Annotated in this window: 51 protein-coding genes and 2 pseudogenes (1 of these 53 running past the window's edge); 25 read left to right on the forward strand and 28 right to left on the reverse strand. The window is 45.2% G+C overall.

Annotated elements, in window-relative coordinates; translation table 11 throughout:
* The 3 genes and pseudogenes from RIE73_RS21500 to RIE73_RS21510 all read right to left on the reverse strand — a co-directional run.
* Positions 1-819 (reverse strand): RNA-guided endonuclease InsQ/TnpB family protein (locus tag RIE73_RS21500; RefSeq protein WP_446403126.1); only part of this gene is annotated, 819 nt, incomplete at its 3' end.
* Between the two features lie 798 nt (positions 820-1617).
* Positions 1618-3267 carry an ABC transporter substrate-binding protein gene (locus RIE73_RS21505; protein ID WP_446403186.1) on the reverse strand — a complete coding sequence of 550 codons (1650 nt, stop codon included), beginning with the start codon at positions 3265-3267 and terminating at the stop codon, positions 1618-1620.
* Between the two features lie 248 nt (positions 3268-3515).
* Positions 3516-3704 (reverse strand): annotated as a pseudogene (locus RIE73_RS21510) (EVE domain-containing protein); the annotation flags it as partial.
* A 240-nt stretch (positions 3705-3944) separates the two neighbouring features.
* Between RIE73_RS21510 and RIE73_RS21515 the strand changes: the two are divergent.
* The gene (locus RIE73_RS21515; RefSeq protein ID WP_446403127.1) at positions 3945-5075 is read left to right on the forward strand and encodes an FHA domain-containing protein; all 1131 of its coding nucleotides are present in this window, start codon (positions 3945-3947) and stop codon (positions 5073-5075) included.
* Between the two features lie 263 nt (positions 5076-5338).
* On the opposite strand, the gene RIE73_RS21520 is transcribed toward RIE73_RS21515, so the two are convergent.
* From RIE73_RS21520 to RIE73_RS21535, 4 genes are read right to left on the reverse strand one after another with little or no spacing between them, the layout of a single operon-like run.
* Positions 5339-6109 (reverse strand): DUF928 domain-containing protein, encoded by a 771-nt coding sequence (locus RIE73_RS21520; protein WP_446403128.1) that lies wholly within the window; start codon positions 6107-6109, stop codon positions 5339-5341.
* A gap of 13 nt (positions 6110-6122) precedes the next feature.
* A complete protein-coding gene (locus RIE73_RS21525; RefSeq protein ID WP_446403129.1) occupies positions 6123-8453 on the reverse strand; it encodes a CHASE2 domain-containing protein in 2331 nt (776 codons plus the stop codon).
* Between the two features lie 37 nt (positions 8454-8490).
* Positions 8491-9405 carry a DUF1822 family protein gene (locus RIE73_RS21530; protein WP_446403130.1) on the reverse strand — a complete coding sequence of 305 codons (915 nt, stop codon included), beginning with the start codon at positions 9403-9405 and terminating at the stop codon, positions 8491-8493.
* A gap of 47 nt (positions 9406-9452) precedes the next feature.
* Positions 9453-10103 (reverse strand): sigma-70 family RNA polymerase sigma factor, encoded by a 651-nt coding sequence (locus RIE73_RS21535; protein WP_446403131.1) that lies wholly within the window; start codon positions 10101-10103, stop codon positions 9453-9455.
* 556 nt (positions 10104-10659) lie between these two features.
* Between RIE73_RS21535 and RIE73_RS21540 the strand changes: the two genes are divergently transcribed.
* The 3 genes from RIE73_RS21540 (at position 10660) to RIE73_RS21550 (ending at position 11607) form a co-directional block, all read left to right on the forward strand.
* Positions 10660-10902: a hypothetical protein gene (locus RIE73_RS21540; RefSeq protein ID WP_446403132.1), complete on the forward strand. Its 243-nt coding sequence runs from the start codon at positions 10660-10662 to the stop codon at positions 10900-10902.
* Positions 10902-11225 carry a DUF6812 domain-containing protein gene (locus RIE73_RS21545; RefSeq protein ID WP_446403133.1) on the forward strand — a complete coding sequence of 108 codons (324 nt, stop codon included), beginning with the start codon at positions 10902-10904 and terminating at the stop codon, positions 11223-11225. Before RIE73_RS21540 ends, RIE73_RS21545 begins: the two co-directional genes overlap by 1 nt.
* Before the next feature lie 262 nt (positions 11226-11487).
* The gene (locus RIE73_RS21550; protein WP_446403187.1) at positions 11488-11607 is read left to right on the forward strand and encodes a tetratricopeptide repeat protein; all 120 of its coding nucleotides are present in this window, start codon (positions 11488-11490) and stop codon (positions 11605-11607) included.
* A gap of 122 nt (positions 11608-11729) precedes the next feature.
* Here RIE73_RS21550 and RIE73_RS21555 read toward each other — a convergent pair whose 3' ends face one another.
* Positions 11730-12944, reverse strand: coding sequence for an aminotransferase class V-fold PLP-dependent enzyme (locus RIE73_RS21555; protein ID WP_446403134.1), 1215 nt, complete (start codon positions 12942-12944; stop codon positions 11730-11732).
* 159 nt (positions 12945-13103) lie between these two features.
* Here RIE73_RS21555 and rpsB point away from each other — a divergent pair, with 159 nt between their 5' ends.
* From rpsB to recG, 4 genes are all read left to right on the forward strand, one after another.
* Complete coding sequence (rpsB, locus tag RIE73_RS21560; RefSeq protein ID WP_446403188.1) at positions 13104-13955, forward strand: 30S ribosomal protein S2; 852 nt, start codon at positions 13104-13106, stop codon at positions 13953-13955.
* Positions 13956-14043: 88 nt separating this feature from the next.
* Positions 14044-14667, forward strand: a complete 624-nt coding sequence (gene tsf / locus RIE73_RS21565; RefSeq protein ID WP_446403135.1) for a translation elongation factor Ts — start codon at positions 14044-14046, stop codon at positions 14665-14667.
* Between the two features lie 267 nt (positions 14668-14934).
* Complete coding sequence (locus RIE73_RS21570; RefSeq protein WP_446403136.1) at positions 14935-15804, forward strand: hypothetical protein; 870 nt, start codon at positions 14935-14937, stop codon at positions 15802-15804.
* 225 nt (positions 15805-16029) lie between these two features.
* Positions 16030-18510 (forward strand): ATP-dependent DNA helicase RecG, encoded by a 2481-nt coding sequence (gene recG, locus RIE73_RS21575; protein WP_446403137.1) that lies wholly within the window; start codon positions 16030-16032, stop codon positions 18508-18510.
* A 47-nt stretch (positions 18511-18557) separates the two neighbouring features.
* Here the strand turns inward: recG and RIE73_RS21580 are convergent, their stop codons facing one another.
* On the reverse strand, positions 18558-18710 hold the full coding sequence (locus tag RIE73_RS21580; protein ID WP_446403138.1) for a hypothetical protein: 153 nt from the start codon (positions 18708-18710) through the stop codon (positions 18558-18560).
* A gap of 150 nt (positions 18711-18860) precedes the next feature.
* On the opposite strand from RIE73_RS21580, the gene RIE73_RS21585 reads away from it, so the two are divergent.
* From RIE73_RS21585 to RIE73_RS21595, 3 genes are read left to right on the forward strand one after another with little or no spacing between them, the layout of a single operon-like run.
* Positions 18861-20711, forward strand: coding sequence for an N-6 DNA methylase (locus RIE73_RS21585; protein ID WP_446403139.1), 1851 nt, complete (start codon positions 18861-18863; stop codon positions 20709-20711).
* Positions 20711-20893 carry a type II toxin-antitoxin system HicB family antitoxin gene (locus RIE73_RS21590; protein ID WP_446403140.1) on the forward strand — a complete coding sequence of 61 codons (183 nt, stop codon included), beginning with the start codon at positions 20711-20713 and terminating at the stop codon, positions 20891-20893. The genes RIE73_RS21585 and RIE73_RS21590 overlap by 1 nt, the downstream gene beginning before the upstream one ends.
* Positions 20894-20896: 3 nt before the next feature.
* Positions 20897-22138, forward strand: coding sequence for a type ISP restriction/modification enzyme (locus RIE73_RS21595; protein WP_446403141.1), 1242 nt, complete (start codon positions 20897-20899; stop codon positions 22136-22138).
* 41 nt (positions 22139-22179) lie between these two features.
* Here RIE73_RS21595 and RIE73_RS21600 read toward each other — a convergent pair whose 3' ends face one another.
* The gene (locus tag RIE73_RS21600) at positions 22180-22380 is read right to left on the reverse strand and encodes a hypothetical protein (protein WP_446403142.1); all 201 of its coding nucleotides are present in this window, start codon (positions 22378-22380) and stop codon (positions 22180-22182) included.
* Between the two features lie 213 nt (positions 22381-22593).
* Here RIE73_RS21600 and RIE73_RS21605 point away from each other — a divergent pair, with 213 nt between their 5' ends.
* Positions 22594-23601 (forward strand): hypothetical protein, encoded by a 1008-nt coding sequence (locus tag RIE73_RS21605; RefSeq protein ID WP_446403143.1) that lies wholly within the window; start codon positions 22594-22596, stop codon positions 23599-23601.
* A 481-nt stretch (positions 23602-24082) separates the two neighbouring features.
* Here RIE73_RS21605 and RIE73_RS21610 read toward each other — a convergent pair whose 3' ends face one another.
* The 5 genes from RIE73_RS21610 to RIE73_RS21630 form a co-directional block, all read right to left on the reverse strand.
* Entirely contained in the window at positions 24083-29020 is a 4938-nt protein-coding gene (locus RIE73_RS21610; RefSeq protein WP_446403144.1) for a WD40 domain-containing protein, read from the reverse strand.
* Positions 29017-30432, reverse strand: a complete 1416-nt coding sequence (locus RIE73_RS21615) for a P-loop NTPase fold protein (protein ID WP_446399005.1) — start codon at positions 30430-30432, stop codon at positions 29017-29019. The genes RIE73_RS21610 and RIE73_RS21615 overlap by 4 nt, the downstream gene beginning before the upstream one ends.
* A 249-nt stretch (positions 30433-30681) precedes the next feature.
* Positions 30682-31260, reverse strand: coding sequence for an Npun_F5749 family FMN-dependent PPOX-type flavoprotein (locus tag RIE73_RS21620; protein ID WP_446403189.1), 579 nt, complete (start codon positions 31258-31260; stop codon positions 30682-30684).
* A gap of 121 nt (positions 31261-31381) precedes the next feature.
* Complete coding sequence (locus RIE73_RS21625) at positions 31382-32197, reverse strand: alpha/beta fold hydrolase (RefSeq protein WP_446403145.1); 816 nt, start codon at positions 32195-32197, stop codon at positions 31382-31384.
* A 71-nt stretch (positions 32198-32268) separates the two neighbouring features.
* Complete coding sequence (locus tag RIE73_RS21630; protein ID WP_446403146.1) at positions 32269-32724, reverse strand: NUDIX hydrolase; 456 nt, start codon at positions 32722-32724, stop codon at positions 32269-32271.
* A gap of 254 nt (positions 32725-32978) precedes the next feature.
* On the opposite strand from RIE73_RS21630, the gene RIE73_RS21635 reads away from it, so the two are divergent.
* Positions 32979-33182: a hypothetical protein gene (locus RIE73_RS21635; protein WP_446403147.1), complete on the forward strand. Its 204-nt coding sequence runs from the start codon at positions 32979-32981 to the stop codon at positions 33180-33182.
* 85 nt (positions 33183-33267) lie between these two features.
* Here the strand turns inward: RIE73_RS21635 and RIE73_RS21640 are convergent, their stop codons facing one another.
* On the reverse strand, positions 33268-34092 hold the full coding sequence (locus RIE73_RS21640) for a hypothetical protein (RefSeq protein ID WP_446403148.1): 825 nt from the start codon (positions 34090-34092) through the stop codon (positions 33268-33270).
* A gap of 423 nt (positions 34093-34515) precedes the next feature.
* On the opposite strand from RIE73_RS21640, the gene RIE73_RS21645 reads away from it, so the two are divergent.
* From RIE73_RS21645 to RIE73_RS21655, 3 genes are read left to right on the forward strand one after another with little or no spacing between them, the layout of a single operon-like run.
* Positions 34516-35397 carry an OmpA family protein gene (locus RIE73_RS21645; protein ID WP_446403149.1) on the forward strand — a complete coding sequence of 294 codons (882 nt, stop codon included), beginning with the start codon at positions 34516-34518 and terminating at the stop codon, positions 35395-35397.
* A 49-nt stretch (positions 35398-35446) separates the two neighbouring features.
* On the forward strand, positions 35447-36454 hold the full coding sequence (gene fmt / locus RIE73_RS21650) for a methionyl-tRNA formyltransferase (RefSeq protein ID WP_446403190.1): 1008 nt from the start codon (positions 35447-35449) through the stop codon (positions 36452-36454).
* The gene (locus tag RIE73_RS21655; protein ID WP_446403150.1) at positions 36455-36685 is read left to right on the forward strand and encodes a hypothetical protein; all 231 of its coding nucleotides are present in this window, start codon (positions 36455-36457) and stop codon (positions 36683-36685) included.
* A gap of 159 nt (positions 36686-36844) precedes the next feature.
* Here RIE73_RS21655 and RIE73_RS21660 read toward each other — a convergent pair whose 3' ends face one another.
* Together RIE73_RS21660 and RIE73_RS21665 are read right to left on the reverse strand one after the other, a co-directional pair.
* A complete protein-coding gene (locus RIE73_RS21660; RefSeq protein WP_446403151.1) occupies positions 36845-37306 on the reverse strand; it encodes a pentapeptide repeat-containing protein in 462 nt (153 codons plus the stop codon).
* A gap of 274 nt (positions 37307-37580) precedes the next feature.
* Complete coding sequence (locus RIE73_RS21665) at positions 37581-38036, reverse strand: hypothetical protein (protein WP_446403152.1); 456 nt, start codon at positions 38034-38036, stop codon at positions 37581-37583.
* 135 nt (positions 38037-38171) lie between these two features.
* Between RIE73_RS21665 and RIE73_RS21670 the strand changes: the two genes are divergently transcribed.
* Positions 38172-39110, forward strand: coding sequence for a YihY/virulence factor BrkB family protein (locus RIE73_RS21670; protein WP_446403153.1), 939 nt, complete (start codon positions 38172-38174; stop codon positions 39108-39110).
* The gene (locus RIE73_RS21675) at positions 39107-39580 is read left to right on the forward strand and encodes a DUF4112 domain-containing protein (protein WP_446403154.1); all 474 of its coding nucleotides are present in this window, start codon (positions 39107-39109) and stop codon (positions 39578-39580) included. Before RIE73_RS21670 ends, RIE73_RS21675 begins: the two co-directional genes overlap by 4 nt.
* A gap of 85 nt (positions 39581-39665) precedes the next feature.
* Here the strand turns inward: RIE73_RS21675 and RIE73_RS21680 are convergent, their stop codons facing one another.
* Both RIE73_RS21680 and RIE73_RS21685 read right to left on the reverse strand, forming a co-directional pair.
* On the reverse strand, positions 39666-40469 hold the full coding sequence (locus tag RIE73_RS21680; protein ID WP_446403155.1) for a cobyrinic acid a,c-diamide synthase: 804 nt from the start codon (positions 40467-40469) through the stop codon (positions 39666-39668).
* Between the two features lie 287 nt (positions 40470-40756).
* Positions 40757-41560 carry a hypothetical protein gene (locus tag RIE73_RS21685; RefSeq protein WP_446403156.1) on the reverse strand — a complete coding sequence of 268 codons (804 nt, stop codon included), beginning with the start codon at positions 41558-41560 and terminating at the stop codon, positions 40757-40759.
* A 9-nt stretch (positions 41561-41569) separates the two neighbouring features.
* On the opposite strand from RIE73_RS21685, the gene RIE73_RS21690 reads away from it, so the two are divergent.
* Entirely contained in the window at positions 41570-41824 is a 255-nt protein-coding gene (locus RIE73_RS21690) for a hypothetical protein (protein WP_446403157.1), read from the forward strand.
* A 314-nt stretch (positions 41825-42138) separates the two neighbouring features.
* Complete coding sequence (locus RIE73_RS21695; RefSeq protein WP_446403158.1) at positions 42139-43173, forward strand: hypothetical protein; 1035 nt, start codon at positions 42139-42141, stop codon at positions 43171-43173.
* 130 nt (positions 43174-43303) lie between these two features.
* On the opposite strand, the pseudogene RIE73_RS21700 reads toward RIE73_RS21695, so the two are convergent.
* The 5 genes and pseudogenes from RIE73_RS21700 to RIE73_RS21720 all read right to left on the reverse strand — a co-directional run.
* Positions 43304-43444: pseudogene (locus tag RIE73_RS21700) on the reverse strand (type II toxin-antitoxin system PemK/MazF family toxin); the annotation flags it as partial.
* Positions 43434-44465, reverse strand: coding sequence for a type II toxin-antitoxin system antitoxin DNA ADP-ribosyl glycohydrolase DarG (gene darG / locus RIE73_RS21705; protein WP_446403159.1), 1032 nt, complete (start codon positions 44463-44465; stop codon positions 43434-43436). The pseudogene RIE73_RS21700 and the gene darG, both read right to left, overlap by 11 nt.
* A gap of 47 nt (positions 44466-44512) precedes the next feature.
* On the reverse strand, positions 44513-45139 hold the full coding sequence (darT, locus tag RIE73_RS21710) for a type II toxin-antitoxin system toxin DNA ADP-ribosyl transferase DarT (RefSeq protein ID WP_446403160.1): 627 nt from the start codon (positions 45137-45139) through the stop codon (positions 44513-44515).
* A gap of 457 nt (positions 45140-45596) precedes the next feature.
* Positions 45597-46172, reverse strand: a complete 576-nt coding sequence (locus RIE73_RS21715; protein ID WP_446403161.1) for a Uma2 family endonuclease — start codon at positions 46170-46172, stop codon at positions 45597-45599.
* A gap of 58 nt (positions 46173-46230) precedes the next feature.
* On the reverse strand, positions 46231-46656 hold the full coding sequence (locus tag RIE73_RS21720) for a leucine-rich repeat domain-containing protein (protein WP_446403162.1): 426 nt from the start codon (positions 46654-46656) through the stop codon (positions 46231-46233).
* Positions 46657-47056: 400 nt separating this feature from the next.
* On the opposite strand from RIE73_RS21720, the gene RIE73_RS21725 reads away from it, so the two are divergent.
* Positions 47057-47230 carry a hypothetical protein gene (locus RIE73_RS21725; protein ID WP_446403163.1) on the forward strand — a complete coding sequence of 58 codons (174 nt, stop codon included), beginning with the start codon at positions 47057-47059 and terminating at the stop codon, positions 47228-47230.
* A 513-nt stretch (positions 47231-47743) separates the two neighbouring features.
* Positions 47744-50371: a DNA mismatch repair protein MutS gene (gene mutS, locus RIE73_RS21730; RefSeq protein ID WP_446403191.1), complete on the forward strand. Its 2628-nt coding sequence runs from the start codon at positions 47744-47746 to the stop codon at positions 50369-50371.
* Between the two features lie 277 nt (positions 50372-50648).
* Here the strand turns inward: mutS and RIE73_RS21735 are convergent, their stop codons facing one another.
* Positions 50649-51008 carry an SH3 domain-containing protein gene (locus tag RIE73_RS21735; RefSeq protein ID WP_446403164.1) on the reverse strand — a complete coding sequence of 120 codons (360 nt, stop codon included), beginning with the start codon at positions 51006-51008 and terminating at the stop codon, positions 50649-50651.
* 495 nt (positions 51009-51503) lie between these two features.
* Here RIE73_RS21735 and RIE73_RS21740 point away from each other — a divergent pair, with 495 nt between their 5' ends.
* On the forward strand, positions 51504-52136 hold the full coding sequence (locus RIE73_RS21740; RefSeq protein WP_446403165.1) for a hypothetical protein: 633 nt from the start codon (positions 51504-51506) through the stop codon (positions 52134-52136).
* Between the two features lie 174 nt (positions 52137-52310).
* On the opposite strand, the gene RIE73_RS21745 is transcribed toward RIE73_RS21740, so the two are convergent.
* Entirely contained in the window at positions 52311-52493 is a 183-nt protein-coding gene (locus RIE73_RS21745; RefSeq protein ID WP_446403166.1) for a hypothetical protein, read from the reverse strand.
* Between the two features lie 92 nt (positions 52494-52585).
* Complete coding sequence (locus RIE73_RS21750; protein WP_446403167.1) at positions 52586-53440, reverse strand: hypothetical protein; 855 nt, start codon at positions 53438-53440, stop codon at positions 52586-52588.
* Positions 53441-53913: 473 nt separating this feature from the next.
* On the opposite strand from RIE73_RS21750, the gene RIE73_RS21755 reads away from it, so the two are divergent.
* Positions 53914-56307, forward strand: coding sequence for a DUF3160 domain-containing protein (locus RIE73_RS21755; RefSeq protein ID WP_446403168.1), 2394 nt, complete (start codon positions 53914-53916; stop codon positions 56305-56307).
* Between the two features lie 722 nt (positions 56308-57029).
* On the forward strand, positions 57030-57671 hold the beginning of the coding sequence (locus tag RIE73_RS21760; protein ID WP_446403169.1) for a GTPase. Its footprint extends 1926 nt past the window's final position; the window shows 642 of its 2568 coding nt (coding positions 1-642); the start codon lies at positions 57030-57032; the stop codon falls past the right edge of the window.

Below are 57671 nucleotides of genomic sequence, written 5' to 3' on the forward strand. Positions count from 1 at the left end.
GTGAGCCAATTTGTACTGATAGTCTTTCCGCTTGAATGCAATATGGTTATGCTGTTTCTCTACCTTGAGCCTAGCTTTTTCATAGTTTTTAGAACGCTTATTCTTCTTGGATAACCTGCGTTGTAGCACTTTCAGCCTACGATGCTCTTCCTTGAAGAATTTGCGCCCTGGCTCTATGAAGCCATCACTAGTAGCCAAATAACTATTTAACCCGACATCTACCCCAATGAAGTGACCGTGTGGGAAGGCATCAGGGATAGAGATATCAGATTGTATGGTAATTACAGCAAACCAACCCATCGCTTTTTTGATCACCCTGACCTGTTTAACCACAAACCCATCTGGGATGGGTCGATGTAGGTTGATCTGGACATTGCCCAGTTTGGGCAGCTTAATCTGCCATCCGGTTATAGGGTTTACCTTGAACTGAGGGAAAAGTATTGACTTCATCTGCCCATACTTTTTGAACCTTGGGAACCCATAACCTCGCTCTTTGAAAAAGTCCCAAGCGTCGTGCAGCCGCCTAACAGTTGTCTGTAATACCTGAGCGGGTACCGCTTTTAATCTTGGGTAATCTTTCTTGGCTTTGGGTAAGTTGTTCTGCTGTTGCTGATACCCAGGAAAGGGATAGTCAGCCGCCATGATATATTCTGACTCCAAGCTACACCTATCGATTGGACACTTCCTTGAAGAAATCCAGTCCTTTAGCTCTCTAAGGGCATAGTTATAAACACCCCGACAAGTTTCGAGCCACTCGTTGAGTGACTCAACTTGTTCGGCATCAGGATAAATTCGATAGGTGTAGTTCAGGTTGATCATGCATCTATTATAGCGTAGTCTACTGGTAATGACCAACGGTAGTAGAATTAGGGGAGATGTCAATCAAGGGGGCATTGAACCCCCTTGATTGACTTGGGGAGTGAAGGCATCCCACACCAAATCGAAGATTATGGAGTGGGACTTATCGCTCCCCAAACCCCTCGTCAGTTAAACGTTCCTGCTTGGGAGTATCATTCGGCGAATCCCCTTGACTCAATGTCGTTTCGCCTCATTTTGTCAAGTTCTAATAACTTAAACTATTCTTTACTCCAGAACGATTTAATTTTTTCAATCAGAGCCTCGTCTCAACAAAACGTCATAATTACTCGTTTTTTACCCCTTTTTGGGAAAACGCTACGATTTTTCAGGGGTTACAGCGGTTGTGAGAGAGTTGTGCGGCTTTCAGGTATACTATCTATGGTGGGTTTTTTGTGGGCAAAATTAATTTTGACACAGCTAAATCCCTTGAATATTCGTAAAACTTTGTATAATTTATGGTTTTCGTCTCACTCCCCATGTCTGGTTGGATGCATGTATTTTTTTTAAGTTTCGATAAAAATTATGACTCAGTATTGACAAAAACACAGATGACACAGAAGGGATGATGCAGACAGAAGCCTGAATAGTGAGGAACACAGATTGACACGGAGAACTAAATAATTTCCTCAAAATTTTAATCATCTTTTCGTTCAAGTCAATTTACAAGAGTAATAGGGATTGAGTTAATTAAGGGTTTGTGGTCAACGCTCTACTTTTAATGGCGCTAAAGCGCAACTACAAGCGCAACTACAAGCGCAACTACAAACTTTGGCTGATTGTCTCAAAGGGTTCTGAACCTAGGGGACTGGGTGTCCACCCGGTAACGGTTTTGCGTTTGGCTAATAAAGGTTGGGAGTGAACGATGGGTAATCGGATGGCTTCTTGGGCTAAAATTTCATCGATTTGGGCATAAATTTGAGTCCGTTCGGCTTGATCAGTTGTCGCCCTTCCCTGTTCTAAAAGCTGGAGAACGTCCTCATTTTTCCAGCCGCCTAAATCTTCGGTTGCGCCGGGACCAAAGTGTGCATAGTAAAAGTTATCCGGATCACCATAATCCCCTGTCCATCCCAACATAAACGCTTGAAATCCTGGTGATTTTCGCCGATCCTCTAAATAAGCTGCCCAATCTTTAGTTTGTAAGTTGACGTTAATGCCAATAGCACTTAATTCGGCGGCTATCGCTTCGGCGATGGGTTTGGGTGTGGGAAAATAGGGACGACTGACGGGCATATACCATAAATCTAGGTCAAAGCCATCAGGATACCCTGCATCAGCAATCAGTTGTTTGGCTTGTTGGGGATTGTAGGGATAATTGATAATTTGCTCAGATTGATATTCTGAGAGAGATGGCGGGGTAAAATGGTTATCATGTTCACCCAATTCTCCCCAAAAGGCGGGGACAATTTCTGAGGTGTTAATAGCTTGCGCGATCGCACGACGCACTTCTACCTGAGAAAGGGGTTCATAGCTGGGATTTAATGCCAGATAGCCAACATTAAACGAGGGGCGAAATACGGCGTCTAGGTTGGCATCATTTTCGATTTCTGGGAGTTGATCGGGGGATAAATCCACCGTAAAATTAATCGTACCCGCCCGTAATTGAGCTAACCTTGCCGAGGGATCAGTAATGAAGCGAATCACCAATTGATCAGACTTGGGTAACTCCGGTTTCCAATAGTTCGGATTCTTGTCCAGAACAATGCGATCGCCAGTCCGCCATTCTTTAAAGATAAACGATCCCGTACCCACTGCCAAGGATGCTGGAGTACCATAATCCGCCCCGGCTTGTTGAATCGCATCGGGACTGGCAATCCCAAAATAACTCGAAGCTATCGCCGCTGGAAATGCAGCAAAGGGTTGCTGGAGAATAAACTCAATCGTATTATCATCCACAACCACAATATCTTGCAAAATTGAATCCGGACTTCCCTGATATCCGCCAAACAAATTCGCCCAAATCTCGTAATTTTTGCCCGCATCCCGATAGCCAAACTCACTGTCGGGATTCCACCAACGTTCTACATTAAACCTTACCGCTTCAGCATTAAAATCGCTACCATCATGAAATTTAACATCCTCGCGTAGCTTAAACGTCCATGTCTTCCCATCCTCAGATACTGTCCACTCCGTCGCCAATCCCGGTTCTAACTCAGTGGTTCCCGGTTTAATACTTAGCAGCGTATTATAGATTTGATGCTGCACGACAAGAGAATTGCCGTCAGTAATATTTCCCGGTTCCAGATTCACCGGTTGTCCACCAGAACCATAAACCAGCGTATCCGCCGGAATCGCGGAACTCTCGCTAGTTTGGGGAGACTGAGTATCACAATTCGCCAGCCCTAACGCCAAAGCCAAGCCAATAATAACCAACAGAATAGACCGAATCAGCGATCGTTTATGAGATGCGATCGCACCGATGTTCGTAGTAAGGGCTTTAGCCTTAGATCCGATGAGGTTGTTTGGGGTCAACTGGCGTACTCCAACTCAAGTAGTAGAATAAATATTACATTATTTTGGGCGCACGTTAATTATCCGAGTCAACTTAAGACTTTATCTGACTAACGATCAAAGTTTAGATCCCCCTAAATCCCCCATGGAACAAAAAGCGAAGCATCCGCTGGCTTCCCCCTTTTGAAGGGAAGAGGGGGATCTCAAGGGGGACTTTGATTAATTTCCGCGATCGCATAAATCCCCGCATCCTGTCCGGCTTTCCAAATCAAAACCCCATCACCCGCCGCCATATCCTTAGCATAGCGAGTCACCAACCACGGCATTTGCACAAAATCGCCAATCGCATCAATAATCCGGTAATACTTGGGATTGCCTTGAAAAAGCCAGTACGCCATTAACCTTGGTTCTCCTACCCGTTAACCCATCCTGATCAAGCCTAACTCAAGAGTTCCAGCCGAACCAAGATACCTGACCCAGTATAAGATTGAGAAGAACGCTATCGTGAATTGCTTTTCGCCCACCCCGAAACCGAACAGCTACCCATCCCGTCATCGTTACCATGCCGGAATCCGGAAAACCTTTGTTAGTCTAAAAATATAAATAACCTGCCCACTCCTGTTACTCACAAACCGCTCATGTCTAGCACCACTTCCCCCCTCATTCAAACGCTAAACCCAGAACGCTGGGTTGGGTGGAGTATGGACTTTATCGGCGCAGGTTATACCGGTTTGTTGGTCAAAAATGGGAAATTTGTCCGCAAATTGAAACCGGGGCGTCATTTTAGCTTCGCCTTACCCCTGCTTGAACAATGTGAACTCGTTCTGGTTGATAGCAAGATTCGCAACCTGGAAATCGTCTCCCAAGGCGATTTTCTATCCCGCGACCAATATTTGATTAATATTTCCCTCAACGTCATGTACCAAGTCGTGGATGCCAGACGAGTCGCCTTGGAACTCTCAGATCCCATCGCAGCGCTGATAAGTGCGGTAAAAGATAACTTAGGGGTAGCTGTGGGTCAATTGCAGATGGAACAATTAGTTAACCAGGGACGAGTCCATATCCGCCAATACCTACTTGACCATGCTGAGGTATCCTATTCCCTAGGCTTTGCCTTAGAAGACGTGCGAGTTAGTGATATCAACTTCCCCCAGACACGGGGAATCATTCGCCAAATCGAAGGAATGAGCGCCAGACAGGAAGCGGAACACGAAGCCGCCTTAAAAATGCAAATCGCCGAAGCCAGTCGTCCGGTAATACCCCCACCTCCCATACAACACGTTAATATTGTTGCACCACAGTCTGCCAATGGCAATCCTGCCGCGCTTGGTACTTCCCCTCAACCCAATTCCTTACCCAGCGCTGACGAATCCCCAGCCAATCTCCCTGTCAGAGATAAACCCGTATTAGCCCCCACGATAATTGCCCAACCCGCTAGTGGAGTACAGGCGCGTCTAATCCACAACGCATCGGGCGCGAAATTCAATTTATCCGCCAGTACCTGCACGATTGGACGAGAACCAAGTAATATCTTAGTTCTCGATGATGGGTTAAGTTCTCGCTATCATGCTCAGATTACCCCATTCCAAGATGCTCAAGGTCAACTCCAATATCAGTTAACGGATGTGGGAAGTTCTAATGGGACATTTATCAACGGACAACGGCTTACTCCCCATCAACCTTATACCCTAACTCCGGGGAATATTATCCGTATTGGCAATCAAGAATGGATGTTTAAGTCGGTAGGGACAATAAACGTTAACGGCTAAAATCGTCATTTGTCATTTGTCATACTCGCGCAAGTAGAGACGTTGCATGCAATGTCTCTACAATGGTGCCTTGGCGACATCTGAGTTATTATCATCCGGGGAACTCTATCTGGATAGAATCTGTCCCTGCTACAAAATGAATATGGATTAAGAGTCTTGGAGAACTGTCCAGAGAAGGCAGAAGATCGATTCAGTCCTAACTTTAAGTACCTGAACAGAAACCCTGTACCCTGTACTACGAAATATTAACAAACCTCAAACCCTTACTGTTCCCTGTTCCCTGTTTCCTGTTCCCGAATATCGCCAATAGGCTGAACTGAACCCGCGATTGGTTCTTTTTTCAGTTCCTCTAAATCTAAGGTTCGTAACAAATAACGCCAAGCCAGAGGAAAGTCATAGATTTGAACTAAATCGGCTGAGATATCGTACCAAAGACGATTATCCCGATAAAATTCCATCCGATCCAGCACCAAAGCCGTTGCCGTCTTCGTTTCTAATCGCTGAGGATCAAGCCGTTCAATCAAGCCTTGATGCCAAACGATTTGAGAGAAATCTGTCGGATCATTAGATGCACAATAAAGCGTGAATTGCCAACTATACTGTTTGTTAAGTTCTAGAGGACGGGCTGTAATCGGCAGGCTAATTTTGACAAATCCTGGTGTTTCCGGAAGCTGAAAACTGACTTGATAGGTTCGAGTTCCTTGCTGTAAATCTCTGAGAAAAAATGCGCCGCGATTAATCGTGTTACTCTGATAGGGAATATAAAACCAAAACGTGGGATATGCTTTTAAAGTAAAGCCAGAAAACTTGAAATCAGAGTCGGTAATCGGTAATAACGGGGTAAACGGTTGATCCGTCGGTTCACAAGGTCCACGAGTTCCAGCGGGTTTGCGATCAGGGGGTCTGTCGTCAAGGGGAGGATCTTGTTTAATATCTGCTAACTCTTGAATAGGATGGGCTTGAACAAAAGGTCGATGACTTGTCAATTCAAGAACGGTTATCGCCAGGATTAAAGCAAGTTTTAGTGCAATCATAGGTTTAAGGGGTTTAATCGAATCGCGACGTTTTAAATGCCTGGTAAGTCACAAGACTCCCACTTGTTGCGAATACAGCTAGCGTTGCTGGCACCATGGGTAATATACTGCCAGTTTGAATAAAAATAAACCAGCCGATACCATTAATCGTTACCATAGTGATTCCCATTGCTAATCCCAAGCGTACCAGTGAACCCCGATAGCGCCACGCGATCGCACCCCCAACAACTGACCCCATCCCCACCCAAACCCAATCCCCCCAGAGAGGCAAAAACGTCAGCAAGGGGCGTTCTCCCCTAACGGCACTAATAATCTGACTGACCATCTGACTATGCAGGAATAGCCCCCGCATTTCATGATTACCAGGGGTTTGGAATTCATCTTTAATGGTGGGATCAGTCATGCCAATTAAAATAATTTTATCCTGCAAAAAATCAGGATTCACGCGATTTGCCCAAACGTCACTCAGAGTTACCCGTTCCACCATCGTTTGGGAAAATTCTGGGGAACGGTAATTAAGTAAGAGTTGAAACCCTTCCAATCCGACACCGCCCTGATAAAAGCCGGGGTTTGCCTTTAAATTGGTTAACGTCACTGAACCCAATTGCCACTGATCTTTGGACATAAATTCAAGCGAGATTCCCTCGGCTTGCAGATATCGTAGGGCTAATTGAAAACTCAGCGAATAGAAGGTGGAACAAGAGGATACCGCTGGCGGTTTCATGGCGATGAGATGACGGCGAACAATCCCATCCGAATCAACCACAATATCCGCAAATCCTAACCGTTCTTTGGGAACTCCAGGGGGAGACGCAACCCCTTCCGGGATTTGGGAGGACGGGATAACACAGATAGGAATCACCCGATCGCTCGTTTGCAGATATTGTACCAATTCATCCCGCCCTTCCCCCTCTGGGCGATCGCGAAAGATATCTAAACCAATGGCGCGGGGTTGATAGGTGTCTAGTTTTTGCAGTAGTTTCAGCAGGGTGCGATCGTGTAGGGGATACTCACCGCCTAACTGTTTGATATCCCCAGCCGTAACTTCAACCAACAATAGCCGAGAATCAAGGGATGGCGTGGGACGCATTTGTAGGAGTTGATCAAAGGCTTGCTGTTCTGTAGATTGTAACCAACCTAGCGATCGCACTCCCATGACTAAACTGGTTACCATGACACTTGCACCCAGTACCAATTGCCAACCTCGCCACCTCCGCTTAACGGGTTTGGCGATCGTGTTGCTAATCCAATCGTTCCAATTTGGCGGAACTTGGGTGGGATTCTGGACAATTACGGGTAACCAACTGGCACAAGGGAATTGACTCTCTAATCCCTGTAATCGTTCTCTGGCGTCTCTGACAGCTAAATAGAAGGATTGACCTTGAGCAAAGGCAGTGAGAAAATACTTGAGGAACTCTTGCGCCACGCGATCGGGGACTAACTCCCGCATGACAATCATTTGCGGAATCTGGACATCATCCAGTTGTCGGGCTAATCCTAAGCCATCGCAAGAGTTAAAAATAGCCAGTTTTAATCCGCGTTCAACGGCTTTTCTCAGCCCATACCAGAGTTCATCAATGGTTAAACTATCGGTTTGATTAATATAAATCCGTCCGGTTTCCCCTTCGGTTTCACTATGTCCGGCAAAAAAAATGATATCCCAATGTTTTTCCCAGAGTTGGTCGTTAATGTCCTGGCGGCTTTTTTCGACTAAAAAGGTAATATCGGTATGGGGTAAAGCTGCGAGTAATTGGCGATCGTTTTCAACATCAATTCCCTGGCTATGACCAAGAATCGCTAAAATTTTTACTGTAGGCGTGCGCTGATTTGAGGTAAATTGGGACGGACGTTCAAACTGAGGATCAGTTAAGGCGAGTTCTGCTTTCGGATAATGGTCAAAAAAATCCCACAAATGCCAAGGAAGTTTTTGTAGGTGGGGGTCACTGGTAGATACTAAGAAGCGGATGGTATCTTGCGGATTAAGGGCTTCCCGTAACCGCCGATCCAGGGGGCGAAACCCTTCCCCATCTAACCAGGCTTGCAAGCGATCGCGCAGTTCATTCGCCGAGTCTTGACAGTCTCGCAGGCGCTGACTTATGGAACCATCATAGATGATTTTTTTCGGTTTAATCCGATAGGGGGCGCTAATACACCGATACTTATGCTGCCAATGAGACTGGATGCGATCGGCTAATTCAGGCGCTGCGTTTAATAGCCCTTTTAGTTCAATATCTGGCGGAGATTCATCCTGACCAATGGCTAATGTGACCCGAAATCCGTGGCTTTGAAAATCACCATCGAGTTTCAAGATTACTAATTTTTGGGCATAGTGTTCATGGTTCATGGTTCATGGTTCATTGTTGATTGTTCATTGTTCTGGTTCAAATAATAAACATTTCAGTCATGCTGATATCAGCTAACGCCACCCTGACTTTGAAACATTCTCCCGGTTCTCCACTAAACTGTAATTGAATTTGCTTCGTGCTTCGGGCTTCAGCTTGCATCACGGTTTCTCCCGTGTCATCGAGAATCATCAGTCGCAGGTTTTTCGGCAGATAGGTTTGACCGTTGGTGGGATAAATTTCAACTGAAATGTCGAGTTCTGATACGGAGGTTGGTGTCAAATTCATGACTAATATGACTTGTTCATCATCATATCGTCGTCCTAATGTCAGTCGCTTCCCGCGTGTAATCTTCAGATCAGATGGTTCGGCTAACTGATTAGCGATTTGCGTATAACCTCTAAAATTAAAGGTGAGTTCGGTTGGCGATGAATCGAATAATGTTTCCAAAGTCTGCCAACCCGCATCAACAATATTGTGTAGCCATTGACTGAGTTGTACGGGTTGTCTGGCTGAATTAAGCTGGTCTAATAAATGTTCCAGTGATATAAGTTGAGTTAGGGGAATTTCCTCGGTTTTAACACTGGGTAAAAATCCCAGTAACTTGGCTTGTGTTAAGGCTTGATTCAACTCAACCGCGACATACCCAATCCGGTCAGACCAAACGTCTGCGGGGATATGACAGCTAGCCGCGTTGGGTAAGACGGGACGACATTCTAGTTTGCCAATATCTTTAATCAATAAGTCGGCTGTATTTGCCAAGGTTTGCATGATCGGATTCCAACTATCACTCGCCTGCCAGTTGGTCGGAATTCCTAGGCATTTTAAAGAAGTCTTGACCGCATAAACGGCTAATGTATTCAGGTAAACTTGTTTTGCCTTTTGGGGGCAATGCTGTTGGTGAAACTGTTGAGCGATTTGATGGGCTTCTAACGTTAGGGGTACGGTCAGCATTAGGGGTTCATTCTTAGTATGGAACATTGTATTCTGTGCCTCAGGGATTAGGATGATAAGTAGTCTCTTAACTTGGGACTAAATTTAGTTAAGCAACGCTGGTAGAAACTGCTTAAGGTGGAAATTTTAATTCCTAGTTCTTCAGAAATTTCTTTCCAGGAGTAACCAGATAAAAGTTTCAACGCTAAAAATTGGAAGTTGGCGGCGGGTTGATTGGACGTATAGGTTTGAGTAAACAGTCCTTCGGGGTCAGTTTCTAGATAGTGAATGATTTCTTGGGACAGGGAGGGCGTCAACTGCGGATTAATTTCGGCTGGATTATTTTTCTCTAAGTCATCCAGGGTTAAACGCTTGACTCGTTTAGCATCGACTCCTTTATGCAGGGTTGGCATAATGGAACGACTAGCTTCCATGAAAAATCGCTGCTTGAGCAGAAAGTTTACCCATTGCAAAACTTCAAAACTGGGGTTATAGTCATCAATTCTTTCGCAAATATAACAAAATAGGCGTTGCTTGGCTTCATCATAAATATCCTCATAAAAACCGTGGAATTGTCCGGGATAGGGACGAGTCAGTTTCCCGGACTGCTGAATAGCACCCAATAGCTTGGCTAAAGCTTGCTGTCGTGGTTTACTGCGGGGCGGATGCTGTTGTGCATCCTGTGCCAGTTGCTTTAACTGTTGGTCTATGGCATTCATCGATAGGGATAGGGTTGGTACATCAGTTACCTGGGATTGCGTTGATACACCGACTTCACTCTGTTCATAGAGGTCTCACGAACTCAGGGGCGATTTTATGCAAGATGACACCAATCTTTACAAAAGTTTAACAAAAGCGGCGGGGGGGAAGCGGGGGAAGCGGGGGAAGCGGGGGAAGCGGGGGAAGCGGGGGAAGCGGGGGTAGCGGGGGTAGCGGGGGTAGCTGGGGTAGCGGGGGAAGCAATGATACATTTTCCCTGATAAGTAGTCGGACTCGCATAAAACGGTACTGTATTAAGTGCAAGTAAATCACCATCAAACCCTTACTGTTCCCTGTTCCCTGTTCCCTGTTCCCTGTTCCCTGTTCCCTGTTCCCTGTTCCCTGTTCCCTGTTCCCTGTTCCCTGTTCCCTGACGAATGACGTAGCTTGCTTCTCGCTTGCGCGAGTATGACAAAGGACGAAATGTAAAGATTTGTAACAAAAATCCGACTTTTGCATAAAACGCACCTGCTGAACTTGAGAACCTAATGAAAGGGTAAAATGGGGACTAGAATCATGTTGATTCGCGAAATTGTTCAACAGGCACTAACGACACGCTATCTCACCAGAGAAGCCGAAGACCAACTACGACGGTTACTCAGAAGCAAATACGACTTACAAGACCTCCGGGCGTTTATGACGTTGCAAAATGCTGTAATGGAGGGTCAGGTGCAACAAGAGTCTCGCCCTTTTTTAGACAACCTCTTGATTTTCAGGGATGATAATAGGGAAATTGTTGATTTGGCAGGAGTGAGTTGATGAGAGAACTGAGAGTTAACGTTTTAACCGTCAATAATCTTCAAATTGTCGGAAATTTGACCATTAATATGCCCTTAAATGGCTATCGTTCCCGTTCCAGTCTTTCGGATTGGTTCAAGAGTTCTCGTAATTTCATTACTCTCACAGATGTAGAAGTGTATAGTGAGAATCACCATCTCTTGGCAACAATGCCATCGCTTTGTATTAACAAGCCAGCGATTGCTTGTTTATCGAGCGAAAAATCTGAGCCGAATGGTGTTGAATTATCACTGAACACGGTTGTCCACCCCTCTGAACTAAGTGCTGTGGCTGTTTCTTCATAATTTAAAGAGAGTCGAAACTATTGATGCCCCTCGTTAGTGCTTAAGACTCAGGGTGTGTTTTTTTGCCTATTTCATCATCAAACTATAGATAAAAATCAATTATTTTTTATTCAGATAAAAGACAAAGAATTAAAATATAATTTAATAATCAAGGCATAAATTAACTGTAGGGGCGACCCGCCGGCATCAATAAACAACACCAATCCCCTCAATTTCCTCGGGTCGCCCTCTACTCAAATGGTGCATCAAGACAATCGGTGCGATCGCGTCGTTTGACCAAGCGATTCAATGCCAACCCGACTACGCCGAAGCCTGGAATAATCGGGGGTTAGCCTTGGGGAAGCTGGGAGACTCACGCCACTACAGTTTGGTAATAATTTGACGGCAATTGTGTGATAATTTGTCTGGTTGCGAGTTGTATTTTTTTAACGCAGAGGACGCAGAGGTTAACGCAGAGGTTCGCAGAGGAATTGGGGGGTAGGTTTCTCCATTCCCCGTTCCCTGTCAAACCCAAGATGCCAATGTTGTACTAAATCGCTCAATTTCGGCTTCGGTATTGTAATAATGAACCGAAGCCCTTAGCACAGACGTCAATCCGCGTGCGTCCATATCTAATCGTGTGCCTTGGGCGGAAGAAACCGATAGATTAATCTTTTGATCACTCAGTAACTGCTTAATTTCACTGGGTTCTTTTCCCGCAACCGTAAAGCTAACAATCCCACATTTTTTCTGTCCTAAATCCTGAACCGTAACCCCATCAATATCATGCAGTTGGTCACGCAATGTGTCCGCCAACTCACGAATCCGATGCTCAATCGCTGCCAGTCCCCAATTTAAGGCATAATCAACCGCCACACCTAAGCCAATTTTTCCGGCATAGTTGGTTTCCCAATTTTCAAACCGACGGGCATCGGCACGAATTTTAAATGTATCTTTACTCGCCCATTCAGCAGCTTGCATATCCAAAAAGGGTGGTTCTAATTGCTCAATTACCGCTTCTCTAACATACAAAAATCCAGTGCCTCTGGGTCCGCGTAAGTATTTACGTCCCGTCGCTGAGAGCATATCGCAGCCAATTTCTTGCACATCAATGGGCATTTGTCCCACCGATTGACAGGCGTCGAGTAAATATAAAATACCCGCGTCTTTTGCCACGTTCCCCACGTCCACGGCTGGGTTAACTAATCCCCCATTCGTGGCAACATGGGTAATTGCAATTAACTTCACCCGCTGATCAATCGCTTGGCGTAATTTAGGAATAGAAATTTGCCCAAACTCATCATTGGGAATCACCTCAATGGTTGCCCCTGTCTTCCGGGCAACTTGCAGAAAGGCAATGAAATTACTACCATATTCCGATACCCCGGTAAGGATGCGATCGCCTTTTTTCAGAGGTATGCTATAAAACCCCATATCCCAGGCTCGGGTGGCGTTCTCAATCAGGGCAACTTCCTGGCGCTGACAGCCTAACAGTGTCGCCACGGCATCATACACCCGTTCCACTGCCTCAACTTGCTGTGCCGCCGCTTCATAGCCACCAATTTGGGCTTCTAACTGTAAATGCCCGACAACGGCATCTAAAACCGACTGCGGCATTAATGCTGCACCTGCATTATTGAAATGTAAAACCGTCTCACAGCCCGGTGTGTCTTGACGGGCGCGTTGCCAATCCAAGGTCAAATCCCGACTCTTCCCCATTGCCCATTGCCCATTACCCATTGCCCATTGCCCATTCCCAACCGTCAACTTGAATGTTGTCCGACTATTTATGTTACCTTAGAAAGGTTGTCAAAAATCGCACATTCAGGATTTCGGGTGTTTCCCCAAGGAAATCCGCCTGAATGGAGGATAAACCCGAATAAGGAGTTTAAATTAATTATGCCAGTCGTCTCTTTGGCTCAAATGATGGAAGCCGGGGTTCACTTTGGTCATCAGACCCGTCGCTGGAATCCCCGCATGGATCAGTACATTTATACTGCCCGAAATGGTGTTCATATCATTGACTTGGTGCAAACCGCCCAGTTGATGGAAGAAGCCTACAGCTATATGCGAACCGCCGCCGAACAAGGAAAACGTTGTCTGTTTGTCGGTACCAAGCGCCAAGCCGCCGGAATTATTGCCCAAGAAGCCAGTCGGTGTGGCGCGTACTACGTCAACCAACGCTGGTTGGGGGGAATGCTGACCAACTGGGAAACCATCAAAGGGCGGGTGGAACGATTAAAAGAACTGGAACGCCGGGAAGAAAGTGGTGCCCTTGACCTCTTGCCGAAAAAAGAAGCCGCCGTACTGCGCCGGGAATTAGGCAAGCTACAAAAATATCTCGGTGGCATCAAAATGATGCGGCGCATCCCCGACATTGTAGTAATTATTGACCAGCGCCGGGAATACAATGCCATCAAAGAATGTGAAAAACTCAGCATTCCCGTCGTCTCGATGCTGGATACCAATTGTGACCCGGATGTGGTGGATATTCCGATTCCCGCCAATGACGATGCGATTCGGTCAATTAAACTAATCATTGGTAAGTTAGCCGATGCCATCTATGAAGGGCGTCACGGGGAACTGGAAACAGAGGACGAGCAAGAGTTTGCCGAAGCCCTAGACGAAATGGAAGACGAGTACAGCGAGGAAGATATGGACTCCTTTGAGTCAGACATGGAGGAAGAAGGTGAGGACAGCGCCGAGGAAGGCGAGGACAGCGCCGAGGAAGGCGAAGACAGCGAAGAATAAGCGGCGATTTCCAGCTCACCCGATACACTGGGGTTATCTGTCCGTTGTCCATTGACACCGACAAAAACAAAGGAGGAATAAAGGCAAGATGGCGGAAATATCAGCAAAACTCGTCAAAGAGTTACGGGAAAAAACTGGCGCAGGCATGATGGACTGCAAAAAAGCGCTCAAAGAGAATGAGGGCGATATGAACAAAGCCATCGAATGGCTGCGTCAGAAAGGAATTGCCTCAGCTGAGAAAAAATCCGGTCGGATGGCGGCTGAAGGAATTGTGGGAAGCTATATCCACACTGGGGGACGAGTTGGTGTCTTAGTGGAAGTCAACTGCGAGACGGATTTTGTGGCTCGTCGCGAGGAATTCCAAGCCTTAGTCAAGGATATCGCGATGCAAGTGGCAGCTTGTCCGAACGTCGAGTATGTGTCGGTGGACGATATTCCCGCCGCGATTACTCAACGAGAAAAAGACATTGAAATGGGGCGCGATGATTTAGCCAAGAAACCGGACAATATTAAAGAGAAGATTGTTCAGGGTCGGATTGAGAAACGATTGAAAGAATTATCGTTAGTTGACCAACCCTATATCCGGGATCAAAGCAAATCCGTCGAAGAGTTGGTCAAAGAAACCGTTGCGCTGTTAGGGGAAAATATCCAAGTGCGTCGCTTTACCCGCTATGTTCTGGGTGAGGGGATTGAATCGGAATCATCCGACTAAACGTCGCGTCGCTGAAGCCGTTTATTGTAGGGGTGCATGGCGTGCGCCCGTAGGGGTGCGTGGCGCGTGTCCGTAGGGGCGCATGGCGTGCGCCCTTCGTTATCGGAGAAAATTCAACTTCCGATTTAAGAAAAATACACCCAAGAACGTTAACAGTGGTGGGTGACGGCAGATAGTTAATTAAATGGGTACCGCCTTCATGAAAGTCCGCCTAACCCACCCTAAGTTTTTGGTTAAAAGGATACCTATCGGGAGCAGTAGCAGATAATGGTGAGCGCACTTGAACGCATTGAGCAGGACTTAGGTAAGATGGAGGAAGCGATCGCACATCTGGCTTCCCAACTTCACGACAGTTACGCCACCTATTTGACGGTGTTGGCGCAAACAGTGCAAAAACAGTTGATGCTGGCAAGCTACCAGGTTTGTACTCAAGGCTATCCAGACGCCTTTTTAAGTCTGTCTTTCAATCAGCGCCAAAATCTACAGCAAGCCCTGCGTCAGATTGGCAAGGAAGGACAAGAGGAGTTACTCTTACACTTACAGCTTCCTCAAGACCTATCCTTAAGCCTGGACGATGAACTAGAAGATGAGGATGAGGATGAGGAGTTAGAACCGCTGATGGAGTCAACGGAATCCTCGGCGGAAACGACGACGAACCCATCTCGCGATTCAGCCCTCACCCCACAAAAACCGATTCTGCCGGATCAACTGCTACAGTGGCAAGAGATGCTCGAAGACCAAATTGCTCTCACCTTGCAAACGGTTTCCGTGGAGACGAATCATCTTTTACAACAAGAGGGTATTATTCCTGATAAACTACCCCCAACTGTCCTGGAAGCGGCAACCAAAGCGGATGCGGCGGGTGAAAGCAGTCCGGGTTCAAATCTACTCAACCTTTTAGTCGAAACCCAAACGCCGGAGGATGACGATGATTCAACCCTAACCCGAATTATTGCCGTTAACCTGCGCCTATCCGAAATTGAGTTTACAGAACCGCAATTGGTCAAAGTGCGGAATCAAATCCGTAACCTGCTTGCCCATACCACTAAATTTCAGCGACAATATCGGAAAAAACAACGGGAGTGGACAGTAGTTCAAGCCGAAGCCGCATGGCGGGCGAGTTGGTTTGAGGATTAGTTATAGCGCTACGCGCTAGGCAATAGGGAATAGGCAATGGGCAATGGGCAATGGGCAATTGGCAATGGTGAAGACAAGAGCTTACCTGACAAGGGATTGAGCGATTTGAATTTTTCTTTTATGTCCTAACCCTAGTGGGTAGTGCTATATTGATCATTCGTCATTTGGGATTAGCCTTGGCTTGTCGTAAGTCGTTCGTTATTTGTCATTCATAATTCAGAGATTGTGAGTACAGAATTTCCAGATTGGACACGATTGCAAAAAGCGCTGGCGGTGGAAGCCGAAAATGGCTTTACTGATTTACAGGGAAATCAGTACCGTTTTAGTGAGTTTCTCTGCTTGAGTTTTGGCAAGACACCCAACGGACTTCTCCCGGTGGAACGGCGCAAATGGCAGTCAATTGCGGCTGAGTTTGAACGTTATCATCATCAGACGGTAGAAGCGCGTCAACATCTGGTGGTAGATACGCAACAGTTCCTCAACAAGCTGCAACAGGAACTTCAACGCCGGGAACGGGAAAAGACTCATCCGCCTCAAACATCGACGGTTAAATCTCCCCAGACTACGCCTGTGGCTTCGCAAACCTCCAAGTTAAACGTTAATTTTACCCTGGACTCACCGTTGTCCGAGTTACCCGATATTGGTCGTCGTCGCAGTGATTATTTAGGGCGTTTGGGAGTATATACGGTGCGAGATATGCTCTACTATTATCCCAGGGATCATATTGATTATGCCCGTCAGGTGAATATTAAAGAGTTAGTCGCCGGGGAGACGGTAACGGTAGTGGGTACGGTGAAGCGTTGTAACTGTTTTACCAGTCCTCGGAATAAAAAGTTATCGATTTTTGAGTTATTAATTAAAGATAGCACGGGTCAACTGAAACTGAATCGCTTCTTTGCCGGGAATCGTTACAGTCATCGGGGGTGGCAAGAACAACAAAAACGTCGCTATCCAGCCGGGGCGATTGTGGCGGCGTCGGGGTTGGTGAAAAAGAATAAGTATGGGATTACCCTGGATACCCCAGAAATTGAGGTTTTAGACCATCTGGGGGGGAGTATTGACTCCTTAAAAATTGGTCGGGTGATGCCCGTTTATCCGTTGACCGAAGGGGTTCCCGCCGATTGGGTGAGACAGGCGGTAATGGCGGCTTTACCAGCGGTGAATCAACTGCAAGAGCCATTGCCCAAGGGGATGCGTCAGCAGTATGATTTGATGGGCGTGAGTGATGCGATCGCGAATCTCCATTTTCCCCCAGATACGGATACCCTCAGCCGTGCCAGACGCCGTTTGGTGTTTGATGAGTTCTTCTATTTACAATTAGGGTTTCTCCAGCGGCGGAAAATGCAGCAGCAACAGCAATCCAGTGCTATTCTCGCGCCCACGGGGAAACTGGTTGATCAATTTTATCACCTGCTACCCTTTGACCTCACCTCTGCCCAACAACGGGTGGTGAATGATATTCTCAACGATTTACAACAACCCACCCCGATGAATCGCTTAGTCCAAGGGGATGTGGGTTCCGGGAAAACCGTAGTAGCGGTAATTGCGATTTTGGCGGCGATTCAATCCGGGTATCAAGCCGCATTAATGGCACCGACGGAAGTGTTAGCAGAACAGCATTATCGTAAATTAGTCAGTTGGTTTAATTTACTCCATCTTCCCGTGGAATTACTAACGGGTTCGGTGAAGGTGAAGAAGCGGCGGGAAATCCATTCTCAGTTAGAAACGGGAGAATTACCGCTATTAGTGGGAACTCATGCGTTAATACAGGACCCGGTGAATTTTCAGCGCTTAGGATTAGTAGTAATAGATGAACAGCATCGGTTTGGTGTAGAACAACGGGCGCAGTTGCAACAAAAGGGACAATCGCCTCATGTATTAACCCTGACAGCAACGCCAATTCCGCGAACCTTGGCGTTAACTTTGCATGGGGATTTGGATGTGAGTCAAATTGATGAGTTACCACCAGGGCGTCAAAACATTCACACGTCAGTATTAACTGGGAAGGAACGCCAAAACGCTTATGACTTGATGCGGCGAGAAATTGCCCAAGGGCGTCAGGCGTATATAGTCCTACCGTTAATTGAAGAATCAGAAAAACTGGATGTGCGATCGGCAGTAGAGGAACATCAGCGATTATCTGAGAGTATTTTCCCACAATTTCAGGTCGGTTTGCTACATGGGCGGATGAGTTCAGCAGAAAAGGATGAGGCGCTGAATGCGTTTCGGGATAATCAGACGCAAATTATTGTCTCTACCACGGTGATTGAGGTAGGAGTAGATGTCCCGAATGCGACAGTGATGATGATTGAAAACGCGGAACGGTTTGGCTTGTCGCAGTTGCACCAATTACGAGGGCGGGTGGGAAGGGGTTCCCATCAATCCTATTGTTTATTAATGAGTGGGTCGAAAACGGATACAGCGCGTCAGCGTTTGGGGGTGTTAGAACAGTCTCAAGACGGCTTTTTTATCTCGGAAATGGATATGCGGTTCCGGGGTCCTGGGGAGGTTTTAGGGCGGCGTCAGTCAGGGTTAGCGGATTTTGCCTTAGCCAGTTTGGTAGAGGATCAAGAGGTATTGAATTTGGCAAGAGATGCGGCGGAGAAGATTGTGCTTGAGGATAAAGCGTTGGAGAGTCTGCCGTTAATTAAGGCGGAGTTAGATTATCGGTATTCTAAGTTAATGGGTGGGGCGATTTTAACCTAATGTAGAGACGTTGCATGCAACGTCTCTACCATAAGATGCTGACACAGCTAAAATTGTGGATTAGATTTGACGATTGAATCGGGCGCAAGTCTTTGCGCCCCTACAGTTTCGGGGCTAATGGTTAATTCATCAAATAAGGTGTGCCACGCCACTACTGGACTGACACAGCTAAAATTGTGGGATAGATTTGACGATTTCATGGGCGCACGTCGGTGCGCCCCTACGGTTTGGATGATGTAAAACTAATCCACCAAATAAGGTGTGTCACGCCACTAGGATTTATCTACTATAGAGACAGAACCTAGTGCATCTCTACAAGATTTTACCCGTCCTACTAAAGTTAAAGTACCATGCCCTCTGTCTCCTTTGACTCTTATCTCAAATCCATTCAAAAAAACCGACAAAAAGGAAGTGAACGCAGTCATTACCCCGCCTTAAAAGCCTTACTCGATGATCCGGCTAATGGAATTGATGCCGTTATTGAAGAAAAAGGCAACAAAGCCGGGATTCCCGATTTTACGGTAAAGCGGCGAGACTTGCTGGTGGGTTATGTAGAAGCTAAAGATGTGGGGTCAAATCTCAATTCCATTGAAAAAACTGAGCAATTGCAGCGTTATCTAGAATCGTTCCCCAATTTGGTGTTAACTAATTATCTAGAGTTTCGCTGGTATGTCAATGGTAAGCGCCGACTGAAGCAAGTATTAGCTGATATTAACGACAGTACACTACAAGTCAAGAATACGGAAAAGATTGCCGCCCTGTTGGAGCAGTTTCTCAATTATACAGGGGATATTATCAGCAATCCTGAAAACTTAGCCCAACAGATGGCAAGGTTAACTAAGGCAATTCGGTTAGCAACTCTAACCGCTCTAAGCCAGGAGAAAAATAAGGGAGAATTACATCAATTAAAGCAGGGATTTAGTGAAGTATTACTCCCCCAATTAACCGATCCTGACTTTGCCGATATGTATGCTCAGACGATATCTTATGGACTATTTGCGGCACGAGTCGGTCATGCCCAAAATCCAGGAGGTGAGGGGTTTACCCGTCGCACGGCTGGCACCTATATTCCGGCTACGAATCCATTTTTAAAGCGGTTATTTAATACGATTGTGGAAACCGATGCCGTCAGTCAGATTGATTGGGCTATTGATGATTTAGTGCAATTGCTGGCTCAGGTGGATATGAGTAGTATTCTCGAAAAATTTGGGCAGCGCACTCGCCAAGATGATCCAGTTGTGCATTTTTACGAGACATTTCTGGCGGCGTATAACAAAGCCTTGCGAAAAAGTCGGGGGGTTTATTACACACCGGAACCTGTGGTATCGTTTATTGTCCGTTCCGTTGATGCGATTCTCAAAGAGCGGTTTGATTTGCCGTTAGGTTTAGCCGATAATGCCAAAGATCCGAAAACCCAGAAGCCGAGAGTGCAAATTCTTGATCCGGCAACGGGTACGGGTACATTTTTATATGAGGTAATTAAGCAAATTTATTGCAATCTGGAAGACATTGGCATGGCGAACCAGTGGGATAGCTATGTGGAAGATAATTTACTAAATCGCTTGTTTGGCTTTGAGTTATTGATGGCACCTTATGCGATTGCTCACCTCAAGCTAGGGCTAGCACTGCAAGAATTGGGGTATCAATTTAAGGGGAAACAGCGATTAGGGATTTATTTGACCAATACACTGGATGAGGCACTGAAAAAGTCAGAGATTTTGTTTGGACAGTTTGTGGCACAGGAAGCCAATGAAGCCTCGACGGTGAAGCGAGATGTGCCTGTAATGGTGGTGTTAGGAAATCCACCCTATTCTGGACATTCCGCTAATAAGAGTGAGTGGATTGCTGGATTGGTTCACGATTATTACTATGTGGATGGTGTGCTATTAGGTGAAAAGAATCCTAAATGGCTGCAAGATGATTATGTAAAATTTATTCGGTTTGGGCAATGGCGAATTGATCGCACAGGTTCCGGGATTATGGCATTGATTACGAATCATGGCTATTTAGATAATCCCACATTTCGGGGAATGCGCCAGAGTTTAGAGAAGACGTTTGACGAGATTTACCTTATGGATTTACATGGTAATAGTAAGAAAAAAGAAGTGGCTCCCGATGGTTCACCGGATAAAAATGTATTTGATATCCAACAAGGAGTAGCAGTAGCTATTATGGTGAAATATCCCCAGGAGAAACCCTGATGAAATGGCGTGTAGTGCTTGAAATCGATGCAGAAACGGGAGATTGGGCGGTTTGGTGTCCAGAATTGCCCGGTTGTGTTTCGGCGGGAGAAACCGAAGCCGAAGCCTTAGAGAATATTCGTGACGCGATCGCACTCTATCTTGAACCTAATCCGATAGAGTTAAAATATGGAGTGAAGTAATTTATGACTAAGATTTATCATGCTGATCTCTGGGGTTCACGGGAAGATAAATATCGCTATCTTCAGGAACATGATGTCACCACAGTTAAATGGGCAGAAATCTTTCCTCAGTCACCCTTCTATCTTTTCACCCCTCAAGACAAAGATTTGCGTAAAGAGTACGAATTCGGTTGGAAAATCACAGCAATTATGCCTATCAACACCCTGGGTTTTCAAACTCATAGGGATCATTTTGCAATTGATTTTGATCGTGAAAATCTGTATCAAAGATTAAAGGTATTTAGAGATCTTAGTCAATCGGATGATAAAATTAGACATAAATATGAACTAAAAGATAATAGAGATTGGCAAGTTGAAGATGCACGAAAAAAACTTAGTCTTGATAATAATTGGGAAAAATCGCTAATTATTTGCCTTTATCGTCCTTTTGATTGGCGACCTTGCTACTTTAGTACAGTTGCAATGGATTACCCCAGATCTATATTGCAGAAGAATATGACCATGGAGAATTTGTCATTGCTTTGTTCAAGACAACAAGCTACTCCTGGTTTTCATCATGTTTGGTGTGCAGATACTCCAGCTAATGACTGTGTAATATCGACAACTAGCAGAGAGGCTAATCAGGTTTTCCCTCTCTACATCTATCCCGATACTCAAAACAACCAAGGTAGTTTATTTGTTGAAAAATCTCCTAATTTATCTTCAGATTTCATTACCGCCATTCGAGAAAAACTTGGCTACATCCCCACCCCAGAAGCCATCTTTTACTACATCTACGCCATCTTCCACAGCCCCACTTATCGCCAACGCTATGCTGAATTTCTCAAAATTGACTTTCCCCGTGTCCCCTTAACCAGCAATGATAAACTCTTCAAAGACTTGGGAACAAAAGGTCAAGAGTTAGTCGATCTACACCTGATGAAATCCAAGAAACTCAATAAACTCATTACCAAAATAGGTGGTGATGGTGACAATGCTGTTACCCAAGTCACCTACCAACCCAAAGAACAGTGTGTTTACATCAACAAAAGCCGCTATTTTGAAGGCATTGCTCCCGATGTGTGGGAATTTAAGATTGGGGGTTATCAAGTGTTAAGCAAATGGCTGAAAGACCGCAAGAAAGCTAAACGCACCTTATCCTTTGATGAACTGTTGCACTATCAAAAAGTCGTGGTTGCCCTCAAAGAAACCATGCAACTCATGGAAGACATTGATCAATTAATTCCCAGTTTTCCAATTGAGTAGAATTGGATCAACTAAGCCATGCTAAAAGTAGCATCATTACCTCAATCTTGCCAATTATAGGCATCCCGAAAAACAGCTTGTTTGGCAGATTCTATATCCTTATCTGTGATCTCAATATCTTTCCATAATCCTTTTAAATGGGTTGGACGCTTGGTATTCTGCACTTGATGAGCCACGAGTTTCCTTAAAGCTTCTAATTCTTGTTGAATGGCTTCAATGCGTGCTAAAACATATTCACTCATTAATTAATATCTCCTCGTGTTTAAAAGTAAACGGATGCCGTTTCACCAAAACGCGATCGCGCTTTTTACTCCCTCTGTGCTAACTGTTACTAACCTCTAGACTTATCTACCTGTTCTGAGCATCCTGCCATTTCTATCCTACTGCCCCAATCAGATTTGAGTCAATTGAAGGACTTGGGTTAATTGTGACACAGCCAAAAGGTCAGTTGGTAGATGCGCGATCGCACGACAGCAACAAACCCCCTGATTTATACCCATTTTTGCTCAAACTGCACCCTTGGACAATTTTCGTCGGGTAGCATAGCTGTACTACCTTACCCAAGATTTGCTGCAACAGGCGAATTTGATCAGTTTCGCCATGCGGGTTATACCTCACCTGCACCGACAACGAATGGTCAACCCTCTGAAGATAGAACGCTTGATGCTTATCATAGCCGCATCTCTTTTGACTTTGGTGTCTCTAAGCTACGGAAGTATCTGAATGGCTGGAGACTCGCCCAGCTTACCCATACTTATACGGTTGACTATTTACTTGAATTAGAAAATTTGTACAAGAAAATATTTCCGGGACGTTCCTTTGCTGGTTTAGAGGCGATGCCCGGAGTGGATACTCCTACTCCAGAAGATTACTACTTTTTAATCAGTGATGGTAATCGCACGTATGATATTACCGAAATGTCGGGTGGAGAGCAATCTATTTTTCCCATTCTCTATGAATTTGTCCAAAAACAAATTGCTTATTCAGTGGTTTTAGCCGCTCATTTAATCGCTGATTATTCGGCTGCCAGAATCGCTTTGTCACAATCTGCAATTAAAAAACCCAAACAACTGAGAAATTATTGGCATTCTACGACTGGAAGAAAGCATCCATTTCCTGATAGCTTAACTGAAGCGGACTGCTATGCTGGAATTCGTAGCTGTGTACAAGATTATAATAGGATTCAAACGGTTAGCGAAGAAGATGTCTTGACAACATTTCAGCAAATACTACCGACTTGCCGATCAGGTGGTGTCAGATTCCAGCACTATCTAACCTTTTTCTCAGGTAAAGACTTACTCTGCGGGATGGAACGAGTTGGAGCCAGATTTATACGTGGAACAGCCTGGGATTTTTGCAATGTTTTGGTCGAACGCATTGCTAACTCGAAAGAGGATATTTGGAATTGGTTACCTGAGTGGCAACAACTTCGGAACTTGGTGATACAGCGCTTTGCGCTGTAATAAAGTACGGTAGATCAAAGTCCCCCTTTTTAAGGGGGATTTAGGGGGATCGACAATGTACCGCATAGCAGAGCAAACTGCTGTAACTACAAGGTTATAGATAATCTATTGCGTATATTTGGTCATAAACGATATCAGGACATGAAGCTCCTGGCTTTTCACGGGAAACCTAGAAACTTGCATCGGGGCGAGTTTAGTTAAAGAAAGGGTACAACCGAAAAGATAGTAGTGAAAGTGAGTCCCTACACCATCTGCCACTCTCCTACTCAAAATATAAGTAGTCAGACGTGAAAACTAAGGTTAATTATGATATAACCAAAAGGTCAGTTAGTAGATGCGCGATCGCACGACAGCAGCCAACGCCAGGAAATAAATTGACGGAACCTAAAGCTCAAGTAAGAATGGAGCTTACTGGGTAAGTCTTTCAACCCGTTTTAACGGGTTTAAGCTTTAAGAGGAAAACTTTAGTTCTAGGCTTACTTTATGGCGAAGACTTCTGAGAACTAATTCCGTCGCACAGATCGCGATCGCTCTCGTCAAGACTAGGGTTATTCTGGAGATAATCCCGTAGGCGATCGCAACTACGCTCAATGAGCTGATTGGGCTGCAAAAGCTCCACATTCCACAGAATCACGGTGTTATCATCAATCGCCGAGGCAATGAGTTGACTCTCAGATTTAAATCTCACCTGCCAATCCAAATCCCTTGGTTCTGAGAGGGTATGAAGCAACTCACCGTCTCGATTCCAGAGTTTGACGGTTTTGTCTTTACTCATTGTGGCAATAATCTTACCATTGGGGCTGAACGCTACTCCGTTAACCTCAGCGGTATGACCGTCTAAGGTTTCTAGTAACTTGCCTTCTCGATTCCAGAGTCTAGCTGTCTTGTCTTTACCCACTGTGGCAATAATATTACCATCTCGGCTGAACGCTATTCCGGTAACTTCACCACTATGTCCGTTTAAGGTTTCCAGTGACTCACCTTCTAGATTCCAGAGTATACCCTCGTCATCCCAACTCGCCGTAGCAATCAGTGTACCGTCTCGGTTAAACGCTATTCCCTGAACCTGATCCCGATGCCCTTTCAAGGTATCTACCGAAGTGCCATCGAGTTTCCAGAATTTGACAGTCTTATCCTTATTCGCCGTGGCGAGGATTTGGTTATCGGGGCTAAAAGCGAGGCTGTTAATCTCCTCCGTCTGTCCGACTAGAGTGGCTAGAGGAGTGCCGTCAGCCTGCCAAATTTTTACAGTATTGTCGAAACTTGCTGTGGCTATGAGTGTACCATCGGGGCTAAAAACCACTTTGTAGACGCCCGACTGATGCCCTTTTAGAGTTTTTTCCAAAGTGCCATTGCCATCCGTTTTCCAAACTTTGACAGTGCCGTCTTCACTCGCTGTCGCAATCCTCTGATTATCCAGACTGAAATCTATACTATAGATCTCCTCAGAATGATTTTTGAGGATTCTTTTGTTCAAGCTCTTATCTCGCTTCCAGAGTTTGACCGTGTTGTCTTGACTTGCTGTGGCGATCATCTCACCATCTGGGCTAAAATCTACGCCAAAAACTCCATCGGTATGCCCTTCCAGGGTTTCCAGTAAGATGCCATCTGTTGTACTCCAGAGTTTAATTTTCTGATCCCAACTTGTCGTCGCAATTCTCTTACCATCCGGGCTAAAATCGACTCTGATCACCCGATCTCTATGACCGTTGAGCGTATGAAGTAATCTACCATTAATTGTCCAGAGTTTCGCTGTATTATCCCGACTTACAGAGGCAATCATTTGACCATCGGGACTAAATGCCACTCCAAAAACGCGATCGCTATGGCTTTTGTCTTCTGCTAAGGTTTCATCTTTTAGGGTACGGAATGATTTGTCATCCGTCGTTCTCCAAAGTTTGACTGTCCCATCCCAACTCGCTGAAGCAATGATCTGACCATTGGGACTGAAGGCTACTCCGTCAATTACATTTTCATGTCCTTTCAGAGTATTTAGTAATTTCCCATCTTTAGTTCTCCACAGTTTGATGGTTTTATTCCCACTTGTTGTGGCAATAATCTGACCATCGGGGCTAAAAGCGACACCAAAAACTCCCTCCTTATGCCCTTTCAAAGTACGTAATAGGATGCCATCTAACGTCCAGAGTTTGACTGTATTGTCAAAACTTGCCGTGGCAATCATTTGACCATCGGGACTGAAAGCTAAGCTATTAATTTTATCCTGATGCCTTTTATTCTTCTGCCCCTTTATGGTACGAATCAACTTACCATCAAGCTGCCAAAGTTTGACTGTATGGTCAAAACTTGCTGTGGCGATGGTCTTACCATCCGGGCTGAAAGCAACTTGGATGACTGCATCCTTATGACCTTCGAGACTGTTGTATTCTTGATACTCTTTAAATCCCGAAACTGCCCGTTGTAGTATCTGTTCAACGTCACGCTTTATTTCGGCTTTGGATTGACCTAACTTTGGCAAGCTTTGCCATGCAGTTATCGCTTCTTTTAGTGCATCCAGTTCTTGGTTATTGGTAAAGAGTGTTTCTGATTTTTCAATAGTCTGTTCAATTTCAGCTATTTGTTTTTGTCGCCACAATCCCCCTAAAAAGAAAAGCCCCAATCCCCCTAGGAAGAAGAGGACAAGAAAAGAGATCAAGCCTGTTGCCATTAGTCTTCGCTGAAATCGCACTTTTTGCTGCAAAACTGTATTAAGCTGGGCTTGAGTGCGTTCTAGCTTCCTCCGTTCTTGCTCTCGTTCTTCTCGCTCTGTTTGAATTTCACTTAATAAACCAGCAATTTTTTGTTTGCGGACAAAGGAAGCTAAATAGTCATGAACTAGCTGATAATATTGAGTGGAATGGAGTCGCAACATTACCACTAATCCTGATTCCACTAGAATACTTAATACTACACTTAGTTGATCTGCTTCTGCTGTACCGCTTCCTAAAAATAGCTCTTTCTTTAGATTACTTAAAGTTTTTAGGGGATGCGAGTCATCCTCATCAGTTAACAAATTAAACACCCCTTTCCTTAAGTCATCAATAGTTTTTAGGGGTCGAGGATTATGCTCATCGGTCAACAAAAACAGGACTAATTCAGCAATACTCTCGTTTTCCCGTCCACAGTCTTTAATTACATCTTCTAAGTAGCGCTGCACCAGTTTGCCTTTGTATTTAGGCTTCTGATACTTAGCTAGAGTTGTGATGTCATAAGTACAGAGTTGAGCGCCCATAATCTGTAACTCAATTGGACGAACTTCTCCAAGGGGTTCATTATGATCTAGCTCCTTCACCAGTTCATCAATTAAAGCTTCCTCCATATAAAACTGAGAACTTTGGGTCAGCTTCAGAAAAATAGACTTGGTTTCTGGCGGCGAAAAGTTACCAACATAGTAAAGAATATTTTTAGATAAAATATCATTATTGATTGCGTCAATAGGATGCTTACGAGACCCTTGCAACAATAAGTGCAGATAATCTTCCCGTAAAGAAATAACGACTTTTACAGACGAACAATTTAAGCAATCTCGCAAAAACTCAAAAAAATCTTGACATTCCCTAGGATTGGAGCAAACAAAGAAAAACTCTTCAAGTTGGTCAAAAATAAGAACAGTAAGCAAATTACTCTGTTCATTGTCTTGGAGTTGTTCAAGAAGTTCGACTGGCGATCCCCCATGTTCTGCACTCAGCCTAGTTTTAACTCCTGCTACTACCAAAGCCCTAGCGATACGTTTTCCTAATTCTCTCTGCCAATTGGTATAAGTTCTCAACGTAACAGGTAAAACCTTGCGAGTACCAATCATCGTCTGTTTGAGGGCAGGAACTAACCCAGCTTCCACCATTGAACTTTTACCCACCCCTGACGGACCATAAATGATAATAAGTTTGTGACAGGTGTCGCCAATCCACTCAATTAGCTTTTTAATATTTTTATCTCGACCAGAAGCGAAAATTTCCTCGGCAACAGAGGGCAAATTTTGATATTGATTTAGCGCCAGCTTTGCTTGTCGTTCGGCTTTTAATTGTCCCGCGCCGATGAATGCCCGGAAACCAAATTGATGCTCAATTGAGTAGCGATATTTTTTAACCTGAAACGCTTCTAAATACTGACCTTGATCAAAGTATAATGAGCGTAATTCCTCAAGCATCTGAATGTAGAGTTGTGGATTTTCTCCCGCATCGCTTGCCTTGGCTTTTTCTAAGCAACTAATGGCTTCCTCAAGCTGTCCCATCTGCCGCAAGCTTCGTGCCAGAATCAGAAGATACCAACATTGATCCTGGTGCTGTTCAGCAGGGAGAGTATCCAGAATGTGTAGTGATTTCTCTGCTAACTCTTTTGCCTGAGCCGAATTTTGCCTTTGTAGAGCAACGTGCGCCAAAAATCCATAATCTTGAGCAAGCTGCACGCTTGTACCATGGGTTTCATGTAATCGCTGGGATTTTCCCGCTAATGTTTGGAGTTCATCCCATTGTTTCAAATATTGCAGGACTTTGCATAACTGATTGATAAACCGAGCAACTAAATCGCCACGTTGTACCTGCTCAAAAAGATGCAAACAGTCTTCAAAATTAGATCGCGCCGTCTGCCAATACTCAAAACGTTTGGAGCGCTCCAGTTGCGCCTGACGCTCATGACACAACCCGATATAAAACAGTAATACTGCCTGTCGCAGCCGATGATTATTTTGTTGCCAAAATGAAAGGCTTGTTTTATACTCAGATATAGCCTTGTCTAGGCGATCATTTGCGTAGTCATCTCGACCCCGAACAAATTGTAAGCAAGCTTCTAAATCTGGAGTTAATGTCTGATTACAATAGTCTAAATCTCTCAACGCGGCATCCAGTTCCCAGGGATAGCGGGAACCGAAAATTGTCTCATTACTCAGAAAACTCTCGGCACCCTTATCCAAAACCGAGGCAAATAGGCGATCGCTTTCTTGTCGCAGCACCTTCAGCAGCTCATCGGTAGCGATTGCAAATCCTGTGTGCTTTGCCCAACTTTCGATATCAGGGACTAACCGAATCAATTTTGGCACGATCTGATCATTCACCCAGAGGATTAGCGGGAAGGGACAATACTTGCGAAACTCTTCCCGCACTCGGTTCATTGAAATCAGTAGAGCATCAATATCCTGAACTGACTCTAAGCCTAAAACCATAACCGCCGCAGGTTTTTCTTCTGCCAACTCCTGTTGAATGTGGGAGTAGAGTTGATTCACATCGGGTTGGAGAATAATTTCTCGGATCTCAACGGAGCAGATTTGGTGAAGTTGCTGCACCAGCCGCTTCCTTAAATTAGTGTAGTTGCAGCGAGCCAACATCAGGGAAAATCGCCCTTGAGACATGGTAATTGCCCAAGCGAGTTCCTGCAAAGACTTTTGATTATTGACCTCCGGTTGTGCTGAACAAGACAGTTGGCTCATTGCTTCAATTCCTCCGCATCTGCCAAAATTGGATTGATCGCAAACCAAGACCCTTCTTTGTCGCAATATTCATACACGAACATGCTGCGAATCAGCGTTTCGTATCCATCATCACCCGCCGTTTTTTTCTCTTGCACAACTCGGCGCAGTAAGTCCCACTCATCATCTGTGACTGCTAATTTCCGCCCGTTGCGAACTTCTTGAATCACCTCTTCCAAACTGTTACGGGAAATAGGTAATCCCATCTCCTTTTGGATAGAGTTGTTCAACAGCCGTAGCAAATTCCGCACATGACCACCACTGATCCGACATAAATGATCTAACGTCTCTGGCGGATCAAAAATTTCGCTAATTTTGCTCAGACGTTGCTCCTGATCCAGAGCGGGGAATGCCCTTGCTAATACCATCTGTCTTAGCAATTTCATCCCCTGTTCACATTCACTCCCATCACGCAACTGCACCTGCACCATTGGTAATACCTTCGGGTGGTTAAATCGCTGAAGCAACGCGCCAAATTCATTGGAGAACCTCAACCCTAGGGGTAAAGTATAAATCAAATGGCAGTTGAGTCCACGTAACTGCTCACCTCGATCGACAAACAGATAGGCTTGCTGGGAACGTCCCCAAGGTTTGGCTGTACTATCCACTTTGTCAAGATCATCAACAATGACCACCAGTCCTGTTTTACCGCACTTTTTCAGTTGCTCAATACCAGGTTCTAGCAGTTCAGTGTTAATGGCTTCGATAATTCCATTGGTGCGTGCTTCGAGATACCCCCTTAACTTATTGCGGAACTCAGGACTGGCTTTGGCTCTAGCCGTAATTTTGCCCAGTAATGGAGCGACTAGGGAGAACCCTTCTTCCTTACCCACCTGAATTTCGCCTATCCCAGGAATACCCAAGTTCACGGAGAAATCCCCCTCTGTGCTGGCTGTAATTTCACCTACGCCAGGAATTTGCTTTTCCACAGAAAGCTCAATCTCGGTTTGTAACAGCGTCGCCACTTTCTTGAGAATATCCTGGGTAGTTGTGGTTTGATTCTGTTGAAATTGGTCTAGGCTTTCACTCACCTGAGCCGCGATCGCCAGCAAAATATCGCTGACATCCACATCTGCCATTTCCAGGTTTTGATCAGAGTCAAAGTAAACGACATGAAATCCTTGCTGCTCCAATTCGGCTTTGAGTTGGAGTAATTCCGTAGACTTGCCACAACCAAGATGTCCAGTAAATAGCTGGCAAGTGGGTTTCTCCGGCGATAAAATAGCGATCAGATTTTTCAACTCTTTGATGATCTGTCCGCCACGTACTGACGAGAAATCGATATAATAGTTTTGGTCTTCTTGAGACTTGTCTACAAATAAGGGTTTGTCGGGGTTTGTAGCTTGAAAAATTTTCTGTAAATCCAACGTCATGATAAAATCAATTCATCTTATTCGGGACGATCTGTCTTGGGGGAATACACTGACATACTAACTGAAATAGTTAAGTTCCGGATTCTCTGTCATTTTTTTTAATAAAGATCTATCTCAACTGATCATTGACAATAATGATGTCTATATACTATCGTTGAGCAAATCTACATCAATATCGGCTAAATAAGACTCCAGTTTGTAGCGAATTTATTGCATAATAATTAACAAATAGCTACAATTCTTAAAGATTCAGGGATTGATCGCTTGCTGGCTCCATTGGCGATCGCACTCTTGAGTATAACGCCATCGGTTTTGCGGATCACCACGTAATTCCAGGTGATCCACCTGTATCGGTTCGAGTAATAGGAGACAGAAATTAGGTAACGGTTGCTCCGGATCAGGTGGCGGTTGGGAAAATGCCTGATCCCCCTCTACTCTGGGTTCACCCGGATTCGACCAAGCAAATTGCACACGCGCTGCATCAGAAAGCCCTTGCCAAGTTGTTTGACGCTCATTTTTTAGGGTCAATTCGGGATAATCTTCTCCTACTAGAATAAGCTGACCTTTTAACCGAAATTGTTCGCGAGTCTTGGGAAAATACCAGCAGATTTCTGCCTCAGGATTATGATTAATTTGATTAACTTTCTGACTGCGAGCATCGGTAATGATTTTTAAGTAATTATCGAAAAAGCCACGAAAGACAACGGTGCGATTAGCCGGATACCCATCTGGACGAACAGTTGCCAGTTGAAAGTAGCGAGCATCTGGTAAGCTGCGGTTGCGGTGAAGGGCGCGAGATAGGGGAACTCGCCAAGGAGCAACTGATATCATGTCTGGTGAAATACTTAGGGGTTGCTGAATAAGTGTTGGGGTAGGGATAGGAAGCTGGGGAAGCTGGGGAAGTCATGGTACATTGTTTTTAATTTATGGCTGAGTCAATTTTATTGATTCATGTTTGATATTTAACAAAATAATCAATATGCTGAGCAACGATTCCCGGTACGGTTTGGGCTATGTCATTTCCGGCTTGGTCAATCATCTGTAATTTAGTATTGGGACTATGATTGGCATAAGTTTGAGCATGGTTAATCACCTCAAGGGAGTCTTGTCTTCCTTGAAGAATTAATGTAGGGATGTCTAAGTCGGGTAAATGTTCGTGTAATAATTCGGCTTGAATTTCCAGCCGCCGTCGCCGGAACAACAATTGGCAAGCTGTCGGGGATTGCAGCAATTGTTGTCGCTGTTTTAACGCTCTCTCAATATCCTTGTGACGCCCAAACAGCCGTGCTAGAGGTAAGAGCGATCGCAGAATAGTATAGGCAAAGGGGGGACGCCCGACTAACCACCTCAGCCACTGCCAATTTTTCCAGTTTCCATCCCCTCGAATGCCTTCCGGCGCTAATAACACCAGTCCCTGAACCTGTTCAGGGTGACGCAACGCATAACTAGCAGCAATCCAAGCGCCTAAGGAATGACCAACCAGATAGACTTGGGGGAGGTGTAACGCCTCGATGAAGTTGAACAAACACTCAACCTCGACCTGAATCGAGTAGTGTAGTTTAGGCGTTTGTGAGTCACCAAATCCCAATAAGTCAAGGGCAAAGCAATGATAATCTTGATGCAGGTACTCGATCAAGGGTAGCCACTGACTACTATCGCTCCAAGACCCATGTAAAAATATAAGAGTGGGTCCAGTACCCACTTCACGCCAAAAGACTTGCCCCAAAGGTAGTTGAATGCGGGAATTGCGTAAGGTTAAATTCATCCTAGTTGCTGGGTGTTTCAAAACTTAACACTTAAAGTAGCAGGCTACGTCTAGACGCTCAAAACTGAACATTAGGCAACAGTAGTTTTACCCTCAAAATAGTCCTGCAACTGTCGCCCATGATCATGACTCAGGTTTTCTATGGGAATCGCGGAACGCTCAAAGGCTTGAACTGCCGTAATTTCCCACACATCGTTTATCTGCATTGTTCCCTGAACCTCCGCTTCGACTACAACACAAACCGAATGAATCCTGGGATCGCGATCGGCTGCGGAGTAGATTCCCACCAATCGGCGAATTGCCAGCAACTCTAGTCCCGTTTCCTCTGCTAACTCCCGCCGCACGGTGGTGGGAATGTCTTGACCCCAATCCACCATCCCTCCAGGTAATCCCCATTTTCCGTTATCACGACGCCGAATCAGTACAATTTGTCCATCCGGTAAAACAGGGATAATGCTTGTACCGAGGACTGGATGGCGGAAAATAATCCCCAATACCGTTTGGACAAAATACCAGATACGACCCATGGATTCAGATGGTTATGGAACAAGTCAATCGCTGATGCACCGACTGTTATCATAATCTGATTTTTACCCGTCCAGACATGATGGCTATCATTGAAAACTGCTGCCAAGATACACTAGGATGGGGCAAACTGGGTTGAATAGTGTAACACTGCTAATATAGAAAGCTTACCCACTCCCCGATCGCTTAGGCATGGACGAGGCAGAAAGTGGGGTATTAGGGTCACAGACATATCGTTTTTTATCAAGAGGTCAACATGGCAAAGCGCCGCAATCCCAAAAAAGAAAAGGCGCAACGAAACGAAGCTTACGCTCGTAAGTTCCGAAAAAACAAGACGGGAAATTTTTCCCGAAATCGGCGGTATAACCGACCTCCGAAGGATAATAGCGACTCGGAAAAAAAAGAGGATTCATCAGAGGAGCAAGTCGATTCTAATCGTCAGAACTCGGACTCTAGGTGATCCCCTGGCACTTTCGCTTGAAAGTAGAGGCAATTCATCAATTGCCCCTACAGCTAAGATGGCTTATGCCAACGTTCTTTCCTCTTTACCAACGTGCTTGAGGTCCCGTCCAAACCTGGTTAACCACTTGACCATACACAATCGGTTCATCGTCAAAGGCGAGGTTGGTTTCACCTTGGAAATCAACAGACCACACGGGCCAACGCTCTTGACCCAGTTCACCGACTCGAAACAGAACCTGATCAGGATGGGTTTGACTCCACCCCAATAACACCGCATGGGTATAGTCAATGGGTTCAGGTGCGACAGTATAGGTGCGATTTTTCTGGCGATCCCAAATCACCGCATAATCCGAAGCAAAGGATGTACTGAACAAGCCTTCAAACTGTCGTGCTAAAAGGCGATCGCTAGACGGTGACCAAGACACGGGGATCAACATCGCGAAGGTTCCTGGCATATCCGCATCTTCCTTACTGACTAAGGGATTATCCGATAAGGGAGATGACGCCGTAAGGGTTTGTAAATCTCCAGTCTGCAAATCTTCTAGGAACATCACACTGGTAACTCGGCTGCGATAGAGTTCAGGTTGCCCTTGCATGGAAATGCGACTATAGGCAGCATATTGACCATCTGGAGACACTAATGATTGGCTGCGGTAGTAGCGTAAACCGAAGGTGTCACTTGCCGCTAGTTCCGCTTGGGTTGCCAATACCCAATTCCACGGGACAGGATGAGGACTATCAAGAGGATCAATCTGCTCTATGGTCTCAATCATATCGGGAGCGATTTCTTCAGTCACGTCAAGATGCGCTGGGGGAGAAGACACCGATGGAGGGTCTGTTTCTACAGGAAAATAAGCGGGTTCAGGGGTTTGAACCGATTGAGTTTGGGCAGATACGTTATCAGTCATCAGTAGCCAAGGAGCAAACAGTAAGAGGTATGGTGGGGAACAAAACCATCTGAATAAGCGGACTATTAGTTTGAACATTGATCGGGGTGAGGTTGCTAAACGGCGCGTCTTGTGTGAGGAGCAACGTTTTGTTCTGGGAACTATGGCAACGTTCTATAGTCTATGTATATCAAGCTAAGGCATCCTACAACTCAACCTTTTTACGAAAGTTTTCACTCTTGAGTAGAGGATTGGTGATTAGGGAACAGGGAACCGGGAAATTCTCCGATCACCCCATCTCCCCCATCTTCCCCATCTCCCCCATCTCCCCCATCTCCCCCATCTAATTAGAGGTGGTGACAAACTTCTAACAAATGGCATGATCGAATTAATGGATGTATTGGTGTTATTCTTCTAAGGTCTGAATAAAATTCAGGAAAATCGGTGATTCAATCCGCTCATTCAGCAGATCAAACGACTTCTGCCTCTTTGAGGTCTCAACGCCCTTGGTTTCTCGTTTTTATATTCCGAGTGCTACTATTGGGCGTCAGTGGCGGTTTAGCCTTAATTGTGGGCATTGTCCTTGCCACGTTCTATCCCAGAACTAACCCTGAAAAACCCTTTTTCCTCAAAATGGCAAGCCATTTTGAAGGGCAGATGCCAGTCGTTTCTCCCCATACTACCCCAACATCGATACCAGAACCGACAGGTTCGCCACCTCAACTGACTCCCGTACAGAGACAACAGGTGCAAGCCCGGCTCACTCAACTGCAAGGTCAACTGCAAGCCTTGAGTGAAGGAGTTGCTACCTTAGAAACTCAACTGGGTAATAGTCGCCCCAATGAATCGTTAGAAAAACGCTTACAAGCGATCGCGCTGCAACTTGACGGCGTTCAACCTCCCCCTGAAGAGGCAACATCCAATCGGGAGAATCCGAAGGCTACGGTGGCGACAACCTCGTCGAACTCGTTTCAGTCAACTCAAAAGTTGAAGGTGACGTTACCCAGTGATGTTTTATTTGAGGGCAATAATAGTCTACTGCGTCCAGAGGCGGGCTTGATTTTAGATAAAATTATTGCGGATTTACGTAACTATCCCGCCAGTACCATTCGCATTGCCGCTCATACAGACAGCCAAGGCGAACCTGAGGATAATCGCGAACTATCCTTTCGTCGTGCCAAAGCCGTGGAGCAATATTTCGCGCGTGCTTTGGCAGAGGATTATCGCTGGTTAGTTGTGGGTTATGGTGAAACTCGTCCCCTGGTGGCAAATGATACTGATGCCAACCAGCAGCGCAATCGCCGGATTGCTATTTCTGTTGAGTAAAATTGTTATTCGTCATTTGTCATTCGTCAGTTTTTGCCTGAAAGTTAAGATGAACGTTATTTTCTTTGGTACGCCTCAATTCGCCGTACCCACTTTAGAACGCTTAATCAACCATTCAGACTTTAATGTTCTGGGTGTAGTCACTCAACCCGATAAACGTCGAGGGCGGGGAAATAAACTCTCTCCTTCACCAATAAAAACTCTGGCGCTAACCCATCAACTGCACGTCTGGCAACCCAAACGGGTGAAAAAGCACACAGAAACCCTGAGCCAACTCAACCAAGCTGGGGCAGATGTATTTGTTGTTGTCGCTTATGGGCAGATTCTGTCTCAAGAAATTCTTGATATGCCCAGACTCGGCTGTGTGAATGTCCATGGTTCACTTCTACCGAAATACCGGGGTGCCGCCCCAATCCAATGGTGTTTGTATCATGGCGAAACCGAAACTGGCATTACTACCATGCTTATGGATGCTGGGATGGATACCGGACCCATGTTACTGAAGGCTCACACACCCATTGGGCTATTGGACGATGCCCATCAGTTAGCCGTAAGACTGTCGGATTTGGGGGCGGATTTGTTAATCGAAACGCTGCTGAAGCTCAACCAAGGAGATGTTCAACCCATCGCCCAGGATAATTCCCAAGCTACTTATGCACCCCTGATTCAAAAGTCGGATTATGCTGTAGATTGGTCACGCTCTGCCATAGAAATACATAATCAGATCAGAGGATTTGTTCCCAATTGTGTCGCTTCATTTCGGGATAAATCATTGAAAATCCTGGCAACTACTCCTCTGGGAGAGGCTTATTTTCCCCAATTGCCGACAGATTTAACGATTTCGGAGCAACAGTGGTTGTCTGTAAAGGAAGCCTCTGGGCATCCCGGAGAAGTGGTGAGTATTCTTAAGGGAATCGGATCAATTATTCAAACGGGTGAAGGATTGTTGCTACTGCGCGAAGTTAAGCTAGCGGGTAAACGCGCTCAGTCTGCTTGGGATTTTGCTAATGGTATGCGGGTAGCCGTGGGAGAGGTTTTGGTAGGGGTTGCTGAATAAGTGTTGTGGTGGGGGAAGAGACAGGAGGCAGAAGGCAGAAGGCAGAAGGCAAAAGGCAGAAGGCAGAAGGCAGGAGGCAGAAGGCAGGAGGCAGGAGGCAGAAGGCAGAAGGCAGAAGGCAGAAGGCAGAAGGCAGAAGGCAGAAGGCAGGAGGCAGAAGGCAGAAGGCAGGAGGGAACAGCGAGCATCTTGCTCGCTACTATAGCATTACGGGCATACGTTAGGACATGACTCTGTTGCCTATTGCCTTTTCCCTATTGCCTTTTCACCTAATTTTATTGTCCTAACCTCAATGCGTAGTGCTATAATACCCAATTTAAATGCATTACAGCTTAAAATTTAGGGGCGCAAGCCTTGCGCCCCTACGATTCTAAACCATCAGATTGATGCTTAATACCAATCGGGGACGACTTCTCCCTCGCCTTCACCGCCTACACCGATGCCCGTGTAGAATATATCAGCATCACTAATGGTCATATTCTGCATTGATGCGCCATAGACGTTGGCATCGTAAATCGTGGCTTCTGTAAAATTCACCCGGTTCAAATTCGCTTCTTTCATATCCGCATTGGTGACAAAAGCGCCTGTCAAATTCGCCCCCGCCAAATTTGCCTCGCGTAGATCCGCACCTTCAAGGTTCGCGTGGCTCAGGTTAGCACCTTGCAAATTCGCCTCTCTCAAGTCAGCGCCAATCAGATGGGCACCTTTGAGATCAGCTCCCGATAGATCGCAGTTGGCACAGGCTCCAGTGGATAGTAACTGTTGCACATGAAGTGGATTTTCCGCTTTGACGGAGCTAGCGAACACTAGGGGAGTCAGTAAGGTTATCATTGCTAGAATCTTATGTTTCATAAGTTCCCCCTTTATCTTCAAATTTTTTTCCGTTCTTTACCTCACAGTTCTATTATCTCATTCAATGAGCCGAAATGTAAATTATACCAAGGAGCGATACTATAAATTCAAGGTTTCCTCACAAAATCAATTTCCGGTGAAAAATACTCCTGAAGGATGAAAGGGGTTAGCTTGATGTTTCTGGCTATTCTCTCTAGAGACCTGATCATGCCCTTGTCTATAGAGGGAGAGGTGATGCCAAAATTGTTACAGTTTGTGCGAACTTCAAATGTCCTTACTTGTCTGTAGTGTCACGTTGTTTGGTCAACTGGTCAATCGTATCGCCAATGACTGCGGTTAAGCTGTTGCGGGTTTGGGCATGATTGGCTTGCTCAAGTTTCAAGGCATCGATGAGGCGATCGCGCTCCATGATCACCTCGATCAGTTTTTGTTGCACCTGTTCTAGGGTTTGCAGTTTTGCCACTTCCTGTTCAATGGCGGAGGTGGCGTCGGGATCTTGAGCTTTGAATTGAGCCTTCTCCTGTTGCAGTTGTTGGATTTCCAGGGTGAGGGTGTCAATCTGTTGTTGGGCAAGTCGGGCTTCCGTGCGGCGTTGCTGGGCTTCGGTATTGTAGAGACGACGCCAGTTAGCCGCCGATTCATTGGCAGCATCGCGATCGCGAATACTATCGGCGAGTTGCTGTTTCAGTTCCTTGATTTCGGCTAACCACTGTCTGACATCATTGCTCATTGCAGACTGCTCCTGTAGGGGGTTCTGGACACATAGGGCATTGTGTAGCTCCCTATACTGACTCCTGTTTGTATTTAACGGTCAAAAAATTTGGCACAGTAAGGGTGAACGATACTGCTACCCTACCCATTATTTATGCTACGTCCCCGTCTACTCCGTTTCTTACATTTTTTTCGGTATCTGAATCTGGCAACCCTAAGAATCACCGTCAGCCGTGCCTTAAAACATCGGCTCTTGAGTTTGTCCTCTCAGATGGCATATAACGCCATGTTAGCCCTGTTTCCAGCAATTTTGGTGATTTTCACCGTGATTGAATTATTCAAACAATTTTTCCCCTGGACGAATCCAGCCGATCAGCTTAGTGAAGTCGCGCCTGAACAGGCGATGCAACTGATGCGTAATTTCGCTGAGGGAATTAACCTTACCGATAATCGAGGTTTATTTTCGCTGAGCTTCATTATGGCAATTTGGGTGTCTTCCGGGGCGCTGAATGCGGCGATGAATGCCCTTGACCAAATTAATCAAATTCCTTCAGAAAAAACTCGACCCTTTTGGAAAGCTAAATTGATTGCTATGGGGTTGACCCTAGGCAGCGTTTTACTCCTATTCATCGCCTCATTTATCTTGTTTATTAGTAACTGGGCGGTCAACTTGGTGGAATATAAAAGTATTGTTGTCATCTTGTTGACCCTATTGAGGCTGTTAAGTTGGTTGATTGCCTTAAGCTTAGTTGCCATCGTCTTTGCGATTATCTACCGCTTTGGCATCAGCCACTGGCGTCAGGGAACCCCGATCATACCTGGAGCGGTTTTGGCAGCGGTATCTTGGGCGATTGTATCCGGTGTATTTCGGCATTACGTGGCGTCTAATTTCAGCAATTATCACAAAATTTACGGCGCTTTGGGGGCGGTGATTGTTTTACAGCTTTGGTTATATATGACATCTCTGGTACTTTTATTAGGAGATCAGCTTAATTTTACCGTCGGGGAAGCCATGCAAGCGGATAAACAGCAATCCAGTGACAAACCTGAGTTACAAAGAGTATCTGAAATATCCGAATCCAAAATCCAATGACCCATAACTCCAAAACCTCTACTCTCCGCCGTCTGCGTCGGTTGAGCAATTTGCTTGACAATGCCATTCCTATTCCGGGAACACCGTGGCGTTTCGGGTTAGATCCGGTGTTAGGATTATTACCCGGAGCTGGTGATTTTTTAGGTACAGCATTCTCTGCCTATATCGTACTCGAAGCCGCACGGATTGGTATCCCGCGATCGCTATTAGGGCAAATGGTGATTAATATCCTTTTGGATACAGTTATCGGTTCCGTACCCGTCGTGGGCGATATTGCTGATGCAACCTGGAAGGCAAATACTAAAAATATGGCACTGCTGGAAACCTATTTGGATAGTCCTCAACCGGAAAAACAGACAGATTGGTTTTTTCTGGTCTGGTTATTGTTAGGATTACTGATAGCTGTAACGATTATCGCTACTCTTAGCCTGCTGGTCATTAAAGGATTACTAGCAGTAATCAACGGTTAAACTAAATGTTAACCAGCCTCAAACCATTACTGTTCCTTCCTCATCTCAACCGCTAATTTTGATGAAAGTCCGACTAATTAGGGCTTTAAACAGTTGCATAAAATATACAGTCGGCTTCTTCATTGCCATAAATATAGTCATAGTCAAATGCCAAAAAGTCTAGAGTGCAGCTTATTGAAAACCCTAAATTTATAACTATTTTATGGTCAAAAGTCGATAAAACCAATTCAATCAATTTCTTTTCGGAAATTTGGGGCTGCTTGATATAGTAGTCACGTTTAGCAAAAAATACGGTTTCATTTTTCGGTACCACAATCCCATTAATTCGATGAGCATGTTGAATGGGTTTGATATAACTGCGGATAAAACGTTCTTGATTCTTCTGAAGCTGATACAATCGCTCGTGTTGTAGCCAACTCATCTGAAACATCATTTTAATCACTTCATAGCCCAAAATATAATTGAAAAGATCATGACGTTCTTCTGGACTATGAATCAGTCGCAGCACAAACTCTAAATAGAGTTCGGGTTCTTTTTGTAACGTTTGGGCTGAATGAATACAAAATTGTTCGATATAGCTGTTTAACACTAAAGGATCGAGTTCTTTTTCAATACAGAATTCTCGCAAATACTTGGTGACTAGCTGAAGGCGGATTCGATCTTGTAAAATCTGTTCCACTAAGCTATCGGCTACATAATCGTCTAAAAACCCCGTCAATTCTGCTTGTATTTCGGGCGAAGTTGCACAGATTAAGTAACAGAGTGACATGATATGCTTTCGCTGATCGGTGGGAAGCGTCTTTGCCCATTTTTTTACAGCCAATGTGATCTTCTCTAGGACGCCAATCCCTTGAGTTTCTTCTAGACTGTTCGAGGTAGTGGTTAGCATGGTTGAAATTAAGTAGGTGGACAAAATTACAGTGTAGTGCGAGCATCTTGCTCGCTACTAATACCCAATTTAAATGCATGACAGCTTATCATTAGCCTAGATTCAACCCTTTACCACGCCTTTAAATATATAAGTCTCAGTCACTTAACCCTGTCTGTCAAGTCTGGCTATGGAAAAATTTAGATATCAGCGGATTAGGTTTAATTTTTTTTACAATACTTAGTATTCTTCATTCAGTCTAGACCACATCAGCACTTGAAAATCAGGGCATCAAATTCTCAGCGCAGTCAGCAAAGAAAAATACATTCTGGCTCTGAGGTAAAAATAGAGTCATAGTCAAACATGACAAAATCTAGATTATGGCTAATAAAAAAGCCCAAATTGCTAACTTGAGCTGTTGTAAACGTAGACATCAGTAACTCAGTTAACTGCTTGTCTCTAATATCAGGCTTTTTGATGAAGTAGTCCCGTTTAGCAAAGAAAAGTGTTTCGTCTTTGGGGACAACCAGACCATTTAAGCGATGGGTATGTTGGATGGGTTTAATATAATGATTAATAAAATATTCTTGGTTTTTCTGTAAACGATAAAATCGCTCGTGTTGCAGCCAGCTCATTTGGAACAGCATTTTGATGATTTCGCTACCTAAGATGTAATGAAATAGATTATTACGCTCTTCTGGATCATTAATGAGACGGAGAACAGATTCTAAATACTCGATGTCGCGATCAGGTTTGGTGCGTAGGTCTTGGGCGGAATGAATGTAATACTGTTTAATATAGTTTTTTAATACAGTATTCGTGAGTTTTTGATTGATGTGGAGTTTTTTGAAAGAGCGAGTCACCCAATCTTTCGGGGCTTGCTCTTGGAGAAGTTTTAATACCAAACTGTCTGCTGTATAGTTATCGAGAAATTCCGCTTGTTTATCTAGGGGAACCGTACAAATTAAATGACACAGTGATAAAATATAGCGTCGCTCTTCCCAGGATAACTCATTAATCCATTGCAGCACTTCTGGCGGGATGAGTTCAAATATACTTATACTATTGATCTGTTCGGCATCAACCGGAATGGTAGGGTTTAATGTAGTCATAACCTGAAGTTGTCATCATTAGGGAAACAAGAAGACTCTAGTCGCGATCGCGATCGCACAAGGGATGATTCTTCTCCTAGAGATACTACCGCAACCTGGAAAAATCAACCCCGGCTTCTCTTCAGTCGCCAGCCTCCTATTGGAGTGCAGCACTGTCAGCGCCTGAGGACTATTCCCTCACTGACTATCTGCTCTCATCTTACCGATCCTCGATTATGGGCGGGACAAAAAGTACGCTTTTTCTGTCACAGAAGCATTTACTGAAACTAGAGACAGATTTATGTCAGGATTTTTTGACATAAACGATGAGGAATCAGAACGGTTCCCTATTCCTTCCTACTCTCAACCGTTAACTTTGATGAAAGTAGAGACGTTGCATGCAACGTCTCGACAATGGTGCCTTTGTCCTAATCGAAGTGTCTACTGCTATAGCATAAAAGTGAGCTGAACCCTTGCCGATTGGCATATCTTGTGCATTACCCGCACCAGCCTCACCTCTATTACTCTAGTGGTGGCGTCCCTCTATAATTTGAGAAGCTGTAATAACCCCGTTTGATCGCTCGACGATTAGCATCCCTATGGTTGAAATCCCCGAATCCACTGCCGAACTCGCGGCTGTCCTTGAAGAACCCGTTGATTTGAATTTCCAGCTTCCTGATCCAGAGGATGAGGACATTCAGGACTATGACTTTCAGCAACTTGTCGATAACGCTTGGCGAGTGTGCGATCGCTTCGACTTACAAACCGAGATCTGGCGCGGGCGGATTCTGCGTGTGGTGCGCGATCGCGAGAAAAAAGGCGGGGATGGACGTGGTACGGGCTTTCTCAACTGGCTGAAAAGCCGTGAAATTAGTAAAAGTCAGGCATATTCCCTGATTGAACTGGCAAATAGTGCCGATACCCTCCTGGCTGAAGGCAAACTCAATCCCGATGCGATCCGTAATTTCAGTAAACGGGCATTTGTGGAAACCGCCAAATCTGCCCCCGAAGTGCAACAACTGGTTAGCGATAAGGCGCAACAGGGCGATCGGATTACGCGGCGTGAGGTGAAGCAGCTAGCCGATGAATGGACTGCTATGTCCTCCGAGTTACTCCCTGATGAAGTAAAAGACAAAGCCTCAGCCGGAACTATGCCCGCCCGTTATCTGGCACCGTTGGTGAAAGAAATGGAGAAGTTGCCAGAAACCCATCTGAAACCGCTACAAGAGGAAGTCGCGGCAAATCCTGATGTGGATACGGTGAAACAAACCACATCAGACGCCCGTTTCTTGGCGAAATACCTCGACGCCGCCGCCCAAGTGCAAGCGATTCAGGATTCGTCGTTGGATATGGAATTGGCACTCCAGGAAGCCCTGCGGCTAGATTGTTTGAATACGGCGGCTGATTTGGTTAAACAGGCATCTGTGTTGGAGCAAACCGTGGGGAAACTTTACACAAGTTGGAAACGGCTGAGTAGCCTATCGGATCGATTATACGTGGATACTGGGGCAAGTACCCCCCATCTGCGATCGCTCCTCAATTGTTTGGATCGTCTCACGAATGATGTGATTGAAGTTCCCCTGGATGAAACAGGCGAACAAATTGTACGGCTGAAGCTGATGGTGGATTCATGATATCAAGCCATGGCGATTAAAATCACAGCTACATAAACTTGCGTCCGCCTGCGTGGACTAAATTATCAAGGGGGCAGTCAACATTAAGTGCGATCGCCCGATTTTCTGGTATACTTTTCACCTATAAAAATGTGCCTGCAATAACCGTTACCCCTAGCGGTAAACGATTAATGGCATCAATTGAAAGAACAAGCACAGGACGTTTTCCAGCTTGTTCTTTCCCTTGGACTGGGTTAAGATTAACAAAATAATTCGTTCCATTAACCACAATTGCTCTTCTCACGAAGACGTTGCCAAGCCTTGCGAAGATGTTCCGGTTGAAAGCGTTTGCGTTTCCGTTCACTCCATTGATGCACCTGATCAATCATCACATCAACATCCGTAGCGGCTTCAGGATTCTCTTGAGTAACCCAGTGAATCGTCGCTAGCATTTCTAATCCATAAGGCGTTTCAAAACCTTGAATTAAATTTCCCACTCGCTGGAGACAGTCATTAGCCTCCAGGTCTTGTGCTAAAAAAGTATGGGCGGCTTCTCTCCCCCTAGGCAATACCTGAATTTGAGAATTATTACTGCGATCACCATAACCCCGAATAAAATGCCCTTCAATCCGTTGCAAAACATGATTCAGATTATCGGCGTAGGGACCATAGTGATGTTTAACATACCGCAGTTTCAAGGGTTCACCCGCTACTTGTAAGAAATAGGCAAGTTTTTGGATTTCCAGTTTCGTGAGTTGATAACCCGGAATACTATAGAGTTCCAGTAAGCGAATCAATAAAGCCCGGGCGCGAGTCATTTTAGGGATTGATGTCGCTACTGGCATTGTATTGGCTATTGGTGCGTCTTGCGGCTCAAAGATAACCACCTGCACGTCTGGCAATTCAGCTAAGGCTGATTCAATCAGTGGTTTAACATTATGCCAATCTAATCCGCCATTCCCACATCCAAGAGGCGGAATGGCAATAGAATGAATATTTAACCGCTTAATCTCAGCCACTAACGCTTTCAGTCCAGCTTGAATATCCTCTAGTTTTGATTGTCCTTTCCAATGACGTTTAGTGGGAAAATTAATAATATATCGGGGAAACAATTGATCGGTGGGTACAATAAACATTCGCCCCGGTTTTACTTTCTGGGCATTACAAGCCTTTTTGTAAGCACGGAAGTTTTCGGGAAATGCTTGTTTAAATTGCAAGGCTATTCCTTTACCCATGACACCGACACAGTTGACGGTGTTGACGAGGGCTTCCGTGTTTTCTTCGAGTAGGTTGCCTTGCTTAAACTCAATCACGGTTCTGAATGGATGACTTGAATCGGAGTTATACGATTATTTTAACGTTAATAGTACCAATCACGGTAAACATTAACGGGAGGCTGATAGTTCAACTTTTGTAATAGTTGCCGTACCTGTACTTGGATTGTAGAATTGAACACGCCAATCTCTTCAATGAGCCTCCACGGACAGAATCGATGCACCAAAAACTCAGCTTGTCGTCTGCGCTTTCTATCTCCATCGTCTGGCGTATCTGCCCAGTAGTTCTCTTTCATAATCTGCCAATCAATCCGATTTAAATAAGCCAGATCATCATAAAAGTCTGAGTACGCCATAATCCCATGACCATCGGTAAAGACAAACCCTGGTATGTTTGTCGCGATCGCCTCGACAGAGGAAACTAAATAAAGGACGCTACGTTGTCCTTGAGTATAACCCGGCACATTCCCTCTGTGAATCGTGTAGAGCATCGGGGAACGGGGGGCAAAGTAAAATGGCACATAATCATGTAATACGCCACCAGCGCCACAGGGAACCGTAGTAGTTTCACGGCGATATTGGATAGTTTGATAAGCAATACTGATGTAATTGATGTTATTTTGGCGCAGCCAATTATAAGCGAATAATCCACCCTGTTCCAATATAGACGTTAAATTTTTGATGTCTGTAATATGATAAATAGGGATTGGCACTGGTGTTGTTACGTCGAGTTTACGTCTACTCAGTCAATTTTCCAGTCTTTCTGCTGCTGAATGCCCAATCCTAACAAACCTTTAATACTAATCCTGCCCTGATGACGTGCGATCGCCCGATTTTCTGGTATACTTTATACCATGGGAAAATGTGTCCGCCTATAGCCTCTTGATTCAGGATTTCCGACTCAGAGATCTAAAGAGACGATCGCCTAATTTGCCTGTTAATTTTATTCCCTCTAGATTTGACAATTTAACCCACATAAGCGTTAACCCGTAGGGGCGGGTTTGACTGTTATCTTTGGCGAGAAACTTCTCAATTCAATAAACCCGCCCCGAACCCAACCGTTAACTTGTATAATCCAGTTGGTGTGGGTTTTCGGTGAGTTTTTCGAGTTCCGTTTATTCTCTTCGACATAATTGGAGGGAGGCTAAAGCCCTTACTACAAACTAACTCTCACCAAAGAGAGCTTAAATCCAGGATGAATCCGGGTAAAACCTCGTCTCCTGAAAGAGTAGCTGGAACCTCTAAAACCTGAACAGATTGCTGAGGACGATAAATTTCCACTCGTCTCATTCCTGGCGCAATTAACCAACCCAAACGAGCGCCATTCTCGATATATTCTTTCATTTTATCCTGGATGTCTTTTAATCTATCCGAAGGAGACATCAATTCCACCACAAAATCAGGGCAAATTGGTGGGAACTTGGTGCGTTGTTCGGGAGATAGTGCATCCCAGCGTTCCTGTATCACCCAAGCCAAATCCGGAGAACGATTAGCGCCGTTGGGGAGTTTAAAGCAGGTGGAGGAGTCAAACCCAACTCCTAATCGAGTTTGGCGATTCCATATCCCAAAATCAATGACCAGTTCAAAGTTTTGTTTTCCGGTTTCTCCGCCAGTGGGGGGCATAATAATTAATTCTCCTTGGGCATTCCGCTCAAATTTCAGCTCCGGATTAGCCCGACACAATTGATAGAATTGGTCGTCGGTAAGCTGCATGATTGGGTTAAAGTCTATCGTATAAGCGGTCATTTTAGGTTTACCCATTAACTCAAATTAATTTTTGGTGCGTCACCTGTCAATGTTAGGGTCAGAACCCGCAAACATCTGGGGAACTGACTGGACAAGTTGGCTGTGGTATGGGATTTTCTCCGAGGTCAAGCCCAGTCAGATTGGTAAGTCCAGATAGAGGACTGACATCTGTTATTTGGTTATTGCTGAGGTCAAGCAAACTCAGATTAGTAAGTCCAGATAGAGAACTGACATCTGTTATTTGGCTAAAGCTGAGGTCAAGTTCAGTGCGACTTGATAGGTTGTCATCAGCTTGTTTACAGTCACTCGTACCCGCTTCTTCTAACAACACTTCCACTGTTTTCCTTGCCTCAGCTGATAAACTGGTTTTGTTTAGACACCACTCTTGAAAAGAACTCCCCAAGCTAGGGTTAGCCGCTTGAGCCACCTCCCATCCGAATATCCACGTACCAATCGTTAGAGCCATTACAGCAGTTTTATCCATTTCCTTTCTCTTCCTCAAAGATATAGCCATCCTATTTGAGTGCTGATCGGTGAGAATCTTAAAACCCAGGTATAGCAATGAGCGCAGGTTTCAAAATTGCCACAACTGTTTAATATAGCGCTACGCGCTAGGGAATGGGGAATGGGCAATAGTGAAGACGAAAGCTAACCTGACAAGGGATTGAGCGATTTTAATTTTTCTTCACTTGTCCTAACCTTAATGCGTAGTGCTATACTAATCCTACCCCGATGACGGTCTGACTTTTCATGGGAAGTCTATAAACTATTGTAGAGACGCGCCATGGCGCGTCTGGGCGGGTTTAGTAACATCCGGGTGTCACCGAAAAGATAGTAGTGAAACCCGCCCCTACACAATCAACATTCACGTTGCGCCACATACCGTGAAAAGTGAGGATGACGGTAAAGTGCGATCGCCCGATTTTCTGGTATACTTTTCATCATGGGAAAATGTGTCCGCCTATAACCTCTTGATTCAGGATTTCAGATTCAGAGCGTTAAAGAGGCGATCGCCTAACTTGCCTGTTGATCATATTCCCTATAAATTGGTCAATTAAACCTAAATACTGACAAAACCAATTAATTCGTAGGGGCGGGTTTTACTGTTATCTGTGGCGAGACACTTTTTAATTCAATAAACCCGCCCCGCACCCAACCGCTAACTTATATAATCCAGTGGGTGTGAGTTTTAGGTGAGTTGGTCGAGTTCCGTTAATTCTCTTCGACGTAACTTGTTTAAGGCTAAAGCCCCTACTACAAACGGCGCGATCGCACGTTTGTCTGTTAGATCTAAATCAGGACACGATGGTATCGTGTCCCTACCTAATCAATTCTTCCGTAGGGGTACGGCATTGCCGTACCCTGGGTTTAAGGCGAGGCTTCGCACCCACTCCCAGGCAATCCTAACAAACCTTCACTACCAATCCTCCCCAGATTACGGTAAAGTCATGATTGTTGTCGGCATATCAAAACTGTTCATGAGCGGATATTCCAACGCATCTACTCCCGAATCCAACGGTGCTACCGACGTTCGCGCCACCGAGAAGGCGAAGCAGGTGGCGGCGGAAAATATGGATCATCGGACAGTAGACCGCCAACAGCTAACGCCGATGATGCAGCATTTTGCGGAACTTAAAGACCAGTATCCGAATGCGGTACTGCTGTACCGAGTTGGCGACTTCTATGAAACCTTCTTCCAAGATGCGCGGCGAGTGGCGGAAGAATTGGAATTAGTCCTCACCAGTAAGGAGGCGGGGAAGGGGGTGGGACGAGTTCCGATGACAGGTGTTCCTCATCACTCGATTGAACGCCATGCGACTCAGTTAGTGGAAAAAGGCTATGCGATTGTAATTTGTGATCAAGTCGAAGATGCATCCGTCGCCGCTAAAGAAGGGCGTCAGGTGAAACGAGAAATTACTCGCATTCTTACCCCCGGTACGTTAACCGAAGCCGGGATGCTAAATGCTAAACGCAATAACTTCCTGGCGGCGGTGGTGATGGCGGGGAATCATTGGGGATTGGCGTATGCGGATATTTCCACGGGGGAATTTTTCACCACCCAAGCCACGGATTTAGAGTTACTGGTACAGGAACTGTTGCGCTTGCACCCTTCAGAAGTGCTGATTCCCACCAACGCCCCGGATTTAGGGAGTATGCTGCGTCCAGGGGAAAAATCGCAGTCGTTACCCGATTGGTTACCCAACTCCTTTTGCTACAGTCTGCGTTCCCAAACCCCCTTCAGTTCATCAGAAGCTAGACAACGACTCTTGGAACGATTTAAAGTGCGATCGCTAGAAGGGATGGGGTGTGAACATTTGCCTCTGGGAGTTAGGGCGGCGGGGGGATTGCTGGAATATTTGGAAGACACGCAGAAGGAAAATTATGTCGCCCTGCAACATTTACGCACGTATACGTTAGCCGATTATCTGATTCTGGATCACCAAAGCCGCCGTAATTTAGAAATTACCACCACGGTGCGGGATAATACATTTCATGGTTCCCTACTCTGGGCATTGGATCAAACCAGTACCTCCATGGGCGGACGGGCATTACGCCGTTGGTTATTGCAACCTCTGTTAGATAGTAAAGGAATTCGGGCGCGACAGAATACGATTCAGGAGTTGACGGAAAATACCGGACTGCGGGAAGATTTACGTCAGTTATTACGGGGAATTTATGATTTAGAGCGATTAACCGGACGGGCAAGTTCCGGAACGGCGAATGCACGGGATTTGGTGGCGTTAGCGGATTCGCTGTTAAAATTACCCGACTTGGCAGAACTGGCGGCGTATGGGGGTTCTCCCTATCTGAAGGCATTGCAAACCTTTCCTCCTGAATTAGAACAGTTAGGACAAAGCATTCGCGCCCATCTAGTGGAATCGCCACCGTTGCAGATTAAGGAAGGTAATTTAATTCGTCCTGGGGTGAATGACCAACTGGATGAAATGCGCCGTATGGCAGAAGCAGATCAGCAATGGATTGCTAACCTAGAAGTCACGGAACGCGATCGCACGGGTATTACCAATTTAAAAGTAGGATACAACAAAACCTTCGGCTATTACATCAGTATCGCTCGCTCTAAAGCCGACCAAGTTCCTGACGAGTACATCCGCAAACAAACCCTCACCAACGAAGAACGCTACATTACTCCCGATTTAAAAGAACGCGAAACCCGGATTCTCACCGCACGCGATGATTTAAACCGCTTAGAATACGAGATTTTTGTTGGATTACGCACCCAAGTGGGGAATTATGCCCAGTTAATTCGCAATCTGTCTCGCGCTGTGGCGGCGATTGATGTTTTGTCGGGTTTAGCGGAAGTAGCGGTACGCCAGGGGTATTCTCGTCCCACGATGGTAGAAGGGCGAGAGATTACAATCATTGATGGACGCCATCCGGTGGTAGAAAAGTCTCTGCCAATCGGGTTCTTTGTCCCTAATTCGGCGCATTTGGGATGGGAAGAATCAACGTCATCATCTGCGGAAAAGACGGAGACGGGGAGTCATCAACGTCCCGATTTAATTATCCTCACCGGACCCAATGCCAGTGGCAAAAGTTGCTATTTACGCCAAGTGGGATTAATTCAAATTATGGCACAGACGGGGAGTTTTGTGCCAGCGACATCGGCGACATTGGGAATCTGCGATCGCATTTTTACGCGGGTTGGTGCGGTTGACGATTTAGCCACGGGTCAATCCACGTTTATGGTGGAGATGAATGAAACGGCAAATATCTTAAATCATGCCACCAATAAGTCCCTGGTTTTATTAGATGAAATTGGCAGAGGAACCGCCACGTTTGATGGGTTATCTATTGCTTGGGCGGTGGCGGAATATCTGTCTCTGGAAATTCAGGCACGGACTATTTTTGCTACGCATTACCATGAATTAAACGAACTGGCGTCTATTTTAGAGAATGTTGCCAATTATCAGGTTACGGTGAAAGAATTGCCCGATGAAATTATCTTTTTACACCAAGTTCAACCCGGCGGGGCGGATAAATCCTATGGGATTGAAGCGGGGCGTCTGGCGGGTTTACCCCCGGCGGTGATTCAACGGGCAAAGCAGGTGATGGGGCAAATTGAAAAGCATAGTAAAATTGCCATGGGATTGCGGAAAGGGATTGGCAAGAAAGCCAAGGATACGGAAACGATTACACCAGACACATCGGTACAGCAGTTAGATATTTTTGCTGAGTGATAGGAGGCGATTGAAATCGCTGCTACACAAACAAAGTCCGCCTGCGCGGACTAGGTTATAACGGGGGTAGCTAACCCGGATTTGGTATTATAGCAGTCGCCAGGGTCATTATGACATACTGGTGAATGCCATGTATTGTTTTGAGATGGACTTAGTGTCCTAACCGTTGTGGCGGTTGCTATATTTGGTAGTTTAGGTTATCGTTTTTGAGTCAAATCCTAACTATTCCCTATTCCCTGTTCCCTGTTCCCTGTTCCCTGTTCCCCTACTGAGTAGATTAACAAGACGTGAGAAAACCTCTAAACGCATAACCTGATACAGGGGCGGAAATCGGAACCCAATACTTGGTGCCACCATTCTCAATCGTGACAGTTTGTCCATCTGTTAATACGGCGACAGACTCACTATAAACCGTTGGTTGTTCTCGCACATATAACCCCCCTCCTATAGCTGCCACTTGGCGACAGTTGGCTGAGACTTGTGCTAGTTTATCATGGGTTTCATTTTCTACAGATATTCCGGCTGAAGTGGAGGGCTGGTGTCTTGGAGATGATGTTGTTGTCGCCACAGCCGAGGCTGTACCCAATGCCATCAACGCTGGGGTTGTCAATCCTATCAATTTATACAAATTTTTCATTGAGGTTCTGAATTTAACTTGCATGATAAAAATTTATCTAACTAGGGTAAATTATCCATCTATCTATATAAGTAAACATTAATACCTCTCCCCTGAAACAGCAAGTTTTGAACAGATGAAACGGATCGTACAGTAAGCGTTCTGATGAAGCTTAATTTACAGAAATTATTATTTTTTTTGCATCTTCCTATATACTGATTTTTCCATAAAATCCAGTTATTTTAGTTTTCCTTTATACTCTAGGCTTATAGACAACTCCTACTTTCGATAGAAGGTTATGCCCTTCCCTAGGTAGATGAGACAGTCACATAGAAGCGGTTAAATTGTTAGGTGGACAACGTAAACAGAGGCAACTCGGTTCTTGATCTAAAAGTATTCGTATACCTTAAGCGGTTACGGATCGGGAAATTGTCTTGCCTGAGAATTCAAATAAGTAAGTAATTTTAGTTTTGGTTGCGAAACTATCGTCCATAGATGATTTTAAAAGAGGTTTTCATGAAAAAACAACATCAGAGTAATCTAAGTAATCTCAAAAATGCCGGACTATTAGGCGCGATAGTCGGTGGTGTTCTAATTAGCTTACCAGTAACAATTTTAGAAGCATCAGCCGCACCTTTTTCTACCTTATCTCAAGTCAATCCTTGTCCGGGAATCTACTACGAAGAACCTTACAATAGCACGCGCATGGTTCCACAGGGGTGTCCGCCGAATGAGGCAACACAGATGGGTCGAGGCGGTCAAGTGCCTAGTAGACAGATGACTCCTGTACCCCCTCCAGCAAGCGTGTCTCAACCTGAGATCCGTAGTGATGCAGTTGTCCGAATTACTCCCCAAAACGGTACTGTTGATGTGCGACTAAAAAATAACACTAATGCTGTCGTTTCTTATCAAGCCGTCGGACATACGGATCGTCGATTTATGTCAGGTGGAGAAGAAATTGTTCTGCAAAACTTACCCACACCGATTACGATAACTGCCGTTCGTCAGGATGATGGCTGGCTTCAGATGATGCCTATATCTGTTGATGAAACTGGACAGTTGGAGGTTACGTTTGAAGAAGAAACCACGTTGGACAGTAACCAAGGGGTACTGAGAATTCAAGAAGATGGTCAAGTCTTTGTGAATTAGAAAACGACTCGTAGTCGGTTAGTGAATCTAACATTGGCAGATCCCCCCAAACCCCCCTTCAAAAGGGGGGCTTACTGTATTCACAAGATGGTTAAGTCTTTATGGATTAAAGAAGTTGACGCGATGCATTTTTCGTAGAGGCGTTCTAGGAGAATGTCTCTATTGTTTGCTAATTTACTGTCCTTGGGTGGCTAACTCAACGATAGCTAGCAAGGCTTTATGTAAGAACCAAAACCAATAACCGCCGAAAACAGCGTAGCCTAAAAGCAGTAGCTTCGGATCTTGGAGAAATTTCCCTAAAGCAATCACTGAACCAAGAAGTAAGGATACCAGAATGGTTACATGAATGTTGGACATGGCAACTCTCCTTAAGATATGTACTTGTCCAAAATAAGGGAGTACCCCTGAGAGGAGATCAAGTTTGTTCCAGATGTGAAGTTATGTTAAGATTAGCGGTAAACTCCGCCACGACCAGAAGCAGGGACTATTTGTCCATTCTCCCACTTAAATCCGTGAACTTTTCGGCTGGCTTTCACTGTTTTAATCAGTACGTCCTTAAATGTTTTATGATAAGTTATCAGTCGATCTCTCAGCAATGGATCATTGGAGGCTTCAATTTGGCATACCCATAACGTCATGCCTGACCAGGAAAAAGTTACCTTATCCCAAGATAAATAATTTTTAAATTTGCTTTCTTCTATACTATCGAGCTTGGGATAAACTCCATCAGAATCGGCTCGTTCTAGTATTTCAACAAAGAACCGACTAGCCTTCCCCCATTTTCTGATAGGAACTTCATAGTATTTTTCTAAAGAAATTAATATAGAATGATCCACAGCTTCTTTTACGGTTTCGGCAAATAACTCATAAGCTGAGGTAAAAGGATACGGCTTCAATAATTCTTTATCCAGTAATTTCTCCCAAAGATGACTTATGGGTTTGGGGAAGTTTTTTGCATAATGCGTGAAATACTGTAGAAATTCATGGGCATTTTTGACGTACTTTTCAGCAACTTGGTAAAGTTCCCATCGAGCCTTTAGCTCATCAACTGATAATCTAATTAACTCGGCTTTACATTTAGAAATATCTTTTCGATCCAAAGCCTCGTCTATTGGATAGTATCCAGATTTAATAATAAACTTACTTTTCCAGCATTCAGCTATGAGGTGCTGAGTAGATCGGGTTTTATGCCATTCATTGCTCTGATCAGGTGTCATCCGATCAGGCTTAAATAGCACTTCGCTAGGTAAACTGTCTAGAAGCTGGTAAATTTGCTCTAAGGTTTCATCGTGTTGAAGAGTCATGACGATTTAGGGATGATAAAGATTACTCTAAAAGTTTACCAAGAAAAGTTAAGGTAGATAGGACGCGATCGCAAAAATAACCCATTCCCCCCACAATTAACATTCTGTAGGGGCGACCCGCTTCGCCTAATTAACAACACCAATCCACTCAATTGGATCGGGTCGCCCTTTCCTCAATTTAGTTACTCTCTACTTAATTTGGTGGGTTACGGCGGATAGTTCATTGAACGTTTACGTGCCATGATTGAGTTCCCGCCTAACCCACCCTACAAATACGGGTCATTCAATTAACAACACCAATCCACTCAATTGTTCGGGTCGCCCGTGTTATACTGGCGTAGAGTCTTGAGTTTATTGAAAATCTTGAAACTATAAATTTTTGTATCAATAGTTGAAGCAAAAAGTAATCAAAACTTAAACTCACTTAACTAAAAATTGCCTTTGGCAAGCCCTTCAAGTAAAGGAGTCAAGCAGTGAAGCGTGCGAATAAACCGTGGATCAAGGCTTGGCAGATTGTAGCTGCAACCTGTCCCCTGTTATCGTTAATCATTATGACCCCGAATGTAGCCTGGTCAAGTCGGGTAAAATTTGATACTCATTCCCAGGATGCAACGATTACTCATGTTGCCCAGAATACATTCCCAACTGGGAAATTAGATTATACCCGGCAATTTAACCAAGAATTGCAACAAATTGGACAGATATCCCCGCAAACCTTTCAGCAGCGATATGCGAGTCAAGCTGAGTATTTGCCTCAAATTAGCTGGGATGTAACGACGGCGAAGTTTTGGGATGACTTTAATTTATCACCAGAGGATATTTCTCGGCGGTATCGGGATTATATGATCCCAATTCAACCTCGCGATGATTTTCGCCTGAATGCGGAAGAATTAGCGGTGTTTCAACGTAATGGCTTTGTCGTCAGTGAACGGATGAGCGCTCCTAGCTTTGCTGCTGTATTTTATAACATTTATAGTCGGGATTTGCCTGTTTTTGTCTCCAGTGATGCGTTACTTCATGCATGGCATCGGTCTTATGATGCTATGTTAGAGGAATTAGAAGCCGAGTATTTGGCGCGATCGCTCTCTGAAATCTTAGCGGGTATGGCGCAGAGGCTGCCTCAAGTACGGCAGGAGTATGGCAAGGGTGTATTAGAGGAGAGTATCCTCGATGCCGATTATTTTATCGCCGTGGCGCGATCGCTACTTTCCGGGAATCGAGTTAACTCCTATTTTAATCAGAATAGTCGCATCGCTGAAACCCTTGATGCGATTGAATCTGGGCGGATTCGGGAGTTTAACCTATTTGGACGCGATCGCAGCGTTGATTTTTCCCAGTTTAAACCCCGTGGGCATTATGAGAAATCTGAGGCGCTGAAACGGTATTTTCGGGCGATGATTTGGTGTGGCAGAATTGATCTGCGGATTGCCGGGAATCCAGAGGAATCTTCGCCACGGGAATTGGGTATCGCGATTATCCTGAATCATCTCCTCAACCAATCTGGTAAATTTTCGCAATGGCAACAGTTTGACCAAATGTTGCAAACCTTTGTCGGTCAAACGGATTCGATGACATTTGCCGAATTGAATGACTTCTTGGCACAGAATACGATTAAATCCCCCACAGATATTCAGACATTATCCACCCTGGAACAACTGCAAACTGATATTTTAGCCACGCCATTAGGGTTGCAAAGCATTCGGGGAGATTCCTATCAATCCCCCCCCGATTCCCAGCAAATCCAACTTCCCCGCAGCTTTACCCTTCTCGGTCAAAAATTCGTCTTAGATAGCTGGGTGTTGAGTAAAGTGGTTTACGATGACATTCTCTGGGATGGTAAGAAAGTGCCACGGCGCATTCCCAGTAGCTTAGATGTGGCGTTTGCCGCGTTAGGAAATAATCAAATTGTCCCCGAATTAGTTGATCGGATGACGAATAGACAGGGGCGTCAATTTCGAGATGGACTCAATTATCAACATCACTTAGCTGCTGTCAAAACCGTTGTGGATCAGCAAAATCCCGCCATCTGGGAACAAAACATCTACCTAAATTGGTTAGCCACCTTACGGGAACTGTCAACACCAACCACCGAGGCGAAATACCCAGAAGCGATGCGGACAAAAGCCTGGGCAATGAAAACCTTAAATACCCAATTAGCCTCCTGGACGCAGTTACGCCACGACACGATTTTATATGCCAAACAATCCTACACCGGTGGAACTCGTTGCTTTTACCCCGCCGGATTTGTTGAACCCAGACCGGAATTTTGGGGACGGTTTGAGAGGATGGTACAGTTAGCCGCCCAACAGATTAATCGAACCCGTTTTCCCGGTTCATCTGGCCAGATTCAGGAACGACAAGTTGAATTCTTAGAGAACTTTGCCGAAAAATTAGCCATCCTGAAAGACATTGCCACCAAGGAATTGGCACAGCAGGAACTTAGCCAAGCTGAGACTCAATTCCTTCGAGATATTGTGGAAATCGATGGCGGTTCAGGGGGTCCTTACTATCGGGGTTGGTATCCGTCTTTGTTCTACGAAGAACCCAAGGATTCTAATAGTTGGGATGCGATTGTTGCCGATGTACATACTGATGTTCCCGATCCCATTTTTGGTGATCCAGGGGCAGTACTACACCAAGGGGTAGGGAATGTGGATTTGCTGATGATTGCGGTGGATAATGGTGAAGATAAAATGGTGTATGCAGGACCCGTTTTAAGCCATTATGAATTTGAAATGCCGGGAGTTGTTCGCAAATCCGATAGTGAATGGCAGAATGATATTAAGCAGGGGAATGTTCCGCCGCGTCCCGAGTGGACGGAGGGTTATCTGGTGCCAGGGACAGAGGAAAGACAATCTCAGTTTTAACTGGCTTGTATTGACATCTGATATCGCGGCAGAACATCGAATGTAGGGGCGGGTTTAGGAGTAAAATTCACCCAGAAACCCATAACATTTCTACAAAACCCGCCCTTCCCTATCCTGTAACTTCCCTACATCTTTGGCATGCGATCGCGGTGGAAAATCGGGTGGGTGTTGTTGTCAGTTTTAAGGTTAATCAAATTTAGGTTGGGATAGGCGCACATCATTTATTGAATTTCCTGATTGAATCGTGAAGTCAACATTAGCCGTGTAGGGGCGACCCGCCTGCATTAATCAACAACACCAATCTATTCAATTGGATCGGGTCGCCCTTTCCTCAAGTTAGTCGGGTTGTCCTCCAATTTGGTGGGTTAGGTTGGATAGTTCATTTAACGGTTATGTGCCATCATTTAGTTCCCGCCTAATCCTGTAACTTGCCTACATCTTTGGTATGCGATCGCGGTGGGAAATCGGGTGGGTGTTGTTGTCAGTTTTGAGGTGAATCAAATTTAGATTGGGATGCGGGCGGGTTTTGTTGTTTGGTTTGAGGTGGGTTTCCTGATTTTGTCCCTAAACCCGCCCCTACATATTATAGGCATGTTCACGTTTAACCTTCTCCCCCTCTTCCCCATCTCCCCCATCTCCCCCATCTCCCCCCTGGGTGTTTGCCTCTCAAAGCATCCGGGAAAGCGATCGCTTTCGTTGGGAACTGTATAGGAGAACCTATTGTGCTTTCCGATATCATGGTATCCCTAACCCCCAGCATTTACCCCCAGGTAACCCTACCCAACACCACTCCCATGGCTAGTGAACCCCTCGACTACCCGTTTCTCTTACTCACCCATCTAGTTTGTGCCGATCGCCAAATTCATCGGGAAGAGTCGAAACTCTTGCATGAGTTGGCCGATCAAACTCAGGTGGGACAACAGACTATCCACGAAATGGAGAAAATTCTCGCCCAAGCGAAAACCCTCCTCCCTGTCCAGGACATCGCCCAGCAAATCCCCCCCGAACAGCAACAGGAAGCGATGCAGCAACTTCTGGCGATCGCTTATGTCGATGGACTCTTTTCCCCCTTAGAACAGCAAATGATTGCCCAGGTGGCGCAGATTTGGCACTGGGATGCGACAGAAGTGGAACAGATGGTGACTCAAGCCCAATCTCTGCAAGCCACTCGCCAACAAGATCGGGAGTCTCAAACCGAGAAACTCTCACTCAGCGCGATATTACTCATGGGTGCAGAGTCTATCTTATCCCGCACCTTAATCGCTAAACTCGCCGCCTTCGCCCCTGAAACCCTGGGACGCCGCATTGTTCAATTGCAACGGCAAATCCTTTTAGCTGGACCCGACTACGAAGAAGCGGTGCAA

This window comes from Coleofasciculus sp. C1-SOL-03 (assembly GCF_040220555.1).
GTDB lineage: Bacteria > Cyanobacteriota > Cyanobacteriia > Cyanobacteriales > Coleofasciculaceae > Coleofasciculus.

What these genes read in the sequence shown, in the direction of transcription:
- RIE73_RS21530 (WP_446403130.1), bottom strand. Translation starts at nt 9,405, where the DNA reads ATGCTGACCGTACCCCTAACGTTAGAAGCCCATCAAATCGCTCAACAG.
- RIE73_RS21605 (WP_446403143.1), top strand. Translation starts at nt 22,594, where the DNA reads ATGCGCGATCGCACGACAGCAACAAACCCCCTGATTTATACCCATTTT.
- RIE73_RS21735 (WP_446403164.1), bottom strand. Translation starts at nt 51,008, where the DNA reads ATGAAAAATTTGTATAAATTGATAGGATTGACAACCCCAGCGTTGATG.
- RIE73_RS21680 (WP_446403155.1), bottom strand. Translation starts at nt 40,469, where the DNA reads ATGCTAACCACTACCTCGAACAGTCTAGAAGAAACTCAAGGGATTGGC.
- fmt (WP_446403190.1), top strand. Translation starts at nt 35,447, where the DNA reads ATGAACGTTATTTTCTTTGGTACGCCTCAATTCGCCGTACCCACTTTA.
- RIE73_RS21580 (WP_446403138.1), bottom strand. Translation starts at nt 18,710, where the DNA reads ATGAAATCGTCAAATCTATCCCACAATTTTAGCTGTGTCAGTCCAGTA.
- RIE73_RS21640 (WP_446403148.1), bottom strand. Translation starts at nt 34,092, where the DNA reads ATGACTGATAACGTATCTGCCCAAACTCAATCGGTTCAAACCCCTGAA.
- RIE73_RS21630 (WP_446403146.1), bottom strand. Translation starts at nt 32,724, where the DNA reads ATGGGTCGTATCTGGTATTTTGTCCAAACGGTATTGGGGATTATTTTC.
- RIE73_RS21585 (WP_446403139.1), top strand. Translation starts at nt 18,861, where the DNA reads ATGCCCTCTGTCTCCTTTGACTCTTATCTCAAATCCATTCAAAAAAAC.
- RIE73_RS21590 (WP_446403140.1), top strand. Translation starts at nt 20,711, where the DNA reads ATGAAATGGCGTGTAGTGCTTGAAATCGATGCAGAAACGGGAGATTGG.
- RIE73_RS21540 (WP_446403132.1), top strand. Translation starts at nt 10,660, where the DNA reads ATGTTGATTCGCGAAATTGTTCAACAGGCACTAACGACACGCTATCTC.
- RIE73_RS21535 (WP_446403131.1), bottom strand. Translation starts at nt 10,103, where the DNA reads ATGAATGCCATAGACCAACAGTTAAAGCAACTGGCACAGGATGCACAA.
- RIE73_RS21525 (WP_446403129.1), bottom strand. Translation starts at nt 8,453, where the DNA reads ATGAACCATGAACACTATGCCCAAAAATTAGTAATCTTGAAACTCGAT.
- tsf (WP_446403135.1), top strand. Translation starts at nt 14,044, where the DNA reads ATGGCGGAAATATCAGCAAAACTCGTCAAAGAGTTACGGGAAAAAACT.
- RIE73_RS21685 (WP_446403156.1), bottom strand. Translation starts at nt 41,560, where the DNA reads ATGACTACATTAAACCCTACCATTCCGGTTGATGCCGAACAGATCAAT.
- RIE73_RS21595 (WP_446403141.1), top strand. Translation starts at nt 20,897, where the DNA reads ATGACTAAGATTTATCATGCTGATCTCTGGGGTTCACGGGAAGATAAA.
- RIE73_RS21745 (WP_446403166.1), bottom strand. Translation starts at nt 52,493, where the DNA reads ATGTCCAACATTCATGTAACCATTCTGGTATCCTTACTTCTTGGTTCA.
- RIE73_RS21555 (WP_446403134.1), bottom strand. Translation starts at nt 12,944, where the DNA reads ATGGGTAATGGGCAATGGGCAATGGGGAAGAGTCGGGATTTGACCTTG.
- RIE73_RS21660 (WP_446403151.1), bottom strand. Translation starts at nt 37,306, where the DNA reads ATGAAACATAAGATTCTAGCAATGATAACCTTACTGACTCCCCTAGTG.
- RIE73_RS21715 (WP_446403161.1), bottom strand. Translation starts at nt 46,172, where the DNA reads ATGACCGCTTATACGATAGACTTTAACCCAATCATGCAGCTTACCGAC.
- mutS (WP_446403191.1), top strand. Translation starts at nt 47,744, where the DNA reads ATGGATCATCGGACAGTAGACCGCCAACAGCTAACGCCGATGATGCAG.
- RIE73_RS21695 (WP_446403158.1), top strand. Translation starts at nt 42,139, where the DNA reads ATGGTTGAAATCCCCGAATCCACTGCCGAACTCGCGGCTGTCCTTGAA.
- RIE73_RS21675 (WP_446403154.1), top strand. Translation starts at nt 39,107, where the DNA reads ATGACCCATAACTCCAAAACCTCTACTCTCCGCCGTCTGCGTCGGTTG.
- RIE73_RS21610 (WP_446403144.1), bottom strand. Translation starts at nt 29,020, where the DNA reads ATGAGCCAACTGTCTTGTTCAGCACAACCGGAGGTCAATAATCAAAAG.
- RIE73_RS21750 (WP_446403167.1), bottom strand. Translation starts at nt 53,440, where the DNA reads ATGACTCTTCAACACGATGAAACCTTAGAGCAAATTTACCAGCTTCTA.
- RIE73_RS21520 (WP_446403128.1), bottom strand. Translation starts at nt 6,109, where the DNA reads ATGATTGCACTAAAACTTGCTTTAATCCTGGCGATAACCGTTCTTGAA.
- RIE73_RS21665 (WP_446403152.1), bottom strand. Translation starts at nt 38,036, where the DNA reads ATGAGCAATGATGTCAGACAGTGGTTAGCCGAAATCAAGGAACTGAAA.
- RIE73_RS21635 (WP_446403147.1), top strand. Translation starts at nt 32,979, where the DNA reads ATGGCAAAGCGCCGCAATCCCAAAAAAGAAAAGGCGCAACGAAACGAA.
- RIE73_RS21670 (WP_446403153.1), top strand. Translation starts at nt 38,172, where the DNA reads ATGCTACGTCCCCGTCTACTCCGTTTCTTACATTTTTTTCGGTATCTG.
- RIE73_RS21625 (WP_446403145.1), bottom strand. Translation starts at nt 32,197, where the DNA reads ATGAATTTAACCTTACGCAATTCCCGCATTCAACTACCTTTGGGGCAA.
- RIE73_RS21720 (WP_446403162.1), bottom strand. Translation starts at nt 46,656, where the DNA reads ATGGATAAAACTGCTGTAATGGCTCTAACGATTGGTACGTGGATATTC.
- RIE73_RS21570 (WP_446403136.1), top strand. Translation starts at nt 14,935, where the DNA reads ATGGTGAGCGCACTTGAACGCATTGAGCAGGACTTAGGTAAGATGGAG.
- RIE73_RS21740 (WP_446403165.1), top strand. Translation starts at nt 51,504, where the DNA reads ATGAAAAAACAACATCAGAGTAATCTAAGTAATCTCAAAAATGCCGGA.
- RIE73_RS21600 (WP_446403142.1), bottom strand. Translation starts at nt 22,380, where the DNA reads ATGAGTGAATATGTTTTAGCACGCATTGAAGCCATTCAACAAGAATTA.
- rpsB (WP_446403188.1), top strand. Translation starts at nt 13,104, where the DNA reads ATGCCAGTCGTCTCTTTGGCTCAAATGATGGAAGCCGGGGTTCACTTT.
- RIE73_RS21615 (WP_446399005.1), bottom strand. Translation starts at nt 30,432, where the DNA reads ATGACGTTGGATTTACAGAAAATTTTTCAAGCTACAAACCCCGACAAA.
- RIE73_RS21515 (WP_446403127.1), top strand. Translation starts at nt 3,945, where the DNA reads ATGTCTAGCACCACTTCCCCCCTCATTCAAACGCTAAACCCAGAACGC.
- RIE73_RS21545 (WP_446403133.1), top strand. Translation starts at nt 10,902, where the DNA reads ATGAGAGAACTGAGAGTTAACGTTTTAACCGTCAATAATCTTCAAATT.